Source organism: Mycobacterium sp. E2989 (assembly GCF_001667595.1).
Classification (GTDB): Bacteria; Actinomycetota; Actinomycetes; order Mycobacteriales; family Mycobacteriaceae; genus Mycobacterium.
The window spans coordinates 1-45,286 of sequence record NZ_LZJX01000040.1 but is presented as its reverse complement, the minus strand read 5'-3'; the positions used below and the strand labels follow the sequence as shown (position 1 = coordinate 45,286).

Annotated in this window: 34 protein-coding genes and 2 pseudogenes; 18 read left to right on the top strand and 18 right to left on the bottom strand. The window is 68.7% G+C overall.

The genetic code is table 11. From position 1 onward, the window contains the following. From A5680_RS08410 to A5680_RS08390, 5 genes are all read right to left on the bottom strand, one after another. The coding region (locus A5680_RS08410) for an amino acid adenylation domain-containing protein (protein WP_156675036.1) at window positions 1–2,629 on the bottom strand (2,629 nt) is incomplete at its 3' end. Continuing rightward, a complete protein-coding gene (gene mbtD / locus A5680_RS08405; RefSeq protein ID WP_067818195.1) occupies window positions 2,626–5,622 on the bottom strand; it encodes a mycobactin polyketide synthase MbtD in 2,997 nt (998 codons plus the stop codon). The genes A5680_RS08410 and mbtD, both read right to left, overlap by 4 nt. After that, on the bottom strand, window positions 5,622–6,932 hold the full coding sequence (locus tag A5680_RS08400; protein WP_067818192.1) for a polyketide synthase: 1,311 nt from the start codon (window positions 6,930–6,932) through the stop codon (window positions 5,622–5,624). The genes mbtD and A5680_RS08400 overlap by 1 nt, the downstream gene beginning before the upstream one ends. Next, window positions 6,925–7,689, bottom strand: coding sequence for a thioesterase II family protein (locus A5680_RS08395; RefSeq protein ID WP_067818189.1), 765 nt, complete (start codon window positions 7,687–7,689; stop codon window positions 6,925–6,927). Before A5680_RS08395 ends, A5680_RS08400 begins: the two co-directional genes overlap by 8 nt. Further along, a complete protein-coding gene (locus A5680_RS08390; protein WP_067818186.1) occupies window positions 7,686–11,186 on the bottom strand; it encodes a non-ribosomal peptide synthetase in 3,501 nt (1,166 codons plus the stop codon). The genes A5680_RS08395 and A5680_RS08390 overlap by 4 nt, the downstream gene beginning before the upstream one ends. Before the next feature lie 96 nt (window positions 11,187–11,282). On the opposite strand from A5680_RS08390, the gene A5680_RS08385 reads away from it, so the two are divergent. The 9 genes from A5680_RS08385 to A5680_RS08345 all read left to right on the top strand — a co-directional run bounded on the left by A5680_RS08385 (window position 11,283) and on the right by A5680_RS08345 (window position 22,664). Further along, a complete protein-coding gene (locus A5680_RS08385; RefSeq protein ID WP_067818183.1) occupies window positions 11,283–12,941 on the top strand; it encodes a (2,3-dihydroxybenzoyl)adenylate synthase in 1,659 nt (552 codons plus the stop codon). Between the two features lie 397 nt (window positions 12,942–13,338). Next, entirely contained in the window at window positions 13,339–14,709 is a 1,371-nt protein-coding gene (locus A5680_RS08380) for a condensation domain-containing protein (RefSeq protein WP_067818180.1), read from the top strand. Window positions 14,710–14,785: 76 nt separating this feature from the next. Next, complete coding sequence (locus A5680_RS08375) at window positions 14,786–16,123, top strand: hypothetical protein (RefSeq protein ID WP_067818177.1); 1,338 nt, start codon at window positions 14,786–14,788, stop codon at window positions 16,121–16,123. Beyond that, window positions 16,123–17,373 (top strand): hypothetical protein, encoded by a 1,251-nt coding sequence (locus A5680_RS08370; protein ID WP_067818201.1) that lies wholly within the window; start codon window positions 16,123–16,125, stop codon window positions 17,371–17,373. The genes A5680_RS08375 and A5680_RS08370 overlap by 1 nt, the downstream gene beginning before the upstream one ends. A gap of 80 nt (window positions 17,374–17,453) precedes the next feature. Then, entirely contained in the window at window positions 17,454–18,461 is a 1,008-nt protein-coding gene (locus A5680_RS08365) for an alpha/beta hydrolase (RefSeq protein ID WP_082459819.1), read from the top strand. Window positions 18,462–18,464: 3 nt separating this feature from the next. After that, entirely contained in the window at window positions 18,465–19,307 is an 843-nt protein-coding gene (locus A5680_RS08360; protein WP_067818174.1) for an SDR family oxidoreductase, read from the top strand. Window positions 19,308–19,326: 19 nt separating this feature from the next. Further along, complete coding sequence (locus tag A5680_RS08355; RefSeq protein ID WP_055402540.1) at window positions 19,327–20,247, top strand: hypothetical protein; 921 nt, start codon at window positions 19,327–19,329, stop codon at window positions 20,245–20,247. A 2-nt stretch (window positions 20,248–20,249) separates the two neighbouring features. After that, the gene (locus A5680_RS08350) at window positions 20,250–21,746 is read left to right on the top strand and encodes a flavin-containing monooxygenase (protein ID WP_369808502.1); all 1,497 of its coding nucleotides are present in this window, start codon (window positions 20,250–20,252) and stop codon (window positions 21,744–21,746) included. A gap of 3 nt (window positions 21,747–21,749) precedes the next feature. Further along, on the top strand, window positions 21,750–22,664 hold the full coding sequence (locus A5680_RS08345) for a MerR family transcriptional regulator (protein WP_055402544.1): 915 nt from the start codon (window positions 21,750–21,752) through the stop codon (window positions 22,662–22,664). A gap of 21 nt (window positions 22,665–22,685) precedes the next feature. Here A5680_RS08345 and A5680_RS08340 read toward each other — a convergent pair whose 3' ends face one another. Both A5680_RS08340 and A5680_RS08335 read right to left on the bottom strand, forming a co-directional pair. Then, complete coding sequence (locus tag A5680_RS08340) at window positions 22,686–23,702, bottom strand: acyl-ACP desaturase (RefSeq protein ID WP_055402546.1); 1,017 nt, start codon at window positions 23,700–23,702, stop codon at window positions 22,686–22,688. A gap of 165 nt (window positions 23,703–23,867) precedes the next feature. Beyond that, window positions 23,868–25,220: a salicylate synthase gene (locus tag A5680_RS08335; RefSeq protein WP_055402548.1), complete on the bottom strand. Its 1,353-nt coding sequence runs from the start codon at window positions 25,218–25,220 to the stop codon at window positions 23,868–23,870. A 155-nt stretch (window positions 25,221–25,375) separates the two neighbouring features. On the opposite strand from A5680_RS08335, the gene A5680_RS25100 reads away from it, so the two are divergent. From A5680_RS25100 to A5680_RS08320, 3 genes are all read left to right on the top strand, one after another. Beyond that, window positions 25,376–25,588: a hypothetical protein gene (locus A5680_RS25100; RefSeq protein ID WP_055402550.1), complete on the top strand. Its 213-nt coding sequence runs from the start codon at window positions 25,376–25,378 to the stop codon at window positions 25,586–25,588. 275 nt (window positions 25,589–25,863) lie between these two features. Then, window positions 25,864–27,099 carry a sodium-dependent bicarbonate transport family permease gene (locus tag A5680_RS08325; protein ID WP_067818168.1) on the top strand — a complete coding sequence of 412 codons (1,236 nt, stop codon included), beginning with the start codon at window positions 25,864–25,866 and terminating at the stop codon, window positions 27,097–27,099. A gap of 226 nt (window positions 27,100–27,325) precedes the next feature. Then, the gene (locus A5680_RS08320; RefSeq protein ID WP_067818165.1) at window positions 27,326–28,552 is read left to right on the top strand and encodes a sodium-dependent bicarbonate transport family permease; all 1,227 of its coding nucleotides are present in this window, start codon (window positions 27,326–27,328) and stop codon (window positions 28,550–28,552) included. 3 nt (window positions 28,553–28,555) lie between these two features. On the opposite strand, the gene hemW is transcribed toward A5680_RS08320, so the two are convergent. Beyond that, complete coding sequence (gene hemW, locus A5680_RS08315) at window positions 28,556–29,728, bottom strand: radical SAM family heme chaperone HemW (protein ID WP_067818162.1); 1,173 nt, start codon at window positions 29,726–29,728, stop codon at window positions 28,556–28,558. A gap of 179 nt (window positions 29,729–29,907) precedes the next feature. Between hemW and A5680_RS26530 the strand changes: the two genes are divergently transcribed. The 3 genes from A5680_RS26530 (at window position 29,908) to A5680_RS08305 (ending at window position 32,518) form a co-directional block, all read left to right on the top strand. Further along, window positions 29,908–30,000, top strand: a complete 93-nt coding sequence (locus tag A5680_RS26530; RefSeq protein WP_369827629.1) for an Ms4527A family Cys-rich leader peptide — start codon at window positions 29,908–29,910, stop codon at window positions 29,998–30,000. Window positions 30,001–30,110: 110 nt separating this feature from the next. Beyond that, a complete protein-coding gene (locus A5680_RS08310) occupies window positions 30,111–31,778 on the top strand; it encodes a nitrite/sulfite reductase (RefSeq protein WP_067818160.1) in 1,668 nt (555 codons plus the stop codon). Beyond that, a complete protein-coding gene (locus tag A5680_RS08305; protein ID WP_055402560.1) occupies window positions 31,775–32,518 on the top strand; it encodes a phosphoadenylyl-sulfate reductase in 744 nt (247 codons plus the stop codon). Before A5680_RS08310 ends, A5680_RS08305 begins: the two co-directional genes overlap by 4 nt. Window positions 32,519–32,531: 13 nt before the next feature. On the opposite strand, the gene A5680_RS08300 is transcribed toward A5680_RS08305, so the two are convergent. From A5680_RS08300 to A5680_RS08280, 5 genes are all read right to left on the bottom strand, one after another. Further along, entirely contained in the window at window positions 32,532–33,611 is a 1,080-nt protein-coding gene (locus tag A5680_RS08300) for a sulfate/molybdate ABC transporter ATP-binding protein (protein ID WP_067818157.1), read from the bottom strand. A gap of 21 nt (window positions 33,612–33,632) precedes the next feature. Further along, on the bottom strand, window positions 33,633–34,445 hold the full coding sequence (cysW, locus tag A5680_RS08295) for a sulfate ABC transporter permease subunit CysW (RefSeq protein ID WP_067818153.1): 813 nt from the start codon (window positions 34,443–34,445) through the stop codon (window positions 33,633–33,635). Then, entirely contained in the window at window positions 34,442–35,326 is an 885-nt protein-coding gene (gene cysT / locus A5680_RS08290) for a sulfate ABC transporter permease subunit CysT (RefSeq protein ID WP_055402567.1), read from the bottom strand. The genes cysW and cysT overlap by 4 nt, the downstream gene beginning before the upstream one ends. Continuing rightward, window positions 35,323–36,360, bottom strand: coding sequence for a sulfate ABC transporter substrate-binding protein (locus A5680_RS08285; RefSeq protein ID WP_067818151.1), 1,038 nt, complete (start codon window positions 36,358–36,360; stop codon window positions 35,323–35,325). Before A5680_RS08285 ends, cysT begins: the two co-directional genes overlap by 4 nt. A 318-nt stretch (window positions 36,361–36,678) precedes the next feature. Beyond that, on the bottom strand, window positions 36,679–36,873 hold the full coding sequence (locus tag A5680_RS08280) for a hypothetical protein (RefSeq protein WP_067818148.1): 195 nt from the start codon (window positions 36,871–36,873) through the stop codon (window positions 36,679–36,681). Window positions 36,874–36,927: 54 nt separating this feature from the next. On the opposite strand from A5680_RS08280, the gene A5680_RS08275 reads away from it, so the two are divergent. Together A5680_RS08275 and A5680_RS08270 are read left to right on the top strand one after the other, a co-directional pair. Next, on the top strand, window positions 36,928–38,163 hold the full coding sequence (locus A5680_RS08275; RefSeq protein ID WP_067818146.1) for an FAD-dependent oxidoreductase: 1,236 nt from the start codon (window positions 36,928–36,930) through the stop codon (window positions 38,161–38,163). A 65-nt stretch (window positions 38,164–38,228) separates the two neighbouring features. Then, window positions 38,229–40,265, top strand: a complete 2,037-nt coding sequence (locus A5680_RS08270; protein WP_067818143.1) for a glycoside hydrolase family 15 protein — start codon at window positions 38,229–38,231, stop codon at window positions 40,263–40,265. 33 nt (window positions 40,266–40,298) lie between these two features. Here A5680_RS08270 and A5680_RS08265 read toward each other — a convergent pair whose 3' ends face one another. The 4 genes and pseudogenes from A5680_RS08265 to lepA form a co-directional block, all read right to left on the bottom strand. Beyond that, complete coding sequence (locus A5680_RS08265; RefSeq protein WP_067818139.1) at window positions 40,299–41,042, bottom strand: sensor domain-containing protein; 744 nt, start codon at window positions 41,040–41,042, stop codon at window positions 40,299–40,301. Between the two features lie 22 nt (window positions 41,043–41,064). Continuing rightward, entirely contained in the window at window positions 41,065–41,844 is a 780-nt protein-coding gene (locus tag A5680_RS08260; protein WP_067818136.1) for a sensor domain-containing protein, read from the bottom strand. Next, window positions 41,844–42,563 (bottom strand): sensor domain-containing protein, encoded by a 720-nt coding sequence (locus A5680_RS08255; protein WP_067818198.1) that lies wholly within the window; start codon window positions 42,561–42,563, stop codon window positions 41,844–41,846. Before A5680_RS08255 ends, A5680_RS08260 begins: the two co-directional genes overlap by 1 nt. A gap of 11 nt (window positions 42,564–42,574) precedes the next feature. Then, window positions 42,575–44,570: pseudogene (gene lepA / locus A5680_RS08250) on the bottom strand (translation elongation factor 4). On the opposite strand from lepA, the gene A5680_RS08245 reads away from it, so the two are divergent. After that, window positions 44,552–45,127 carry a type II toxin-antitoxin system PemK/MazF family toxin gene (locus A5680_RS08245; RefSeq protein WP_067818130.1) on the top strand — a complete coding sequence of 192 codons (576 nt, stop codon included), beginning with the start codon at window positions 44,552–44,554 and terminating at the stop codon, window positions 45,125–45,127. The pseudogene lepA and the gene A5680_RS08245 sit on opposite strands and share 19 nt — an antisense overlap. Before the next feature lie 90 nt (window positions 45,128–45,217). Here the strand turns inward: A5680_RS08245 and A5680_RS25630 are convergent. Further along, a pseudogene (locus A5680_RS25630) lies at window positions 45,218–45,286 on the bottom strand (histidine kinase); the annotation flags it as partial.

The following is a 45,286-nucleotide window of genomic DNA, read 5'->3' as shown; positions in this document are numbered from 1 at the left end:
GGACATCGAATTCGTCGGGCGCGCCGACGAACAGGTCAAGATCCGCGGCTTCCGCATCGAGCTGGGCGAGGTCGCCGGAGCGATACAACCGGGCGCCCGGCGTGAACGGGTCGGCGACGAACCGCTCGGCCGTCAATGCGGGCCGGCGGTGGTATCCGTGCGCGACATGCGTTCCACCGATGTAGATTTCGCCGATCACGCCGGCGGGGACGGGCCGCAGCGCGTTGTCGAGCAGATACACCTGCGTGTTGATCTTCGGGCGTCCTATGGGCACCACCCGGGTGCCCTGGGCCCCCTCCACCGGGAAGCTGGTGCAGTTGACGACGGTCTCGGTCGGTCCGTAGAAGTTGTACAGCAGCGCGTCGAAGGTGGCGTGGAACTTGTCGGCGATCTCGCCCGGCAGGGCCTCGCCGCCGATGGGCACGCGCCGCAGGGTGCGCCACTGGCTGACGCCGGGCAGCGACAGGAACAGGCCCAGCAGCGACGGCACGAAATGCATCGAGGTGATGCCTTCGCGGCTCAGCAGGTCGGTCAGGTAGCCGATGTCGCGCAGCCCGTCGGGGCGCGGGATCACCAGCCTGGCGCCCATGATCAATGTGCCGAAGATCTCGCCCATGGACACGTCGAAGCTCGGCGAGGCGACCTGCAGCAGCCGGTCGGTTTCGTCCACGTGGTAATCCTCGCCGAACCAGACGAAGTACTCGGCGATCGGCTTGTGCGGCACCGGAACACCCTTGGGCAGGCCGGTCGAACCGGAGGTGTAGATCAGGTAGGCCGTGTTGTCGGGGCTCAGCGGGCGGAGCAGCTCGGCCGGCGCCGTGGCCGGGTACCGCGACAGCCCGGTGACCGGCTCGCGCAGCACCAGTTTGGCGTCGGCGTCGCCCAGGATGAAGGTCAGGCGATCCTCGGGGTAGGTGGGGTCGACCGGCAGGTAGACCGCTCCGGCCTTGAGCACGCCCAGCGCGGTGATGACCAATTCGGGTGACTTGTCCAGCAGCACCGCCACGCGGTCCTCGGTGCCGATCCCCCGCTCGATCAGCCAGTGCGCCAGGCGGTTCGACTCTTCGTCGATCTCGCGGTAGGTGTACTCGCGGCCCTCGTAGACTACGGCGATGGCGTCGGGCGAACGCGCCGCCCGGCGGGTGACCAGCGCGGGCAGGGTGGCCGCCGGGGTTTCGAACGCCGCCCCGGTCGAGGCCCAGCGCAACCACTCGGCGTCGTCGGCGTCCATCAGCGCGCAGGCCGACAGCGCTGCATCGGGGTCGGTCAGCGCGCTATCCAGCAATACGCCGTAGTGCCGGAGCAGCTGCTCCACCAGCCGCTGATCAAGCACCTCGACCAGGTATTCGGCCTCGACGGACCCGCCGCCGGCCGAGCGGTCCAGCTCGATCATGAAACTCAATGGCAGCTGGTTGAATTGACCGCGCAACTCACCGCGCTCGCACCGCACGCCGGGCGGGCAGAAGCCGGCGCCGTCGGGCTCTCGCTGCCCGAAGCTCACCCTCGTCATCCGGTCGGCGCCGTGGCGACGATCGGGATTGGACTCGCGCACCAGCCAGTCCAGGTCGGCGCGCGAGTGGGCGAAGGCGCCCACCGCGCTGTCGCGGGTTTGGGCCAGCAGCTCCCGGAATGTTTGGTGGGGCTGCGGCCGCAGCCGGATCACCACGGTGTTTCCGTAGTAGCCGATGGCGGATTCGCTCCCGACGCCGCGGTTGAGCACGGGGGCGGCGACCAGGAAGTCCGTTGACTGGGTGTAACGGTGCACCAGCGCGGCGAAGGCGGCCATCAGCACCATGTACGGGGTGGCGCCGGTCTCGCGCGCCAGCGCCGCGGCCTTGTCGACGGTGGCCGCCGCCAACCGCGTGGTGGCACGCTGGGCACGCCAGGTGCTTGGCACCACCGACCCGTTGGGTCCCGGAAGCTCAAGCGGCTCGGGCAGATTCGCCATCAGGGGCCGCCAATATTCGAAGTCCGCGCCGGGATCGGCCGCTTCGTCCGGCGCGGGTGCGGTTATGGCGGGGAGAGCACCGAGGTCGTCGGTGTAGGCGCGGGTGAGGTCGGTGAAAAACGGTGTCCACGAGGCGTCGTCCCAGGCGATGTGGTGAGCCGTCATCAACAGCATCAGCTCGTCGCCCGACAAGCGCGCCGCCGTGACCCGCAGCGGGGAATCCTTGGCGAGGTCGAAGGGCCGGCGGAAGTCCCGTTGCGCCAGCACGTCCAGCCGCAACCGCCGGGCTTGCTCCGTCAACTCCGACAGATCGTGTTCGGCCCACTCGGGCCGCAACTCCTCGCGGACAACCGGATACGGGTCGCCGTCCGGGCCGGTGGCATAGGTGGTGTGCAGCACCTGGTGCCGCGCGGCCACGGCGTCGACCGCGCGCCGCAATCGCTGGAGGTCGACCACCCCGGTGACCCGGTAGGACACACAGACGTTGAGCAGCGCGCTGTCCGGGTCCACCGACTGCACGAACCACATCCGGTGCTGGCCGACGGACATGCGCGGTTCGTCTTTGGTGGACGCGGGCGCCTCGGCGGCCGGTCTGGCCAGTCCGCGCTCGGCGATCTTGCGGCGCAACAGTTCCAGGCGCTCGTCGTCGAGACGGGCGCCGGTTCGGGTGGTGTCCGTCACGCGGGGAGTCCAACCTTTCTCGGTTCGGGGGTGTCGAGTGGCGCGTCCGGTCGCGGTCCGTCACCGGGGTCGACGCGCAACGCGTCGATCAGTTCGTCGAGGGTGATGCCGCCGAGCATGCGCGCGACCGGGACCGATCTTCCGACCGTCCGACGCAGCCGCTTGCGCAGGTCGAGCGCGAGCAACGAGTCCACGCCGAGGTCGATGAGCGGTGCGCTCGGGTCGATCGTGACCGCCTCCCCCAGGTGCAGTGTCGCGGCCAGTTCGGCGCGCACCACCTCACCGAGCGGCTTGGCCGCGCCGTCCTCGTCCGCGGCGGCGGCCCCGGCGGTGGTGAACGGCATTGGCATGCCCTGGCTTTCGAAGAAGACCGCAAGCCGGTCGAAGTCCGCGCGGAAGATCAGCGGATCGCCGTCGTAGCGGCGCAGGCCGGCCTCGATCGCCGGCTCGGGCGCCATCGCGATCAGGCCGGAGCGTTCGGTGCGGGTGATCTCGTCGCCCGTCACCACGCCGGCGGCCTGCCACAGGCCCCACCGGATCGCCGCGCAGTCGCGGCCCGCGCCGCGCAGCCGGGCGACCAAGACGTCGAGCATGCGGTTGGATGCGGCGTACGCCGCGTGCGCGTGGCCACCCCATACCCCGAACACCGACGAGCAGGCCAGGATTCGGCAATCCGGCCGCAGCGGCCACATCTCCGCCAGCGCCGCCAAGCCGCGCACCTTCGCGGCGCAGACCGCGGCGACGTCGGCGCCGGTGAGTTCGGCGCGCGTGCGGGCCTCGGCGATGCCGGCGGTATGGATCACCAGAGACGCGCCGGGGTGCCCGGCGGCTGCGTCGGCCAGCGCGGCCGGGTCGGTGATATCGCACCGCGGGGCGCGCACGTCGACGTCGTGGCCGTCGGTAAGCCGGCGCAGTGTGGGCTCGTCGATGCCGTTGCGGCTCAACAACGTCACGGTCCGCGCCCCGCGTTCGATGCAGTATCGGGCGTACTGCAAGCCGATCGCCCCGCTGCCGCCGGTGATCACCACGTCGTCCAGCGCGGCCGCGTCGAGGGGGGGCGCGGTCCCCGAGTCGCGGCACTCCCGCAAGATTCGCACGTAGCGTCGCGGCGAACCATTGCCCCGCAACGCCACCTCGGCCACCTCGCCGAGCAACGCCTCGACCGCGGCGCGCGCCGTCGGGTCGTCGACGTCCCGCCCCGCCAGGTCGAGATGTCCGAAGGCCTGGTCGGTGAACTCGAAGCCGACGCTGCGATGCATGGCGGCCAGCGCCGCCTGCCCGGGAAGCGCCGTGGGGTCATGCCGGTCGACGGTTTCGGCGCCGGCGGTGAGCAGCCACACGGCCCGGCACCGAGGGCCGATCAGCGCGCGGTAGTCGGGTAGTCCCGCGTCCGGCCGGCGCGCGATCTGCTCGATCGCCGCGGCGGGCTCCGGCTCGTCGAGTGTCGGGGCGGCCACGACCAGGATCTCGGCGTCGTTCGGTGACACCACCCGGCAGTTGTCGTGCGCCTCAACGGCGTCGATCAGCCGTTGGGCCAACGTGCCGGTCGCGCCGTGGAAGCCGATGTCGGCGCCCCCCGCCGGCGCCGATGCCGCCCGCCGCCAATGCTCGACGGCGACCGTGAGCGCCGCGGCGGGCGCGGTCTCGATCGCCGGTTCGGGCGCCGCCCAGAGGTGCACCGCCCGCATGGGCGCGTTGGGGAACCCGCGCAGGGGACGGCGGACGCCGCCCGGAATCGTGTTGGCCCATTGGCAGCCGGGATCGGCGGTTGCGACGGCGGCGATGTTGGCCGCGAGCGTGTCGGTGATGGTCGAGTCGCGGTGTCCCGAGCCGACGGCCAGGGTCGTCCGCTCGTCGATGAGGTCGGCGAGCGGATACAGCAGCGCGGGATGCGCGGACAGCTCGACGAAGATGGTGGCGCCCAGCCCTTGCGCCGCCGCCACCGCGCGATCGAACCGCACTGTGTTGCAGAGGTTTTCATACCAATACTCACCGAAATCGCGGTCGCTGCCGACCTCCGCGCCGAAGGTCGACCCGACGAATCGCACCGGGCTGTCTCCGAACGCCGAGCGGGGCACCAGCTCGGCCAGCTGGTGACGCAATGGCCGTAGGACGCTGGTGTGCCCGGGATAGTCCACGGCCAGTTGGTGGGTGAACACGCCGCGTTGCCTGGCCCGCCGCACCGCGGCGGCCACCGCGTCGTGGTCGCCGGACACCACCGTCGACGAGGGCCCGTTGACCGCCGAGACTTCCAGCCAGCCAACCGTTTCGCCGATCAACGACTCCGCGTCGTCGACCCCGGTGCCCAGCACCGCCATGGCGTAGTGACCGGTCAAGCGGTCGACGATGGTGGCGCGGGCCCCAACCAGGGCGACCGCGTCGGACAGCGATATCGTTCCGGCGACGTAGGCCGCCGCGACCTCGCCGAGGCTGTGCCCCAAGGTGATTGCCGGGAGCACGCCGTGGAATCGCCATTCTTGGGCCAGGCTGACCGCGTGGGCGAACTGCGCCCCCTGGATCTCGGTGCGCGACCAGTCCCGGTCGGCTTGCCCGGTCAGGTAGGGCAACGGCGACGGCAGCCCGGCGGCCAAAAACGCCCGGGCGCATCGGTCCGCCTCGGCCCGGTACGCCGGAAGCCGTTGATAGGCTTCGGCGCCCATCGATTGCCATTGGTTGCCCTGGCCGGGAAACACGAAGGCGATCCCCGGTGCGACGCCGATCGACGACCGGGTGACCAGCGGGTGCTCCGCGCCGCGGGCCAGCGCGGCCAGCCCGGCGACGAGCTCGGCGCGGTCGGCCGCCCGAACCACCGCGCGGTGCCGTCGCACCCGCCGCAGCCGCAGCAGGCTGGACGCCACCGCCGCGACATCCGCATCGGCGCCCGCGGAGTCCAGATGGTCCAGGATCGCCCGGGCGTCCTGACCGATCAGCTCCTCGGCGTGCGCGGACAGCAGCACGGGCACGCGAGCGTCGGGCAGGGGGGACGTCAGCATCACGCGACCTCGGGCAGGGAGACGATCACGTGGGCGTTGGTACCGGCGATGCCGAATGCCGACGTCGCCGCGATCCGCTGCCCACCGAACGCGGGCCATGGGGTCAGGTCCTTCGCCAGGCGCAGACCCTGGCTCTCCCAGTCGATTTCGGGACTCGGGTCCGCGGCGTGCAGGGTCGGCGGGATCGCCCCGTGCTCCGCGGAGACCAGCACCTTGGCCAGCCCGAGCGCCCCGCTGGCGGCCAAGGCGTGCCCCACGTTGGATTTCACCGAGCCCAGCAGCGCGCCGCCGCCGGGCGCCGTGTCGCCGTACGTTTGCGCCAGCGATCGCAGTTCCGTGCGGTCGCCGAGGCGGGTACCGGTGCCGTGGCCCTCGAGCATGCCGACGTCTTCGGGCCGAATCGCGGCCTGCGCCATCGCACGCCGGAACAGGCGGACCTGCGCGTCACCGCTGGGGGCGCTGAGCCCGGCGCTGCGGCCGTCCTGGTTGACGGCGGTGGCGCGGACTTCGGCGACCACCTGCCGGCCGGCGCGCAGCGCGGCCGATTTGCGTTGCAGCACAAACATCGCCGCCCCCTCGGCCCACACCGTGCCGCTGGCCTGGGCGCTGTAGGGGCGGCAGTGGCCGTCGTCGGAGAGGGCGTGTTGCTTGGAGAACTCGACGAAGAATCCCGGCGAGCCGAGCACGTTGACGCCGCCGGCCAGCGCGAGGTCGCAGTCGCCGTTCTGCACCGACCGCACGGCGACGTGGAATGCCGCCAACGCGGACGCGCACGACGAATCCACCGTCAGCGCCGGTCCGGCCAGCCCCAGCGTGTAGGCGACCCGGCCGGAGATCACGCTCAGCGCGGTCCCGGCGAGCAGGTGGCCGCTGTGCTCGGAGAAGCCGGCCATCTGCGGCCCGTATCCGGTGGCCGAGGCGCCGACGAAGCAGCCCGCGTCGTGCCCGGCCAGGTCGTCGGGGTTGATGCCGCTGTTTTCCAGCGCGCGCCAGGACACCCGAAGCACAACGCGCTGCTGGGGGTCCATGGCGACGGCCTCGCGCGGCGAGATGCCGAAGAACTCGGGGTCGAATGTCGTTGCACCCGAGAGAAATCCACCGCGGTCATGGATTTCCTTGAAGCCGCTGCGCCGCGACCCGGCGAGCAGCTCGCGGACCTGCCAACCACGGTCGGTGGGGAACGGGCCGAGGGCCTCTCCGCCCTGCGACAACAGCTCCCAGTACCCCTCGGCGGTGTCGATGCCGCCGGGCGCTTCGACGGCCATGCCGACGATCACCACCGGGTCGGCGTCGTAAGGCCGCTCAGACATCGGCGTTCACCCGTTCCGCGACGGCATCCAGATGCTCGTCGAGATAGAAGTGTCCGCCGTCGTACAGGAACAGCTCGAAGGCGCCAGCCGTGTGGTTCTCCCACAGCCGCAACGCTTCCGGATCGACGCGGTGGTCGTCGCGCGCCCCCAGCACGCGGATGTCGGCGCTGATGCGCACGCCGGGGGCGCACTCGTAGCGGTTGACCGCCTGGTAGTCGGCACGCACCGCGGTGGTCAGCAGCTCGGCGAACTCTTCGTCGGCGAGCAGGTCGGGATCGGTGCCGCCGAGATCGGCGATGTCGGCGAGCAATCCGTCGTCGGTGGTGGGCAACGGCGGCATCGCGGCGACGGCCGACGGCGCCGGGCCGGCCGACACCCACAGGCGCTGCACGGGGATGTCGTGGGATTCGGCGATCCTGGCGAACTCGAACGCCACGACGGCCCCCATGCTGTGCCCGAACAGCCTGAGCGGCGCGACGCGCGCCCACGGGCCCGCGTCGAACAGACCCTGCGCCAGGTCGTGCACGGTGTCGGGGGCGGGGTGGCTCAGCCGGTCCGCGCGCTGCGGGTACTGCACGATGTAGGTGTCACCGCCCGCGGCCAGGGCGGTCGCCAGCGCGCGGTACCCCGCCGCGGCGGCTCCCGCGTGCGGAAACACGACGGTGGCGCCGGCGCGCCGGCTCGCGGTCGGGGCGGGGGCACGCTTGATCCACGGTGCGAATTCGGTCGGCCTGCTCAGCAGCGGTTCGGAAGTCATTGCGCCGTCCCGGGTTTCCCGGTCTGATGCGCCGCCGACAGCACCGCGTCGGCATCCAGGTGGATGACTTCCAGGTACAGCTCAGCCACCTGATCCAGCCGTGCCGCGTCCCGCTCACGCCCGCTGAGCAATTCGGCAAGGGCCGCAACGGTTCTGCTGGCGAAGATGTCGGCGACCATGATGTGCGGGGTGTCCAGCCAGGTCCGGATCCGGCCCACGGCCTGGGTGGCCAGCACCGAATCCCCGCCCAGCGCGAAGAAGTCGTCGTCGCGCCCGACTTGATCCGCGCCGAGCAGATCGCCGAGGAGCGCGGCGAGGGCCGATTCCAGCGGCGTCGACGGGGCCCGGAAGCCGGTCCGCTCGGACAGCGAGACCGCGGCGCCCAGCTCGCGGGCGACTGCGCGACGGTCGATCTTTCCGGCGCTGGTGAACGGGATGCGCTCCAGGAGCGCGAAGTGTCGCGGAATCATGTGCGCCGGAACGAGTTCGGCCATCGACGCGCGGAGAAGCTCGGCGGTCGGCGCCGCAGCGCGTGAGCTCTCCGGGCAGACCGCGGCCGCCAGGACCTCCGACCCGCCGGATCCGGGGACCAGGGCGGCCACCGCAATCGCAACCCCCGGCAGCCGCCGCATCGCGGCCTCGATCTCGCCGAGCTCGACGCGATATCCGCTGATCTTGACCCGGTGGTCCGCGCGCCCGACGAACTCGAGGGTGCCGTCGGGCCAATACCTGGCCAAATCGCCGGTGCGGTACCACGTTCGTCCCGCGTGCTCGACGAAGCGCTCCGCGGTGAGGTCCGGGCGTCCGCGGTAGCCCCGCGCGATGCCGCGACCGGACACCCACAGCTCGCCGGCGACCCAGTCGGGGCAGTCGTCGCCCCCGTCGTTGACCACGCGGCAGGCGTTGTTGTCCAGCGGCACGCCGTAGGGCAGGGCGGTCCAGTCGGGCGGCAACGCGTTCGGGTCGCCGACCTCGAAAATCGTGTTGTGAACCGGGGTTTCGGTTGCACCGCCCAGGCCGGCGAAGCGAACGTCGGGCGCCTCGGCCCGCAGCCGGCGCGCCAACTCGGGGCGGACCCAGTCCCCGCCGGTCGGGATCACCCGCACCGACGACAGCCGTCCGCGGCCGACCTCGATCAGCATTTCCAGCCAGCCCGGCATGAAGTGCAGCACGGTGACCCGGTGGGCGTCGATCAGCCGGGCCCACGCGTCGGGGTCGCGGCGCTGCGCCTCGTCGACCACCACGATCGACCCGCCCGTCCGCAGGGTCACGAAGATGTCCATCACCGAGATGTCGCCTTCGAGGGTGGACAGGGCCAGGCACCGGTCCGCGGGGCCGATCTCGAAGTGCCGGGCGATGAACTCCACGGTGTTCATCGCGGCGTCGTGCGTCACCTCCACGCCCTTGGGCTCGCCGGTCGAGCCGGAGGTGAACAATACGTAGGCCAGCTGACCGGGATCGATTCTGCCCGAGTCGATGTCGGCCGGCTCGCCGCGCAGCACGTCGGCCAGCGTCAGCTCCGGCACGGGCGGCGACAGGCGCCGCCCGCCGCACACCAGGGCCACCCGCACCGCGCCGGTTTCGATGATGCGCTCCGCGCGGTCGCGCGGCTGGTCGGCGCCGATGGGCAGGTACACCGCGCCGATGCTGAGGATGCCCAACAGCGCGGGCACCTGCTCGGCCGTCTTGGGCCCCATCACCGCGACCGTGTCGCCGGCGCCGACGCCGGCCGCGCGCAACGCGCCGGCCACCGCCCGCACCTGGTCGCGCAGCTGGGCGTAGCTGAGGTCACCGGAACCGGCGAATATTGCCGGCGCGTCGGGCCGCTGCTCGGCTTGCCGGAAGAACCCGTCGTGCAACGCTTCTCCGCTGGGCTCGGCGGTGCGGCCGTTGACCGCGTCGCGCACCGCGCGCTGCGCGTCCGGCAACGGCGACGGCCCGGGGGCGTCCCAGCTGTCGTCGGCGGAGGCCAGCCGAACCAGTTCGTCGATGTGGTAGCCGAACATCGCGTCGATGACGCCCGGGGCGAAGATGCCCTCGCGCACATCCCAATTCACCAGCACGCCGCCGTCGAACTCGGTGACCTGAGCGTCGAGCAACACCTGCGGGCCCTGGGAGATGATCCACGCGGGCGCGCCGAATTGGGTGGTGACATCGCGGCTGAACAGGTCGCCGAGCCCCAGCGCACTGGTGAAGACCACCGGCGCCAGCACCTGCGCACCCCGATGACGGCCGAGGTCCCGCAGCACGGACAACCCGGGATAGGCGGAGTGGGCGGCGGCGGTCCGCATCGCGTCCTGCACGGCCCGCGCCCGCTCTGCCGCGGTCCGCGTGCCGGTGAGGTCGACGTCGAGCAGCAGCGAGGAGGTGAAGTCGCCGACCAACGAGTCGACGTCGGGGTGCAGCGGCTGACGCCCGAACAGCGGCACGTTCAACAAGAAGCGCGAGGTGGTCGACCAGCGCGCCAGGGCATTGGCGAACGACGCGGCCAATGTCATCGCCGGGGTCAGCCCGCGGGCCTGGGCGCGCGAAAACAAGGCGTCCCGGGTCCGCGGGTCGAGCCAGTGCCAGAGCCGGGTGCTGCGCCGCGAGCGCCGGTCGCCGGTGACGGGCAGGGCCGGCGGGTCCGGCAGCTGCGGGATTCGCTGCGCCCACCACTGTCGGGCGGCGTCGCGGGCCGGTTGCGACCGGGCCTCCTCCGCCTCCACGGCGCGGCGATACTGCGGATAGGTGTAGCTCAGTGCGGGCAGTTCGTGGCCCACATACAGGGCGGCCAGGTCGGCCATCAGGGTGCGGTAACTCATGGCGTCGGCGGCCTGCATGTCCAAATCGACGTGCAGGCGCGAACGTTCGCCCGGGAGCAGTGTCAGGGCCAGCTCGAACACCGCTTCGTCGAGCTGCTGATGCGACTTGGTGTCGCGGATGGCGGCCAGCCGCTCGTCGACCCCGTCGCCGTCCAGGCCGCGCAGGTCCTCGACCGCCACCGGGAATCGGCTGGCGGGCGCCGCGATGGATTGGGTGCCGTCGGGCAGGAACTGCACGCGCAGCATCGGGTGGCGCCGGGCAAGCGCCGTGGCCGCCGCGCGCAGCCGTTCGGGGTCGATCGGGCCGCCGTCGAACTCGACGTAAAGGTGCCCGGCCACCCCGCCGAGCGGCTGGTTGTCCTGGCGGCCGACCCACATGGCGTGCTGCATCGGCGCCAGCTGGAAGGGCTCTCCCGGGGTGTCCGCCGCCGGGGCTTGGTGCTCGGCGAAGTCGGCCGGCGCATCCGTGCAAACCAGCTCTGACCAGGCCTCGATCGTCGGGGTGGCGGCCAGCGTGGCGAAATCGACGGCGATTCCCCGGCGGCGCCAGCGGCCCGCGAGGGTCATCATCCGGATGGAATCCAGGCCCTGGGCGATGAGATCGGTACCGGGGTGGACGTCGTCGACGCCGAGGCCGAGCAGGTCGGCCACCTCTGCCCGGATGCCTTCCGAGCGCGCCGAGGCACGCACCACGAACCCTCCCTGGATTAGCAAAGGCTGCCCTAAGTTTTTGGTTACCCTATCCTTACTCCCGGATCGCCGCCACTACGCCCCCCGCCTGAGGACCCGATGACCGCCAACACCCGGCAGCCGCCCCTCAACGGGGCCCTCCAGGGGTTCGTGCCGTTCCCCGCCGATCGGGCCGCCGCCTACCGCGCGGCGGGGTATTGGGCGGGACGCACCCTGGACACAATCCTGAGCGACGCGACCCGGCGCTGGCCCGATCGGACGGCCGTGCTCGACGCCGTGGGCGGCGCGCGCTTGAGTTATGCCGAGCTGGACGAGCGCGCCGACCGGGCCGCCGCGGGACTGCGCGGGCTGGGCATCGCGCCGGGTGACCGCGTGCTGTTGCAATTGCCGAACGGTTGCCAGTTCGCGGTGGCGCTCTTCGGGTTGCTGCGGGCGGGCGCCATCCCGGTGATGTGCCTGCCCGGCCACCGCGCGGCCGAATTGGGACACTTTGCCGCCGTCAGCGAGGCCACGGGCTTGGTGATCGCCCATGCGGCAACCGGTTTCGACTACCGCGCCATGGCGGCCGAACTCGTCAAGCTCCACGCGGCGCTCGAGCACGTGATCGTCGACGGTGACCCGGGCCCGTTCACCTCGTGGGCCGAACTTTGCGACCGGGCCGCCGCCGCGCCCGCGACGCCGCCGCGGGACCCGCAATCTCCTGCCTTACTTCTGGTTTCGGGCGGCACCACGGGGACTCCCAAACTGATCCCCCGCACCCACGACGACTACGTGTTCAACGCGACCGCCAGCGCGCGGGTGTGCGGGCTCACCGAGGACGACGTCTACCTGGTGATGCTGTCGGCCGGACACAACTTCCCACTGGCCTGCCCCGGCCTGCTCGGCGCGATGACGGTGGGCGCCGCCACCGTATTCGCCACCGACCCCAGCCCCGAGGCCGCGTTCGCCGCGATCGAGCGTCACGGCGTCACGGTCACCGCCCTGGTGCCGGCCCTGGCCAAACTGTGGGCGCAAGCCTGCGAGTGGGAGCCGGTGACTCCGAAGTCCCTGCGGCTCTTGCAGGTTGGCGGGGCGAAGCTCGATCCCGACGATGCCCGCCTGGTCCGCACCGCGCTGACCCCGGGGCTGCAGCAGGTGTTCGGGATGGCGGAGGGCCTGCTGAACTACACCCGGCCAGGTGATCCGCCCGAGCTCGTCGATCACACCCAGGGCCGGCCGTTGTGCGAGGCCGACGAGTTGCGCGTCGTCGACGCCGACGGCGCACCAGTGCCTGTCGGCGAGGAGGGCGAACTGCTGGTGCGCGGCCCGTACACGCTCAACGGCTACTACCGCGCCGAGCGCGACAACGAACGCTGCTTCGACCCCGACGGCTTCTTCCGCAGCGGTGACCTGATCCGGCTCCGGCCGGACGGGTATCTGACGGTCACCGGACGTGTCAAGGACGTGATCTGCCGCGGCGGTGAGACCGTCTCCGCGGCCGACCTCGAGGAACAGATCCTGCGCCACCCGTCGATCTCCTCCGCTGCCGCGGTGCCACTGCCGGACCCCTACCTCGACGAAAAAATCTGTGCGGCGGTGGTTTTCAGCGGGCCGGCGGTGACCCTGGCCGAGCTGAACGCCCACCTCGACCGGTGTGGGGTGGCCGCGCACGCCCGGCCCGACGTGCTGGTGGCGATGACGACGCTGCCGACCACGCCGATCGGCAAGGTCGACAAGAAGGCGATCGCCAGGCACGTCGGCGCGGCGTCGGCAAAATAATCCGGCGGCGGCAGGCCGAAGTCCCCTCCGGGAGACTCACACCAAGAATCGCAACGGTGTGAGTCATGGCCTGCCAGCGGAGGATCAAACGCTCCGGCAAAGGCCGTTCGGGCTTCGGCGCTGGGACGATTACTTCCGAGTTAACCGTGCGTACCAATTCGGCCATTTTGCATTGTGGGCTACCTCACATCCCCTACGATGGCATTCTGCATCGGTCTTGGGAAGACTGTGATGCTCGAGGGGGGATCCCATGCGCGCCTTTGACGCAGCTTATGCCGACACGCTCGCTCAGCCTGCGAGCATAACCCCTTCGGCGCTAATGTCATTCAGCAATTCATGCGCGGTCGCGGTAAAGGTCACGAAATGGCATCACCGGTTGGCAGACGAAAGGTAGCGCATGTTCCTGGGGACGGTTGATGATTGGACAGCCGAGGGCACCGTCGTTTCCTGGTACCCGACCGCCACCACCCACGCGCGTGCAGCGGAAGCGCAATATCATCCGGCCCCAGTGAGTTACCAGCAGTCGCAGCATCTTCGCTATTACCGGCGCCAGGTCAGCCTCGGCCGCGACATTCCCCGGTTATGCATCGGGGCGTGGGAAATCCGCGGTGTCTGCGATATCGACGCGATGACGCACGCCGTGAATAGTCATGTGCGGCGCCATGATACGTACCACGACCGGTTCGACTTCGACGACAACGACGAAATTCGCCGTTACGTTATCGCCGATCCGGCGGAGATCACCCTGGCGCCAGCGGATCTCGGACGGATGGCCCCGGTCCAGATCCGCAAACTGATTCTCGATACCCCGGATCCGCTGCAGTGGGACTGCTTCAGCTTCGGAATCGTTCAGGGCGAAGACCGATTCACCATGGTTATCGCGGTCGATCACCTGCGTGCCGACGGCATGTCGGCCGGGGTGATTTTTCTCGACATTCAGACGGCGTACTTCACCGCGGTGCAGAAGGCGCAGGTCGCGCTGCCACCCGCTGCCAGCCACCGGGAGTACAGCGCGAAGCAGCGTGCATACACCGCGGGGCTGGACGAGGCCTCGCCGGAGATCCAGACCTGGCGAAGCTTCCTCGCGGCGAACCGCGGTGCGCTGCCGCGGTTTCCCCTCGAGCTGGGGCATGCCGCCGCCGATACGCCGGGCGCCATCGAGGTCTTCGACCTGATCGATGACGACCAGGGCCGGCGTTTCGAGGCGGCGTGCCGGGCCGCGGGGGCGCGCTTCAGCGGCGGTGTGTTCGCCTGCGCCGCGCTGGCCGAGCATCGGTTGACCGGCGCGCCGGTGTATTTCGGGCTCACCCCGTTCGAGAATCGCCGAGACCACGCCCACGCGACCGCCGTCGGGTGGCTGGCCAGCTTCGTCCCGCTGACGATCCCCACTGCGGGCGCGTCATTCGACGAGGTGGTCGGCGCCGCCCAGGCGTCCTTCGACGCGAACACGGCCCTCGGCGCGGTGCCGTACTACCACCTGCTCGAGGTGCCCGACAAAGAACCGATCGAGATTCCGGACCGTCCCGTTCCGATGCTGTCCTACATCGACATTCGCAAGCTGCCGTTCGCCGACAACTTCGACGGCCTGCGGGCCGGCATCTGGGGCGACAACCGCCTGTCGGAGACGGTGTGCATGTGGGTCAATCGCATGCACGACAAGACGCAGCTGGTGGTCGCCTACCCGGGCACCGACATCGCCCGCGAGTCCGTCCGGCGCTACGTCGAGACGATGCGCGCCGAGTTCACCCGGGTTGCCGACGGTCCGTGATGCCCGAGGCATTCCCGTTCGCCCGCAGGACGTCTCGGTACACATCCCATCGGCAGCCCCGCGAGGCACGGCACCGGTGACGAGGCTGGCCCTGCTGGACCAGGCCGCCTTCTTGCGGCTGCGCGCCACCGGCCAGGGCAGCGCGGCCCAATGCACCTGGATCTACGACCGCGCCGTGAACCTCGACCAATTGCGGGACTTCAACGGCAATCTCGGCGCCGGCTTGCTCGGACGCCGGATCGAACGCTCCCCCTTGCCGTTCGGCCGTCACCGCTGGGTGCGCGACGGCGGCTCACCCGACATCGCGCTCGAGCCGCGACGGCCACGCTCGGGTATCGGCGCGTGGGTCGAGAGGCGTGCGCGCGTGCCCGTCGATCCGGAGTACGGCCCGTCCTTCCACCTGGGCGTCCTGCCGTTGGATGACGGGGGTGCGGCGGTCACGCTGGTGGCGTCGCACTGCGTCGTTGATGGGCTCGGGCTGATCACCGCGATTACCGAGGCAGTCGACCGGCGTACCCGTAATCCCGGCTATTCCCAGGCGAATTCACGCAACCGTTGGCGGGCGATCCTGGCCGACCTGGCCGACGCCGCCATCGCCCTGCCGGCGGTGATCCGCGCGCTGTTCGCCACCCTGGCGATGTTGATCGGGTCCGCTTCCAATCCCAAGCCGGCGGCCCGCCCGCCCGATGCGCCGGTCGATGATGCCCCGATCGCGCTGCCGTCGGCGACGATTCAGACCGACGCCGCGGCGTGGGAAGCGCGTGCGCGCAGCCTCAACGGAAGCAGCAACACGCTTTTCGTCGCGTTCGCGGCCCGTCTCGCGCACCGCATCGGCCGGGTGCTCCCCGGCGGCGACTCGGTGACGGTCGTGCTTCCCGTCAGCGACCGCGCCGCCACCGACGACGACCGGGCCAACGCGCTGACCTCGATCACGTTGACCGTCGACGGCGGCGCGGTGCAGGGCGACCTGAGCGGCGTGCGCGCGGATGTCAAGCGCGAGCTGACATCCCTGGCGACACGACCCAATCCGATGCTGGCCGGCCTGCCGCTCATCCCGTTCACCCCGCGCTGGCTGGTCCGGCGCCTCGAAGGCGTCGCGATGTCGAGCGACCAACTCCCGGTCGGCTGCTCCAACCTCGGCGATCTCGATGCCGCCCTGGGACGTATCGATGGCGCGGATGCGAGTGAGGTCTGCATCCGGCTGGTCGATCAGGGCGTCACCCGGGGCCGCGTCGAGCAAGGCCACGGCCAATTGTTCTGCAGCACGGGCACGATCAACGGCAGCCGGTTCCTCAATGTCATCGCCTACCAGAGCGGCGCCGACAACACCGCCGCGGCCACGCGCGAACTGGCGTGTCACGCGCTCGCCGACCTGCAGCTGTCCGCCACATCGGTGTACGAGGGCCGGATCTGATCGTGGACCTCGGCGTCGGGGCGAACGAACGGCCACACCGCGCGTTGTACGTCTGGGGCACCGCCGCCATCGCGGCCTGGACGGCCGTCGTCCTGTGGTGCGCCGTCAAAATCGTTCCCCTGGACGTGTACTGGATGTCTTATTACGCCGCCGACTACGCGCACGGCTTCGTGCGCCGCGGGCTCGCCGGTGAACTGGTGCGGTTGGTCCCGGGAGACTACTTCTCGGTCGCCCTGGGTCTGCGGTGGCTGTCCACCGCCGCCTTCTTGGGTGGCCTGGCGACGGTGGCGGGCGTGCTGCTTTTCGGCCGCGTTCGGTCAGAGCGCAGGCTGATGGTCGCGCTGCTGATTCCGTTGCTGCCCTTCGGTGTGCCGTTCGCGGCGTATTCGGCCCGGCCGGACCTGTTCGGCGGGGCGGCGCTGGCGCTGTTCTCCTCGGCGCTGGTGGGCACCCGTTCCCGCGCGGGCGCGATGGCGTGGTGCGCGGCCTACGGCGGCGCGATCGCGGCGTTGACGCTCGTGCACGAGGCGATAGGGCTGGAGTTCGCGTTGGGGGCCGTGCTGGCGATCATCGTCCTGGGCGGTGCGCTGAACGGGTCGACGGGCGTCGGGGCGCTCCTGGCGGTGCTGCCGGGCGTCCTCACCGCGGCCGCGGTGGCGGCTTTCGGACGCCACGACGTCGCCGCTCAACTGTGTGCGTCGGTACCGCATCAGTCGATGCCCAACCCGTTCGCCACGGTCACATCGCCAGAAACCTTGCTGCGCTATGTGATCGACGGGCAATCTCGGCAAACCGATTATCACGACTGGGTGTGCCGCAACGTGATGCCCAACTTCGACAACGGGATCGCCGATGCCATCCGAAGCGTCGGGCACGTCGGAGCGGTGGGGCTGGCCATGTCCCTGGCTTTCGGTGCCGGCGCACTCGCGTTGACGATGTGGGGGCTCGGCACTGTTTCGGGAGCGCCGCTGCGGGCGTTCGTCGGGGCGCTGAGGGGCCGATGGCCGTGGGTCATCGGCGGCCTGGTGTTGGTCGCCCCGGTCTTCCTGACCGGCTATGACTGGACCCGCTGGCTGATCATTCTGGCGTTCGACGTCGGGGTGGTCTTCATCCTCTTCGCGGCGCGCAGGCCGGAGACCGACCAGCGTCCGACGCCAAAAGCGTTGCGGTCCTTCGCCCTTCTCGCCATCGCCCTCGCGCTGATTCCGGTGGGCGCGGTCCCCGGCTTCGGCGGTCCGCGGATGGTCTAGCCGGCTCACACAGCGGACCGACTGGACACCCAACAAAGCTGCCATTGACTAATGTCACCATTTGGTATTGACTGCGTTCCATGGCGGACGGTGTTCCGGCCCGCGGGTCATTGCGGTCCCGCGGCGCGGCTGCGGTAAGTGCTTACACCCTGCGGCCCGTCACCGGCCTGCTACCGCCCGAGCGGGCGTGGGGTCTGTGGCTGTCGCGCCAAATCGTCGCCCGGATCATGGGCACCTTCGGGCCATCACTGGCGGGCACCCGAGTCGAACACGTCGACACCAGGCTGCCCGACGGTCGCCGCGTCAAGGGCGAATGGGTGTACGGACCGCGTACGCCGACAAGCGAAACCGGGCGTTCGTCCACCTCCGCGGGGGCCATCTATTACGTGCACGGCAGCGGCTACGCCGTCTGCTCCCCCAAGACGCACCGCCGCCTGACGTCCTGGCTGTCGTCGCTGACCGGTCTGCCGGTGTTCAGCATCGATTACAGGCTCGCACCGCGGCATCGCTTCCCCACCGCGGCCGGCGACGTGCGGTCGGGCTGGGAGTGGCTGGTGGAATCGTGCGACGTGCCGCCGAAACAGATTGTCATTGCCGCGGATTCGGCGGGCGGCCACCTGGCCGTCGACATGCTGCTGCAACCCGAGGTAGCGGTGAACCACCCCGCCGCGCTGACGCTATTCTCCCCGTTGTACGACATCACCTTCGGGCTCTGCCTCGCCCGTGAACGGAAGCGCCGGGATCCCGCCATCCGGGCGACCGACGCGGCCCGCCTGGTCGGCATGTATCACGCCGGCGTCAATCCCGCGCATCACCGCCTGACCCTGAACGTCGCCGGCGGACCGCCGCTTCCGCCGACGTTGATCCAGGCCGGCGGCGCGGAGATGCTCCAGGACGACGCGCGCCACCTCGCCGCCGACATCCAAACCGCCGGCGGCCGATGCGAACTGCAGATCTGGCCGCACCAGGTGCACGTCTTTCAGGCGCTGCCCCGGATGACGCCCGAAGCCGCCGCGGCCATGGGCTACGTCGCGCGCTTCGTCACCCACGCCCTGCAGGATGCGCGCGCGATAACGGAGGTGCGCTGAGAAATGCTGGACAGACTGCTGGGCAGGCGCAAGGCGAGCCGCGGCGCGTCGGCGGTGGTGACCGGCGCGGGCAGCGGCATCGGGGCGGCCTTCGCCATCGAGCTCGGCCGCCGCGGTGGCACGGTCGTCTGCAGCGACATCGACGAGGCCGCCGCCCACCGGACGGTCGACGCGATCACCGAAGCGGGCGCCAAGGCCACCGCCAAGCGTTGTGACGTCTCGCAATTCGGCGACGTCCAGGCGCTGGCCAAGCAGTCCATCGCCTGGTTTTCCGGGCCGCCCACGCTGGTGATCAACAACGCCGGCGTCGGCGCCGGTGGCGCGGCCATCGGCGATACGCCCTTGGACGATTGGGCGTGGACCCTGGGAATCAACCTCTGGGGGCCCATTCACGGCTGCCACGTCTTCGCGCCGATCCTGCGGGAGCCGTCACCCGCCCCCCGCGGCATCATCAACGTGGCGTCGGCGGCGGCGTTCGGCGCGGCGCCGGGAATGGCCGCCTACAACGTCAGCAAGGCCGGCGTGCTGTCACTCTCGGAGACCCTGGCCGCCGAGCTGGCCGGCACCGGCGTCAAAGTCACAGTGCTGTGCCCGACCTTCGTCAAGACCAACATCGTCGAGTCCGGCCGCATCAGCGAAGAATCCGGCGAGCTGGCCAACAAGCTGATGCGCTGGACCGGTTTCTCGGCGGACAAGGTCGCGCGGATCTGCCTGGACGCACACGACCGTGGCGAGCTGTACTGCATGCCACAACTCGACGCCAAGATCGGCTGGAACATCAAACGCCTGGCGCCACAAGCCTATACGCGAGCGGTCGGCCTGGCGTCGCGCATCAACCTGCCCTGATCAAGCAAAGGATCTCCCGATGGCCATCGACATGGAAGCCATGCTCGCCAAGATCAAGGATCGCCAATGGGCGCTCGCCGACATCGATTGGGACGCGCCCGGCGCCGATACCATCCGGCCCGAATTCCGGCCCAAGCTCAAGGCGTTCATGGCCGACCTGTGCTGGATCGAGAACGTGGGCGCCCGGGGATTCGCGGCGCTGGCCAAGAAGGCGCCCAATCCCACGCTGGCGGAGATCTACCGGTACTTCCACGCCGAGGAGCAGCGTCACGCCAATGCCGAGATGGCGCTGATGAAGCGTTGGGGCATGCTCGACGACGGCGAGGTTCCCAAGCCGAACGTCAACATCCGGCTGGCCATCCAGTGGCTCGACGCCTACTCCGACGACATGCCGTTGTCGGTGCTGGGCACCGTCATCCCCATGCTCGAGGTCGCCCTCGACGGCGCGTTGCTGAAGTTTCTGCTCGACACCGTCGAAGACCCGGTCTGCCACCAGGTGTTCGAAAAGATCAACAACGACGAATCCCGGCACATCGCGGTCGATTTCGCCGTCCTCGACATGATCGGCCACGCCAGGGCCCGCAAGCTGGCCATCGAGTTCGTCGGCACGGTCGCCTCGCCCGGCGTGATCGTCGGCACCCTGATGTACATCCCCCTGCTCAACCGGGTGCGCAACGAGATGGCGGGCATGGGCATGGAACCCGAGCGCCTCTACAACGCGGTCAAACGCTTCAAGCAGCTCGGGGAGCGGGGCGAGCGGACGGCGCGGGTACCCGCCTACCAACTGCTCAAGCGGCACGCGGCGATGGTCGTCAACCCGGGCCACCCCTACCATCTGCTGGCGAACTCCATGGTCTGGCTGTCCGACCGATATCCCAAACCCTTGCTCAAGCCGGTGCCCAGCTGGTTCAAAGAACTCACCTACCGGCCGGCGGCGTGACCGTGGCCGACGACCGCACCCATGCGGTGCTCATCATCGGCGCCGGCTTCACCGGTCTGGGCGCGGCCATCCGATTGGCCGACGCCGGGGTCGATGACATCGTGATCCTGGAACGCGGCGACCGGGTCGGCGGAACATGGCGCGACACAACGTATCCCGGCGCCAGCTGTGACGTCCCCTCGCTGCTCTACTCGTACTCCTTCGTCAGGAACCCCAGCTGGTCGCGGACGTACTCCCCAGCCTCGGAGATCTGCCGCCACCTCGAAGACATGGCCACCAGGTTCGACATCCGCCGACACATCCGATTCGGCCACCAGGTCAACGGATTGGCCTTCGACGAGGAGAACGGCGTCTGGACCGCAACCACCAACCGACGCAAGCGATTCCACGCGCGCGCCGTCGTGTTGGCCTCCGGACCGCTGTCGGACGTCAGCTTCCCCGACATCCGCGGCCTGGACAGCTACCGGGGTCACAAGATCCACAGCGCCCGCTGGGACCACGACTACGACTTCGCGGGCAAGCGGGTCGCCGTCGTCGGCACCGGTGCCAGCGCGATCCAGATCATCCCCGAGTTGGTGAAGCAGGCCGGATTCGTCAAGGTGTTTCAACGCACCCCGTGCTGGGTGCTGCCGCGGCTCGACGTGGCCACCCCGCCGGCGGTGCAAAGCCTGTTCGCCAAAGTCCCCGCCGCCCAAGAACTTGCGCGGCAGGCCCTGTTCTGGGGCCACGAGGCCAGCGCCACGGCGCTGGTGTGGGACACGCCGCTGACGTCGCTGGCCGCCCGGCTGGGACGGGCGCACCTGCGCGCCCAGGTGAAGGACCCGTGGCTGCGCCGCCAGCTGACCCCGGATTTCCGGCCCGGGTGCAAACGCATGCTGGTCTCCAGCGACTACTACCCCGCCCTGCAGCGCGAGAACTGCAAGCTCATCGACTGGCCGATCGCCGCCGTCAGCCCGGTCGGGATCCGCACCAGCGACGGCATCGAGCACCACCTCGACTGCATCGTGTTCGCCACCGGCTACGACGTCCATCTGACCGGACCGCCTTTTGCGGTCACCGGGCTCGGCGGCCGGTCGCTGGCCGACGAATGGGCCGGCGGCGCACAGGCATACAAGAGCATCAATGTGCACGGCTATCCCAATCTGTTCGTGATGACCGGACCCAATTCGGGGCCGGGACACAACTCGCTGCTGGTCTACATCGAGGGCCAGCTGGACTACGCCGTGCGCGGCATCACCGCCATCCTCGACCGGGACCTGCGCTACCTCGATGTGCGCGAAGAGGTCCAGCGTCGTCACAACGACGCCCTCCAACGCAGACTCACCAAGACCACGTGGATGTCCGGGTGCCGCAGTTGGTACCTCACCAAGGACGGTTACAACGGGTCGATGTACCCGGGTTTTGCGACGCAGTATCTTCGCCAGATGAGGGAATTCCGCTACCAGGATTATCAAGCGGTGCCGCGCGGCGCCCGGGCGCTCGCCGTCTCGTCGGGCTGACGCATGGCACCGGATCGCCCCGCACGACCCGAACCGGGCACGATCGCCAGCGTGCTGCACAACGTGCGGCGCGCGCCCAAGCGCGTTCGGCGCCAGTCGCGGGAATACCGGCAGGTGATCGAGACGGCGGTCTCGCAGCTTTTCGACGCGGCGGTGCGCCAGCCGCACGGCGATCCCACCTCCGGTGAATACCGGATCGACGACCTCGCCCGGCTGGCCGGCACCACCACCCGCAACATCCGGGTCTACCGCGACCGCGGACTACTGCCGCCACCACTGCGCGTCGGCCGCATCGCCTTGTTCAACGACACCCACCTCACCCGCCTGCGGCTCATCACCTCGATGCTCGACCGCGGATACAACATCGCGCACGTGCGCGAAATGCTCAGCGCGTGGGAAGAGGGCAAGAACCTGGGCGACGTGCTGGGCCTGGAAACGGCCATTGTGGGCACGTGGACCACCGAGAAGCCGGAGACCATGCCGCTCGTCGACGCGCAGCGGCTCGTCGACGACCCGGACGCGTTCGAGCGCCTGGTGACGCTGCAGGTCATCCGCGTCGACGGGGCGCGGGCCACGATCACCCGCCCCAAACTGATCGAAGCGTTCAACGAAATCCGTGGCTACGGAGTCGAATTGAAGAAGCTCGTCGACCTACACGAGCAGATCGTGCCCGAGATCGACAAGATCAGCGACTTGCTGGTGCGCGCCGGGGCCGAGCACGTGCTGGACCGCATCAAACCGGGCGAGCCTCTGCCGGCGGACGCCGAGATCGCCGAGCTGATCACGATGCTGGTGCGCTTCCGGACGCAAGCCGTGGCGACGGTCACCGCCACGCTCGCCTCGTCGATCGAGTCCAACATCGAATCACTCGTCAGCCGCATCCTCGGCGATTATCTGGAGTCGAGCTCCACGGCGTGAGTGAGCGCGGCCGGCCTCGCGTCAGTGCCCGCTCAGTGTCAACGTGCCCTTCGTCTCGAGCACCTTGCTGGCGGTGATCCGTTCGGTCTTGCGGGCCTCGCGTTCGAGGTAGCGCTGCTTCGATTCGTCGAACTTGTCCGACGCCTGCTCGAGTTCCTTGATCAACACGGCGAGGTCGTCGCGCATCCGGGCGGCCTCGCCGCTGAAGTCTTCGCGCTCGAAGATGCGCCACTTCCGCAGCACCGGCATCACCACCTCGTCGAGATGGATCCGCGGGTCGTAGACGCCGCCGACGGCGATGATGACCGCCTTGCGCCGGAATTCGGGCACCGTGAAGCCGGGCATCTTGAAATTGCGCAGGATCCGGTGCACCGACGCCATCGCCTGGTTCGGGGCGATGTCCAGGCCAGCCGCGCTGACGTCCCGGTAGAAGATCATGTGCAGGTTCTCGTCGTGCGACACCCTGGCCATCAGCGCTTCGGCGATGGGGTCCGACGAAGCCTTGCCCGTGTTGCGGTGCGAGACCCGGGTCGCCAACTCCTGGAACGAGACGTACATGACCGAGTCGAACAGGCTCTCGGCAAACATGTCACCCTGCTGGTTCTGTCCCGGGCTGAAGCCCCGGGTCATTTGCTCGAGGCGGAGCTTCTCCAGCGCCACCGGGTCGACGGCGCGGGTGACCACCAGGTAGTCGCGCAAAGCCGTGCTGTGCCGGGCTTCCTCGGCCGTCCATCGGTTGACCCACTGCCCCCAGGGGCCGTCCATGCTGAAGTTCATCGCGATCTCGCGGTGATACGACGGCAAGTTGTCCTCTGTCAGCAGGTTTTGCACCATCGCCACCTGCGCGACGTCCGGCAGCCGGCTCTGCCCGGGCTCCCAATCCTGACCGTCCAGCGCGTAGAAGTTCTTGCCGTCCGACCACGGGACGTAGTCGTGCGGATTCCATTCCTTGAACATCGACAGGTGGCGGTTGAGCAGGCCCTCGACCACGGGTTCGAGCTCGTGTAGTAGCTGCAGGTTAGTCAGGTCCTTGGACACGGAGCCCTCCAGTTAAGTGTGTCTTCTCGTAACGCGCAATGTATCTGTGTCATTCGGTTACATAAAGATGACACGCCGGAAAGGCGGTGAAATAGGGCCAAAGGTCCCTACGCGTGCGGGGGTGCCGACCGAGCCTCGGTCACCCACCGAGCGGTCGAGCGAGCGCTACTGGCGCGCAACCAGATACGGCGCGAGCGTGGAGAGCTTTTCGCAGGTCTCCTCGAATTCCCGCTCGGGCGTGGACCCTTCGATGATCCCCGCCCCTGCCCGCAACCAGGTGCGGCCGTCGCGTTCGTACGCCGCCCGCAGGGTCAGCGCGGCGTCCAGGCCGCCATCGGCCGAAAACATCACGACCGCTCCGGAATACAGCCCGCGCGGACCCTCGTCGAGACGCAGGATCGCTTCCACGCCGCCGGCTTTCGGAATGCCCGACGCGGTGACCGCCGGGAAAAGCGCTTCCAGCGCGTCCATCCGGTCGTTCGACGGGCCCAGCCGCCCGCTGACCGTGGAGCCGAGGTGCTGCACGCTCCCCCGCTCCCGAACCGTCATGAAGTCGGTGACCACCGCGCTGCCGGGTTCGGCGATCTCGGCCATCTCCTGCAGCGAGCTTCGCACCGAAATCGCATGCTCGACAATCTCTTTGGAGTTCGACTCCAGGTCGTCGCGGGCCTGGCGGTCGCGCGCCGTACCGCGGCCCAGGGCCCGGGTACCCGCCAGTGGCTCGGTCACCACGATGCCGTCGTCATGGACGGCCGCGACGAGTTCCGGGCTGTAGCCCACGGCGCGAATCCCGCCCAGCCGCAACAGGAACGATCGCACCGGGGTGTTGTGCCGACGCCCCAGCCGGTAGGTGGACGGAAAGTCCAGTCCGAAGGGCACTTCCAGGGACCGGGACAGGATCACCTTGTGGTAGCGGCCCGCCGCGATCTCCCCGACAGCCGACGCCACCCGATCGCGATAGCCGGAAGGGTCGGCGATGACGTCGACGCCGCGGGCCTGGCGCAGCTCGGGCAGACCGTCGCCCAGCAGGCTCAGTATCGCGTCCCGGTGGGCGCCGGTGGTGCCCCACAGCTCGACCGCGTCCCCGGTCACAACGATGCGGGTGCGCGGCCAAAACACGCGGGCCAGCGGGGTGCGCGCCGCCAGTCGCTGCTGCAGCCCGTAGCGGTAGACGCCGAATTCGAAGGCGATCCACCCGAAGAGTTGGTCGGTTTCCAGCAGCAATATGTCGATGGCTTCGCCCAGCACGGGCCCCGGCCGCCCAGACCACCGTTGCCGCTGCACCACGCCGTCGCGGATGACGCGCAGTTCGTCGCTGTCCAGCTCGACCATCGCGCGCACGCCGCTGGCCAGCACCCATTGCCCGTTGCGCTCGTAGAGCAGGTACTCCTCGCCGACCCGGTCGGGCAGCAGCGCGGCCAGCTCTGCGGCCAGGTCGGCCGGGTGGATGTGTGCGGGAAGGGGGATGGGTGACGATGCGGAGCCGGCGGAACTCGTCTGAACGCTGACCTCGGTCACGGTTAGTAAATGTAGCCTAACCTATCTAAAAACGTGCAACCGATCTCCGGATCACGTGAAGCCAGGCCCCCGGCGGCCCTCGGGACGAGCACGGCCACCGGACTTCTCCTAAGATCATTGCCAGCCCGATCGCCCAACCCTGGAGAGTCACCGCCATGTTCGTCATCCGGCTTGCGAACGGTGAAGAGGTCCAGGGCGGTGAAAATGACGAGCTGGAAATAAATCAAGAAACGGGCGTGCTCACCGTTTCGCGTGTCGACGGTTTCGAGGAAATCACCACGCATTACTCGCCAATGGCATGGCTATCGGTTACGCACCGCAAGAAGGGCGTCGGGGTCAGGCCCTCGGTAATCACGTCGGCGCGTTGATTGCGGCGTTGACAGCAAACACACAGCACTTTCACACCAAATCCACGCCTGGCGTGAGGTAGGCGCGCGATCCTGCGGCGGCCAACCGCAGGCCGTTGACCAGTGATTTTGCCGCGCGCAGGCCGATTTCTGGCGCTACGACACACCTTTGCATTCGAGTGGCGGTTTGACCCCGCCGGGGATACGTTTTCCACGGTCGTCGGGATGTTCTGTGGTGGCTCCGCTTGCGGACGGTGCTTTTCCCTGATCACCGCACTCATCGAGGGAGGCATTGGATGCTGCAAGAGTTTTGGCACAACTTCACCCATAACCTGTTCAAGCCGCTGCTCCTGTTCTTCTACTTCGGATTCCTCATTCCGATCCTGAAGGTGCGCTTCGAATTTCCCTATGTCATTTATCAGGGCCTGACGATGTATCTGCTGCTGGCCATCGGCTGGCACGGCGGTGAGGAACTCGCCAAGATCAGCGCCGGCAGCATCGGGATGATCGTGGGCTTCATGGTGTTGGGCTTCGTGCTCAACTTCCTGATCGGCGGCCTCGCCTACCTGCTGCTGAGCTGGCTGACCTCCCTGCGAAGAGTCGACCGGGCGACGGTCGCCGGGTATTACGGGTCGGACTCGGCGGGAACGTTCGCGACATGCGTGGCCGTCCTGACCGCCGTCGGCATGGCGTTCAACGCCTACATGCCGGTGATGTTGGCCGTCATGGAGATCCCGGGGTGCCTGGTGGCGCTGTACCTGGTGGCGAGGCTTCGCCACCGCGGGATGGACGCGGCCGGAAACATGGTCGACGAGCCTGGTTACACGGCGCCGGTCCGGGTCGGCGTCGGGCCCGGCACCGCGGCGAAGCCCCCGCACGGCGGCAGCCTCGAGGCTGAGCACGAACGCGGAATCGAGCAGGAGCTCGAGTTCGCACTGGAAAAGTTGGACCACCCGGACTGGGAGCCGGACCAGAGCCCGCCCCGGCCGTCGGGCAAGAGGGCGCCGATCTTCTCCCGGGAGCTGTTTCAAGAGGTGTTCCTCAACCCCGGGCTTGTCCTCCTGATGGGCGGCATCATCATCGGCCTGGTCAGTGGGCTGCAGGGGCAGAAGGTGGTCGCCGACGACGACAAGTTCTTCGTGTTGGCGTTCCAGGGCGTGCTGTGTTTGTTCCTGCTCGAGATGGGCATGACGGCGTCCCGCAAATTGAAGGACCTGCGGACGGCCGGCCCCGGTTTCATCTTGTTCGGCCTGCTCGCGCCCAACATCTTTGCGCCCCTTGGCATCCTGGTCGCCCACACCTACGCCTCACTCACCCACGCCGATTTCAAGCCGGGAACCTACGTACTGTTCGCGGTGCTCTGCGGCGCGGCGTCCTACATCGCCGTCCCGGCGGTTCAACGGCTGGCGATCCCCGAGGCGAGCCCCACCCTGCCGTTGGCGGCGTCGCTCGGTTTGACGTTCTCCTACAACGTCACCATCGGGATCCCGCTGTACATCGAGGTCAATCGGCTGATCGCCCACTGGTTCTAGTTTCGCGGCACTCAACGATCGTCCGGCCGACGAATCACGATGGGCGACAGCCGCTTTGACTGGCCCTTCCCCGCGCTGACGCGACGGCCGACGCGGCGAGTTGTTAATTGTTCGTAAAGACGGGTTGAGTCGGCTCGCTCCAGCCCGCGAGGTTCACTAAGTTCGTGAACGCCGCGAGTCGCTTGCCGCTGCCCGCTGCGCCGGACTGCGTCGCCAGGAGGCGCCCATGCTGTACGAGTTGTGGCAAAACTTCATCCACAATCTCTTCAAGCCGCTGCTGCTGTTCTTCTATTTCGGCTTCCTCATCCCGATCCTGAGGGTGCGGTTCGAGTTCCCGTACGTGATCTATCAGGGCCTGACCATGTACCTGCTGGTGGCCATCGGCTGGCAGGGCGGGGAGGAGCTGGCCAAAGTCAAACCGGCCGACATCGACAACATCGCGGGATTCGTGGCGCTGGGCATCGCGCTGAACTTCCTGATCGGGGCGCTCACCTACGTCTTGCTGAGGTACCTGACCCGGCTCCGGCGGGTCGACCGGGCGGCCGTCGCCGGCTACTACGGGTCGGACTCGGCGGGCGCCTTCGCGACCTGCGTGGCCGTCCTGACCAGCGTCAAGATCGCCTTCGACGCCTACATGCCGGTCCTGTTGGCGTTCATGGAGATTCCCGGCTGCCTGGTGGCGCTGTATCTGGTGGCGCGGCTGCGGCACCGCGGCATGGACGAGGCCGGATTCATGCCCGACGAGGACGGCTACACGGCCCCGGCCAGGGTGGGGCCCGGCGCGGCCGCCCAGCGGGAACGCGCGGAGGGCGTCGACGACCGAGTGGAGCGTGCGGTCGCCGACGAGCTGGAGTTCTCGCTCGAGAAGCAGGAGCACCCCGAGTGGAATCCGGACGCGGCTGTGCGCACGAACGCGCCCCTGATGTCGCGCGAGATCTTGCGGGAGGTGTTCCTCAATCCCGGACTGATCCTCCTCGTCGGCGGCATCGCCATCGGCTTCATCAGCGCGCTGCAGGGCCAGAAGGTGGTGCACGACCAAAACGAGCTCTTCGTCGCGGCGTTCCAGGGTGTCCTGTGCCTGTTCCTGCTCGAGATGGGCATGACGGCGTCCCGCAAGTTGCGCGACCTCAGGTTGGCCGGCACGGGGTTCATCGTCTTCGCCCTGGTGGCGCCCAACTTCTTTGCGACGCTGGGGATCGTGGCCGCGTACGCGTACGCCTACCTCACCGACACCCACTTCCAGCCGGGCACCTATGTCATCTTCGCGGTGTTATGCGGAGCGGCGTCCTACATCACGCTCCCGGCGGTGCAACGGCTGGGCATCCCCGAGGCGAGTCCGACGCTGCCGCTGGCGGCGGCGCTTGGCCTGACGTTCTCCTACACCGTCACCATCGGGATTCCGCTCTACATCGAGATCAACCGCGCAGTGGCACACTGGTTCCCGCCGGTCTGAGCGCTATCCCAGGATGGTGCGCACCACCGCGTCGGCGAGCAGCCGCCCGCGCGGGGTGAGGACGAACCGCTCGGCGTCGAGCACCAACAATCCGTCGGCGATCGCGACGCCCGCGCGTTCGCGTTCGGCAGGACTCAGCACGTCGCCCGGAAGACCTTGGCGCAGCCGGGTTTTCAACAGCACCTCTTCGGTGTGCAGCGCGTCGGCGTCCAGCCGCTCGAATCCCCCCACCGGCAAAGCGGTTTCGGACAACGCCTGCGCATAGGCGTTGGGATGCTTGACGTTCCACCATCGAATGGCCCCGATGTGGCCATGGGCTCCCGGGCCCGCGCCCCACCACTGGCCGCCGTCCCAGTAGCCGAGGTTGTGCCGGCACTCACCGCCGGGCCGGGCCCAGTTGGACACCTCGTACCACGTCATCCCGGCCTCCGACAGCCGGGCGTCGACCAGCTCGTAGCGGTGCGCCAACACGTCGTCGCCGGGCGCCGCCAGTTCCCCGCGGCGGACCCGGCGGGCCAGGGCGGTGCCTTCCTCGACGACCAGCGCGTACGCGGATACGTGATCGACGCCGGTGGCTATCGCCGTGTCCACCGAGCGCAGCAGGTCGGAGTCCGATTCCCCCGGAGTTCCATAGATCAGATCGAGGCTGACGTGCTCGAAGCCCGCCGCCAACGCTTCGCGGGCGGCCGCCGCCGACCGGTTCGGGGTGTGAATGCGGTCGAGGACCCCGAGCACCGTCGGGGACACCGACTGCATGCCCAGCGACACCCGCGTGTAGCCGGCCGCGCGGATGGCGTCGAAGAAGTCCGGCCAGGCCGACTCCGGGTTGGCCTCGGTGGTGATCTCGGCGTGCGGGTCCAGCGCGAAGTGTTCCCGCACCATGTCCAGCACCGACGCCACCCGCGCGCCGCCCAGCAGCGACGGCGTCCCGCCCCCGACGAACACGGTGTTCACCGTCGGCCCGGAAAGCCGCTCCGCCGCCAACTTCAATTCCGTTCGCAGCGCCGCCAGCCACGCGTCGGGGTTCACACCGCCCAACTCCGCCGGGGTATAGGTGTTGAAATCGCAATAGCCGCAACGCGTTATGCAGAACGGGACATGGATGTAGATCCCGAACGGCCGTCCGGGTACTCCCCGCAGGTCGGGCAACTCGACCGCTTGCTCGCGAAGTGCCATGCCAAATGATCCCACGGTGGGCGGGCCCGCGGCCCGGCCGGCGAGCCCGTCCCAAAACCGCGCGGCGTTTCCTGGGTTTTCTCACCGGAGCGACCAGCTTAATCCGGGAATTACGCTCACCGTGAGCGGATATTTGACCTGGTGGCATCGCCGCCCGCAGGGCATGGCACAATGGTGGCGTGACCGTCGCTCAGCCCAGCCCTCGCATTGCGCTCGTGGCGCGGCGGCACATTGATCTCAAGCGTGTTTGCAGCTGTTGCTGTCTCCCTTGATGTCGTAGACCCGCCCCACCTGTACGTCCAGCTGGCATCGGATCTGCGCCGCCGATACCACCGGTGAGCTGCGTTTCTATGCCTGCGATGTCGAGAAGGAGACCTGCGCAATGACCACAGTCCGCCCCGCCAAGCCTCGCAACGAGGGCCAGTGGGCGCTGGGGGATCGGGAGCCACTCAACCCCAACGAAGAGATGAAGCACGCCGGCGCCCCGCTCGAGGTGCGCGAACGCATCGAGAACGTCTACGCCAACCAGGGCTTCGACAGCATCGACAAGAGCGACCTGCGCGGGCGATTCCGCTGGTGGGGGCTCTACACCCAGCGCGAACAGGGCTACGACGGCACCTTCACCGGTGACGAGAACGCCGACCTGCTGGAAGCCAAGTACTTCATGATGCGGGTGCGTTGCGACGGCGGCGCGCTGTCGGCCGCCGCGCTGCGCACCGTCGGCCAGATCTCGACCGAGTTCGGCCGCGACACCGCCGACATCTCCGACCGCCAGAACGTGCAGATGCACTGGATCGAGGTCGAAAACGTCCCCGAGATCTGGCGTCGACTCGCCGAGGTCGGCCTGCAGACCGCCGAGGCCTGCGGCGACTGCCCCCGCGTCATCCTGGGTTCCCCGCTGGCCGGCGAATCGCTGGACGAGGTGCTCGACCCCACCTGGGCCATCGACGAGATCGTGCGCCGCTACATCGGCAAACCGGACTTCGCCGACCTCCCACGCAAGTACAAGACCGCCATTTCGGGTCTGCAGGACGTCGCGCACGAGATCAACGACATCGCCTTCATCGGCGTCAACCATCCCGAGCACGGGCCCGGCCTGGACCTGTGGGTCGGCGGCGGCCTGTCCACCAACCCGATGCTGGCCCAGCGGGTCGGCGCCTGGGTGCCGCTGGACGAGGTGCCCGAGGTCTGGGAGGCCGTGACGTCGATCTTCCGCGACTACGGCTACCGGCGACTGCGGTCCAAGGCCCGGCTGAAGTTCCTGATCAAGGACTGGGGCATCGAGAAGTTCCGTCAGGTTCTCGAAACCGAGTACCTCAAGCGGCCGCTGATCGATGGACCGGCCCCCGAGCCGCTCAAGCATCCGATCGACCACATCGGGGTGCAGCGGCTCAAGAACGGGCTCAACGCGGTCGGGGCGGCTCCGATCGCCGGCCGGGTCTCGGGCACGATCCTGTCGGCGGTGGCTGACCTGATGGACGGGGCCGGTTCGGACCGCGTCCGGTTCACCCCGTACCAGAAGCTGGTCATCCTCGACATCCCCGACGACAAACTCGACGATGTGCTCGCCGGGCTGGAGGCGCTCGGGCTGCAGACCAGGCCCTCGGCTTGGCGGCGAAACCTGATGGCCTGCACGGGGATCGAATACTGCAAGTTGTCCTTCGCCGAAACGCGGGGCAAGGCGCAGGTCCTGGTGCCCGAACTCGAGCGCCGGCTCGAGGACATCAACGCCGAGCTCGACGTGCCGATCACGGTCAACATCAACGGTTGTCCGAACTCTTGCGCGCGGATACAAGTGGCGGACATCGGCTTCAAGGGTCAAATGGTCGACGACGGCCATGGGGGCTCGGTCGAGGGCTTCCAGGTGCACCTGGGTGGCAGCCTCGGGCTGGACAGCGGCTTCGGCCGGAAGCTGCGCCAGCACAAAGTCACCAGCGACGAGCTGGGCGACTACATCGAGCGGGTGGTACGGAGCTTCATCAAACACCGCAGTGCGGGAGAACGGTTCGCGCAGTGGGCGATTCGGGCGGATGAGGACGATTTGAGATGAGTGAACAAGCAACGAAACTGACCGAAGCCGAACTGCGCGACCTGGCGGCGCGCGGCGCCGCCGAGCTGCAGGGCGCCAGCGCCATCGAGGTCTTGCGCTGGACCGATGCGACCTTCGGTGGAGTCAACGGGCCCCGCGGCTGGGCCACCTGCAACTACGTGCTGACCTCCAGCATGCAGGAGGCCGTGCTGATCGACCTGGCTTCCAAGGTGCGGCCGGGCGTGCCGGTGGTCTTCCTGGACACCGGCTACCACTTCGCCGAAACCATCGGGACCCGCGACGCGGTCGAGTCGGTGTACGACATCCACGTGCTCAACATCACGCCCGAGCAGACGGTCGCCGAGCAGGACCAGTTGCTCGGCAAGAACCTGTTCTCCCGCGACCCGGGCGAGTGCTGCCGGCTGCGCAAGGTCGTGCCCCTGCGGCGAGCGCTGAGCGGATACTCCGCCTGGGTGACCGGGCTGCGCCGCAGCGAAGCGGCGACGCGCGCCAACACCCCGGTGATCGGCTTCGACGAGGGTTTCAAGCTGGTGAAGATCAACCCGCTGGCGACGTGGACCGACGAAGACATGCAGAACTACATCGACGAGCACGAGGTACTCGTCAATCCCCTTGTCTACGATGGGTATCCGTCGATCGGCTGCGCTCCCTGCACGGCCAAGCCGATCGCGGGCGCCGACCCGCGCAGTGGCCGCTGGCAGGGGCTGGCGAAGACCGAGTGCGGGTTGCACGCTTCCTAGCGGAAGCGGTGCGTCAGGCCGAGGTCAGCGTGGTTTCGTCTTCGCCGGCGGGGCGGGCGGCGGTCGTCTCTTCGGCGAGCGACGGCTTGCGGGTGGCGCGCACATAGACCGTGTCGCCGTCGCGTAGGGCCAGCGCCTCGGCGTCACCACGGGTGATCTGCGCGGTGAAGCGGCCCCCGGTGGCGGCGCTGGTCAGTTCCACCCGGACCTCGAAGCCCAGCACGACCACGCGATCGACGGTGGCGCGCACGACCCCGATCGACTCCGCGGTGCCATCCCCACCCGCGATCGCCATTTCGGGGTTGCGGCCCACCCGGATGTCATGCGGGCGAACGAGATTGCCGTTCAGGCTGGACACCTTCCCGAGAAACGACATTACGAAGGCGGTCGCCGGCGCGTCGTAGACCTCGGTGGGCGAGCCCACCTGCTCGATCCGACCCCGATTCAGCACCGCTATCCGGTCGGCGACGTCCAGCGCCTCGGCCTGGTCGTGGGTGACCAGCACGGTGGTGACATGCACCTCGTCGTGCAGGCGTCGCAGCCACGCCCGCAGGTCTTCACGCACCTTGGCGTCCAGCGCGCCGAACGGCTCGTCCAGCAGCAGCACCTCCGGGTCGACGGCCAGCGCCCGCGCGAGCGCCATCCGCTGGCGTTGCCCACCGGAGAGCTGATTCGGGTAGCGGGTCTGAAATCCGCTCAGCCCCACCACTTCCAGCAAGTTGTCGACCTTGGCCTTGACCTCCGCCTTAGGCCGCTTGCGGATCTTCAGCCCGTAGGCGACGTTGTCCCGAACGGTCATGTGTTTGAACGCGGCGTAGTGCTGGAACACGAACCCGATGCCCCGGCGCTGCGGCGGGATCCGCGTGACGTCGCGACCGTTGATGGTGACCGTTCCGCTGTCGGGCTGGTCGAGCCCCGCGATGGTGCGCAACAGGGTGGACTTGCCCGAGCCGCTGGGGCCCAACAGCGCGGTCAACGTCCCGGAGGGGACGACGAAGTCGACGTTGTCCAGTGCCACGAAGTCGCCGTAGCGCTTGTTGGCCTTGCGCACGACGATCGCGTGATCGACGGGCCGGCTGTCGTTTTCGGTCATCTATGCGTCTCCATGTCGGGACTATCTGGCCGCCCGTGCGCGGCGGAGATCGAGGATCACTTGGAAGATCAAGACCAATACGGCAACGCCCATCAACAACGTCGACAGCGCGTAGGCGCCGTATTCCACGCCGCGGTTGTACCGGTCGGAGACCAGCAACGTCAGCGTCTGTGACTTACCCGGAAGGTTCGACGACACGATGATGACGGCGCCGTATTCGCCGAGGGTGCGGGCGATGGTCAACACGATGCCGTAGGTCAGACCCCACCGAATGGATGGCAGGGTGATCCGCCAGAAGGTCTGCCACCAACCCGATCCCAGGGTTGCGGCCGCCTCTTCCTGGTCGGTGCCCAATTCGTGCAGTACCGGTTCCACCTCGCGCACCACGAACGGTAGCGTCACGAAGACGCTGGCGAGCACGATGCCGGGGAACCCGAAGATGATCTTGAACCCGAGGTCGCGTTCGACGAAGCCGAACGCACCGGCCGCCCCCCACAACAGGATGAGGGCGACGCCCACGACGACGGGCGACACCGCGAAGGGCAGGTCGATGACGGCCTGCAGCACGCCCTTGCCGCGGAACCGGTTGCGGGCCAACACCAACGCGGTGGGTATGCCGAACACCACGTTCAGCGGCACCACGATGGCGACGACCAACAGGGTCACGTTCAGCGCGGAGATGGCCGCGGGCGTGCTCACCCAGTCTAAGAACTGGCCGAAGCCGGGCCGGAATGTCCGCCACAGGATCAAGCTGACGGGGACGACCAGCAGCACGAAAATGTATGCGAGCGCGACGAATCGGATCAGATACCGAACTCTAGGGGACGAAGTCACGGAGCCAGCTCCTCACGCTTGGCCGCCCGCCCGCCGACGATGCGCAGGATGAACAGCACGACGAAGGATATCGACAGGAGCACGATGGAGATGGCGGCGGCGCCGGTGCGGTCGTCGTTCTCGATCAGCGTCCGTATCCACTGCGACGAGACTTCCGTCTTGCCGGGGACCGCGCCGCCGATCAGCACCACCGACCCGAACTCCCCGATCGCCCGCGAGAAGGCCAGGCCCGCACCGGACAACAGCGCCGGGGTCAGCGACGGCAACACGACGGAGGTGAAGATCTTCGGCCCGCTGGCCCCCAGCGACGCCGCCGCCTCTTCGGTTTCCCGATCGATCTCCAGCAGCACCGGCTGCACCGCCCGCACGACGAAGGGCAGCGTGACGAACGCCAGCGCCACCGCCACGCCCCAGGCCGTGTGCTGCAGATGCAAACCCACCGGGCTGTTGTTGCCGTAGAGGGCCAGCATCACCAGGCTGGCGACGATGGTGGGCAACGCGAAGGGCAGATCGATGATGGCGTCAACGAGGCGCTTGCCGACGAAGTCGTCGCGCACCAGCACCCAGGCGATCACCAGGCCGAAGACCAGGTTGAGCAGGGTGACCCCGGCCGAAATGGTCAACGTCACCCGGAACGACTCCAACGCCGCGTTGGACGTGACCGCGAGCCAGAAGGCGTGCCACCCGCCCCCGGCGGCCTGCCAGGCGATGGCGGCCAGCGGCAGCAACACGATCACCGAAAGCCACAGTGTCGCCATGCCCACCCGCAGCGACGTGGTGCCCGAGCGCCGCGCCCTCGCCGGGCGCCGCGGGACGTCACCGGACGGGGGCCCCAGCTCCGGCCGAATCGCCTGCGGGTCGGGGGTGATCGCGGCCGTCATCCGGTGGCCTGCGTATAGATCTTGGTGATGCTGCCCGTGCTCTTATCGAACAGCTGCGGGTCCACCGGCGTCCAACCGCCGAGATCGGCGATCGTCCACAGTTTCGCCGGCGCCGGGAACTGGTCGCGGAATTCGGCGGCAATGGCCGGATCGACGGGCCGAAAGCCGGCCTGCGCCCACACCTTCTGCGCCGCTGCCGTGTACTGGAAGTTCTTGAAGGCGACCGCGGCGTCCAGGTGCGGGCTGGTGGTCACCACCGCCACCGGGTTCTCGATCTTGAACGTCTGCGGTGGGTTGACGTGCTCGACCGGCTTGCCGGCGCGCTCGGTGGCGATCGCCTCGTTCTCGTAACTGATCAACACATCCCCGCTGCCCTGGACGAAAACATCGGTCGCTTCCCTTCCCGATCCGGGCCGCAGCTTGACGTGCTCGTGGACCAGCTTGCTGATGAAGTTGACGCCGGCCGCAGCGTTGGCGCCGCCCTCGCTCTTGACGGCGTACGGCGCCAACAGATTCCACTTGGCCGACCCCGAGCTCAGCGGGCTGGGGGTGATGACCTCCACGCCCGGGCGCAGCAGGTCGTCCCAGTCCCTGATGTTCTTCGGGTTGCCCTTACGCACCACCAGGGTCACCACCGAGCCGAACGGAATTCCCTTGGTGGCGTCCGTATTCCAGTCCTTGGAGACCTTGCCGGCCTTCACCAACCGGGTGATGTCCGGTTCGACCGAGAAGTTCACGACGTCGGCCGGCTTGCCGTCGACGACGCCGCGCGACTGGTCGCCGGAGGCGCCGTACGACGTGATCACCTGCACGCTCTTGCCCTCCTCGGCGGCATTGAACGCCGGGATCACCTTGCTCCAGCCGGGTTCGGGGACCGAATAGGCGACCAGGGTGATGCTGGTGTGCGCGTTGGTCGGGCCGCTCCCGCCTACGACGTCACTGGCCCCGCCGCTACATCCCGCGAGGAGGGCGACGACGAGTGCAAGCGCGGCGACCGGCCGCCAGCGCGGCGAGCCGGCGATGTCGTTGAGCATTCGGGCCTTCCGGTACGGGGACTTAGGAGATATCGATCCCGATGCTGCGGAAAGGCGCCATAACCGACGGGAGAGCTCACGAACCCCATACCAGACCGCACACGGGTTGCAGTCAGCGACAACAGTGCACGAAGACATGGCGCTTCACCGCACCCGATGTCACATGCATGGCGGGAAGCCTAACAGGAATCGTCCGGCCCGCCACCGCGCGAGGGGCCGAGCGGGCAACCCACGCTCAGTGCGTCAACCACCATGCGACGATCACCAGGACCACCAGCGCGACCAGAATCAACGTCACGTGTGACCGAGGCATGCGAATTACCCGGGCGTCGCGTCGGCGTGGCGGGCGCGGCGCATCAGGGCGATGCCCTTGCCGAGCAGGCCATCGAGCAGTCCCGCCGTGACGGCGGCCACCACCAGCACGACCGGCATCACCACCATGGCCTGCAGGACGAAAGCGAGCCCGGAAAGCCACAGCTCGTTGCCGTCCCACCAATTGAGGAATGCGGTCACGGGGCTCACCCTATTCGGCCCTGCAGCGGAAAACCAATGTGCCAAGATCGGCGCATGTCTGCCCCCTCGTCTACGCCCGAGGCAACGGCCTGCCTGATCGCCGGCGGTGGCCCGGCCGGCATGGTGCTGGGCCTGCTGCTGGCCCGCGCCGGCGTCGACGTCACGGTGATGGAAAAACACGCCGACTTCCTGCGCGACTTTCGCGGCGACACCGTGCACGCGAGCACGCTGCGCCTACTCGACGAGCTGGGGTTGGGCGCGCGGTTCGCGCAGATTCCCCATCGCCTGATCGACACGGTCCGCATGGAGATACAGAACCAACCGGTGGCGCTCGACCTGACCCGCCTTCCGGGCGCGCACAAGCACATCGCCCTGGTGCCGCAATGGGACTTTTTGGAGCTGGTGGCCAGCGCGGCCGAGGCCGAGCCGAGCTTTACGCTCCTGCGCAGCACCGAGGTGATCGGCGTGCTGCGGGACGGGGATCGCGTCGTCGGCGTCACCTATCGCGACCAGGCCGGCGAGGTCAAAAGCATGCGCGCCGAGCTGACGGTGGCCTGCGACGGCCGCTCGTCCACGATCCGTTCGGCGATGGGCCTGCGACCGCACAGTTTCGGAGCGCCGATGGACGTGTGGTGGTTCCGGTTGCCCCGCCACCCCGACGATCCACCGGGGCTGGGCGGCGTGCTGCGGGCCGGACACGCGGTCATCGTGATCGATCGCGGCGATTACTTCCAGGTCGCCTACATCATCCCGAAGGGAACCGACGCGAGTCTGCGGGCCGAGGGCATCGAGGCGCTGCACCGGGTGCTGGTCGGCATGGTGCCCTGGCTGGGTGACCGCGTGCAGGCGCTGACGTCCTTTGATGACGTGAAACTGCTTGACGTGCAATTGAATCGGCTTCCCCGCTGGTATGCCGACGGCGTGCTGCTGATCGGTGACGCCGCACACGCGATGTCGCCGGTCGGCGGGATCGGAATCAACCTCGCGGTGGCCGACGCGGTGGCCGCCGCCCGCATCCTGGCCGGCGCGCTGCGCACGGGACGGGTGCCCACCTGGCGGCTGGCCCGGGTGCAGGCGCGCCGCTGGATGCCCACCGTGCTGCTGCAGGCCGCGCAACGGGGCATCCATGCCAACGTGATCGCCGCGGCGGTGGCCCGAAACGAGGACCGCGCGCCGGGGGCCGTGCGGCTGGTGAGCCGGTCCACACCGCTGCGGCGGCTGCTCGGCTACCTCGTCGCGATCGGGCCACTGCCGGAACACGCCCCGCGGTTCGCCCGACGCCGCGGGTGAGGATCAGTGACGCCACGTCGTCGAAAGAATGGACGCCGGGCCGCCCGACAGATGATGATGGCGGGATGGTCCTGCACGCCCAGCCCGACGACCAGCCCGCCGACGCCATGCCCGAGGAAGCGTTCGAGGCGGCGCCGGCGGCCATCGCGTCGCCCATCGACTTCAGCGCGCCGGCACCCCTGGCTTCCAGCGCGGCACTGCGGAACCCTTTTCCGCCGATCGCCGACTACGCCTTCCTGTCGGACTGGGAGACGACGTGCCTCATCTCCCCCGCCGGGTCCGTCGAATGGCTGTGCGTGCCGCGGCCGGACTCCCCCAGCGTCTTCGGCGCCATCCTGGACCGCAGCGCGGGCCATTTCCGGCTAGGCCCCTACGGCGTCTCGGTGCCCTCTGCGCGCCGCTACCTGCCCGGAAGCCTGATCATGGAGACCACGTGGCAGACCCACACCGGGTGGTTGATCGTGCGCGACGCGCTGGTCATGGGGCCGTGGCACGACATCGAGCGCCGATCGAGGACGCACCGCCGCACCCCGATGGACTGGGACGCCGAGCACATCCTGCTGCGCACCGTGCGCTGCGTGAGCGGCACCGTCGAGCTGATGATGAGCTGCGAACCCGCGTTCGACTACCACCGCATGGGCGCCACCTGGGAATACTCGGCCAACGCGTACGGCGAGGCCGTCGCGCGGGCCACCAAACAGCCCGACGCCCACCCGACCATGCGGCTCACCAGCAACCTGCGGATCGGGTTGGAGGGCCGCGAGGCGCGGGCGCGCACCCGGATGAAGGAGGGCGACGACGTGTTCGTCGCCCTCAGCTGGACCAAGCACCCGGCGCCGCAGACCTACGAAGAGGCCGCCGACAAGATGTGGCAGACCACCGAGTGCTGGCGCCAATGGATCAACATCGGCAACTTCCCCGACCACCCGTGGCGCGCCTACCTGCAGCGCAGCGCGCTCACCCTGAAGGGGTTGACGTACTCGCCCACCGGCGCGCTGCTGGCGGCCAGCACCACATCGCTTCCGGAAACCCCTCAGGGCGAACGAAATTGGGACTACCGCTACGCGTGGGTGCGCGACTCCACCTTCGCGTTGTGGGGGCTCTACACGCTCGGGCTGGACCGTGAGGCCGACGACTTCTTCGCGTTCATCGCCGACGTGTCGGGGGCCAACAGCAACGAGCGTCACCCGCTGCAGGTGATGTACGGCGTGGGCGGCGAACGCAGCCTGGTCGAAGAGGAGCTGCATCACCTGTCCGGCTATGACCATGCCCGCCCGGTGCGCATCGGCAACGGCGCGTACGACCAGGTGCAGCACGACATCTGGGGCTCCATCCTCGACTCGTTCTACCTGCACGCCAAGTCGCGCGAGCAGGTCCCCGAGACCCTGTGGCCGGTGCTGAAGAAGCAGGTGGAAGAGGCGATCAAGCACTGGCGCGAGCCGGACCGGGGCATCTGGGAGGTCCGCGGCGAGCCGCAGCACTTCACCTCGTCGAAGGTGATGTGCTGGGTGGCGCTCGATCGCGGGGCCAAGCTGGCCGAGCGGCAGGGCGAGAAGAGCTACGCCCAGCAGTGGCGGGCCATCGCCGAGGAGATCAAGGAGGACATCCTGCAACACGGGGTGGACTCCCGCGGGGTGTTCACCCAGCGCTACGGCAGCGACGCGCTGGACGCCTCGCTGCTGCTGGTGGTGCTGACCCGCTTCCTGCCGCCGGACGACCCGCGGGTGCGCAACACCGTGCTGGCCATCGCCAACGAACTCACCTCCGAGGGCCTGGTGCTGCGCTACCGCGTGGAGGAGACCGACGACGGGCTGTCCGGCGAGGAGGGCACGTTCACGATCTGCTCGTTCTGGCTGGTGTCCGCCCTGGTGGAGATCGGCGAGGTGGCGCGCGCCAAGCGGTTGTGCGAGCGGCTGCTGTCGTACGCCAGCCCGTTGCACCTCTACGCCGAGGAGATCGAGCCGCGCACGGGCAGGCACCTGGGCAACTTCCCGCAGGCGTTCACCCACCTGGCCCTGATCAACGCGGTGGTGCACGTGATCCGCGCCGAGGAGGAGGCCGACGGCTCGGGGATGTTCCAGCCCGCCAACGCGCCGATGTAGCGGGTCGCGGCGCTAAGTGCAGCCGGCGCCGCGTCAGCTGCGGGCGCTGAGTTTGTCCATCAGCGCGTGGGTGAGGTCGATGGCGGTGGTGTTGATGTCGCCGTTGCCCTGATCCGCTGGACCATAAATGGGAATGAAGTCGACCGTCATCTCCACCACGTACGGCCCCTTGACGCCAAGCGCCCGGGCCGTGGGGATGGCATTCAAAACCGAGTGTTGGCCGGACCCCCTCGAAACCGTCGCCGCCACAACCGAATCCGCGACGCGCACGTCGGAGATGGCATCCAAACCGTAGACATCGACAGGCTTGACGGTCAGCGTGGTTCCGTCGCACTTCTGCCACTGCGCGGCGAACCTGGCGAATAGCGCGGCGGCGTCCGCGTCAGACCGCAACGCGACGACACCTTCCTCGACGCTGTCGATCTTCACCGAATCGCCTTTGTGTACCCACATTTCGGCGGCGGTTTGTTGTATCGGCGCCGGGGCATACGGGCCCCGCTGCATCCAATGGACGACGCCGATGCAGTCGGCGGGTTGCGCGTCATCCCATGCGTTTCCCAGTTTGTCGGCGCCCCCGAACTCCGAGTAATGCGGGTAGGGCTGGAACGGCTGGCTGAGCAGTTTCGCCAGCGCGGCGCCGTCGAACAAGGCCCGTTTGATGGCTGGCACGTGCCCCGCGTTCGGCGCCAGAACTGCTGTGCCGGAGGTGGTTTCGGTGCAGCCGCCGGCCAGCAGCACCGCGATCACAACGGCCGGAACGCGCCAGCGGTTCTTCACTTCGTCCCTGACCTTCCCGGCGTCACCCCAGCGCGCTGACCTTGTCCATCATCGCGTGCGCGAGGTCGATGGCGCTGCGGTGCACGTCTCCGGACCCCTCGTCCGACGAGCGGGTGGAATTGAAGAACGCCACTTCGACCTCGACGAGGCAGTTCCCCCGCAGGCCGATGGCGCGCGCTTCGGGCCTGGGCCCGCTCGACGGTAGGCCGGGCAGCTGGGTGTCGATCGAAAGGGTCGCGGCCAGAACGGATTCGGAGACCCGGACCTCGGAAATGGTGTCCGACAAGACGATCGAGGGCCGGTCGATGATGATACTGGGGCGACCGATCGTCACGGTGGTGCCGTCGCAGTCGCGCCACTGCTGCGCGAACTGTTGGAACAATGCGGCGGCCCCCGCGGCGCTGGAGAGCGCCACCACGCCCTCGGCGACGCTGATCACCTTCGCCGGCCCGCGCTGGTTCCACCACGTCTCCCGCGCCGCATTCTTGACGTCGCCGGATCGGTAGGCGTCCTGCACCATCATCGAGGTGACGCCGACGCAGTTGGCGGGCGAGACCGCGCCGAAGGCCGGCGGCAGCACCTCGGGGCCGCCGAACCGCGCCGGCAGTTCGTTCTTGCTGCCGAAGGACTGGCCGAGCAGCTTCGACAACTCGGCGTCGTCGAGCAGCACCTTCTTGACCGGTTGCCCGATGACCGGGTGGGGCTTCAGGTTCGGCGCCGGCCGCGCGGTGCCGGCGACCGTGCAGCCGGTGGCCAGCGCCACGACCGACAGGCAGCTGAGGACCATGCGGCCGACCCTCATCAGTTCGTGCTCGAGACTTTGCGCAACATCGCCTGCACGATATCGACGGCCCTGGTTCCGGCCTGGGCGCGCGGGCCGACGGCGACCTTGACGTCGGCGATCACGTCGCCCTGGACGCCGATCGCCCGCTCGTCCGGGCTCGGCGGGGTGTGATGGTTGTCCCATGCCATGACGGTCGCGGAAACTATCGGCCCGTCGACTCGGACGTCGGTCACCTTCGAGTACAACTCGGTGTCGCTCCTGTCGTGCGTGTACGCGGTGACCGTGGTGCCCGCGCAATGCTGCCATTGCTGCGCGAACGACGCGAAGAGCCGTTGCGCGTCGGCGGTCGAAGCCATCTCGATCGCCGCGGCCGTTGCGCTGGACACCTGCACCCCGGAGTCGTAATTCCAGTAGTCCTGCGTCGCGGCCCGGCGCACCGGGCCGTTCTCGTAGACGATGCGCATCGCAGGCGCGACGACCCCCAGGCATTCGATGGGCGCGGCGCCACCGGTGTCGCGAATTCCGTTGGGCAGCACGTCGATACCGCCCACCTCCGGCGGGCGGTGGGGCGGCAGCTCATTGCCGACGGCGGCGGCGACCTCGGCGCTGTCCGGCAGGACCTGTTCCAGCGGCGGCACGGCGCCGCCGAGGCGGCCGGTGCGCGCGGCGGTCCCGGCGACGGTCGTGACGCATCCGGTAGCGAGCACGCCGATACCGACGAACGTCACGGCTCGCATCAGGATCACGGCTATTTCTTGCCTGAGGAACTGGATTTGTCGCCGCCGGCGTCGGTGGACAGCGCCGCCACGAAGGCCTCCTGCGGCACGTCGACCCGCCCGATGGTCTTCATCCGCTTCTTGCCTTCCTTCTGCTTTTCCAGCAGTTTGCGCTTGCGGGTGATGTCCCCGCCGTAGCACTTGGATAGCACGTCCTTGCGAATCGCCCGAATGTTCTCGCGCGCAATGATTTTCGATCCGATGGCCGCCTGCACCGGCACCTCGAACTGCTGGCGCGGAATCAGTTCCTTGAGCTTGGTGGTCATCTTGTTGCCGTAAGCCGACGCCCCGTCCTTATGCACGATCGCGGAGAACGCGTCGACGGCCTCGCCCTGCAACAGGATGTCGACCTTGACCAGCTGGGCCTCCTGCTCGCCGGCCTCCTCGTAGTCCAGGCTGGCGTAGCCGCGGGTGCGCGACTTCAGCGAGTCGAAGAAGTCGAAGATGATCTCGCCCAGCGGCATCGTGTAGCGCAGTTCGACCCGCTCGGGTGACAGGTAGTCCATGCCGCCCAGCTCGCCGCGGCGCGACTGGCACAGCTCCATGATGGTGCCGATGAACTCGCTGGGCGCGATGATGGTGGTCTTGACGACGGGCTCGTACACCTCGCGGATCTTGCCCTCGGGCCAGTCCGACGGGTTGGTCACCACGATCTCGCTGCCGTCCTCCTTGATCACCCGGTAGACGACGTTGGGCGACGTCGAGATCAGGTCCAGGTCGAACTCGCGCTCCAGGCGCTCGCGGGTGATCTCCATGTGCAGCAGGCCCAAAAAGCCGCACCGGAACCCGAAGCCCAGCGCCACCGACGTCTCCGGCTCGTAGGTCAGGGCCGCGTCGTTGAGCTGCAGCTTGTCCAAGGCGTCGCGCAGGTTCGGGTAGTCGGAGCCGTCGACGGGATACAGCCCCGAGTAGACCATCGGTTTGGGCTCGCGGTAGCCCGTCAGCGCCTCGGTTGCGCCGTGGCGGGCCGTCGTGACGGTGTCACCGACCTTGGATTGCCGGACGTCCTTCACCCCGGTGATCAGGTAGCCCACCTCACCGACCCCCAGGCCCTCGCTGGCCTTGGGCTCGGGCGAGACGATGCCCACCTCCAGCAGCTCGTGGGTGGCGCCGGTGGACATCATCTGGATGCGCTCCCGTGGGACGATCTTGCCGTCCATCACCCGCACGTAGGTCACCACGCCGCGGTAGATGTCGTAGACGGAGTCGAAGATCATCGCGCGGGTGGGCGCGTCGGCGTCGCCTTGGGGATGCGGCACCTCGCGCACGACGTGGTCGAGCAGGTCGGCGACGCCCTCGCCGGTCTTGCCGGAGACCCGCAGCACATCGCCGGGCTCGCAGCCGATGATGTGGGCGATCTCCCCCGCGTAGCGGTCGGGGTCGGCGGCCGGCAGGTCGATCTTGTTGAGCACCGGGATGATGTGCAGGTCGCGGTCCAGCGCCAGGTACAGGTTGGCCAGCGTCTGCGCCTCGATGCCCTGGGCGGCGTCGACCAGCAGCACCGCGCCCTCGCAAGCCTCCAGCGCGCGCGACACCTCGTAGGTGAAGTCGACGTGGCCCGGGGTGTCGATCAGGTGCAGGACGTATTCCTCGTCACCGACCTTCCAGGGCAACCGCACGTTCTGCGCCTTGATGGTGATCCCGCGCTCACGCTCGATGTCCATCCGGTCCAGGTACTGCGCGCGCATCGAGCGCTCGTCAACCACCCCGGTCAGCTGCAGCATCCGGTCGGCCAGCGTCGACTTGCCGTGATCGATGTGAGCGATGATGCAGAAATTCCTGATCTGCGCCGGCGCGGTGAAGGTCTTGTCGGCGAAACTGCTGATGGGAATCTCCTGGTCTGGGCCCGCTCGAGGCCGCTTGAGCGATACGTCCAGCGTATCTGTGCGCGGTGGCCGAGACCTACTTGGACACAATCGCACCCACGCGCGCGCGTCTATGCTGCGAATATGGCGTCTCCCCGCAAATCCCAGTGGAAGACGATCCAGCGGTTCGCCCGCAACGCGATCATCTATGCACAGACCGCCCAGCTCGTCGCGCGGGAACTTCAGCACGCCGTGAAGGTCACCGCGGACGTCATTGCCGCGGCCGCGCCCCAACAATCCGCCGTTACCGCGGGCCGGCCGGTGACCAGCGCGAGCTTCCCCACCGCGCAGCGCGCGCGCAAGCTGGTCTATGCCCCCGACCTCGACGGCCGGGCCGATCCCGGCGAGATCGTCTGGACCTGGGTGGTCTACGAGGACGATCCCACCCGCGGCAAGGACCGGCCCGTGCTCGTCGTCGGGCGCGACCGCCGGGTCCTGCTCGGACTGATGGTGTCCAGCCAGAAGCGCCACGCCTCGGACCGGGACTGGATCGGAATCGGTTCCGGCGCCTGGGATTACGAGGGCAGGCCGAGCTGGGTCCGGTTGGACCGGGTGCTCGACGTGCCGGAGGAGAGCATTCGCCGCGAGGGCGCCATCCTGGACCGGGAGATCTTCGACGTCATCGCCGCCCGGCTACGGGAGGACTACGCCTGGAGCTAGCGGGTTAGGCCTACCGCCGAACGTGAAATCAGGGCGGAAGATCGGTCGAATCTTCGCCCAGAGTGCACGTTCGGCGAAGTGCCCGGGCAATCAGCCCTGCGTGATGTAGGAGTGCAGCTGCTGCTGCTCGGCCTCGAGCTCTTCCATGCGGGTCTTCAC

Excerpts from the sequence above, each read along its gene's own strand:
- mbtD (WP_067818195.1), bottom strand. The coding sequence starts at position 5,622 with ATGCTGACGTCCCCCCTGCCCGACGCTCGCGTGCCCGTGCTGCTGTCC.
- A5680_RS08400 (WP_067818192.1), bottom strand. The coding sequence starts at position 6,932 with ATGTCTGAGCGGCCTTACGACGCCGACCCGGTGGTGATCGTCGGCATG.
- A5680_RS08395 (WP_067818189.1), bottom strand. The coding sequence starts at position 7,689 with ATGACTTCCGAACCGCTGCTGAGCAGGCCGACCGAATTCGCACCGTGG.
- A5680_RS08385 (WP_067818183.1), top strand. The coding sequence starts at position 11,283 with ATGACCGCCAACACCCGGCAGCCGCCCCTCAACGGGGCCCTCCAGGGG.
- A5680_RS08380 (WP_067818180.1), top strand. The coding sequence starts at position 13,339 with ATGTTCCTGGGGACGGTTGATGATTGGACAGCCGAGGGCACCGTCGTT.
- A5680_RS08365 (WP_082459819.1), top strand. The coding sequence starts at position 17,454 with ATGGCGGACGGTGTTCCGGCCCGCGGGTCATTGCGGTCCCGCGGCGCG.
- A5680_RS08360 (WP_067818174.1), top strand. The coding sequence starts at position 18,465 with ATGCTGGACAGACTGCTGGGCAGGCGCAAGGCGAGCCGCGGCGCGTCG.
- A5680_RS08355 (WP_055402540.1), top strand. The coding sequence starts at position 19,327 with ATGGCCATCGACATGGAAGCCATGCTCGCCAAGATCAAGGATCGCCAA.
- A5680_RS08345 (WP_055402544.1), top strand. The coding sequence starts at position 21,750 with ATGGCACCGGATCGCCCCGCACGACCCGAACCGGGCACGATCGCCAGC.
- A5680_RS25100 (WP_055402550.1), top strand. The coding sequence starts at position 25,376 with ATGTTCGTCATCCGGCTTGCGAACGGTGAAGAGGTCCAGGGCGGTGAA.
- A5680_RS08325 (WP_067818168.1), top strand. The coding sequence starts at position 25,864 with ATGCTGCAAGAGTTTTGGCACAACTTCACCCATAACCTGTTCAAGCCG.
- A5680_RS08320 (WP_067818165.1), top strand. The coding sequence starts at position 27,326 with ATGCTGTACGAGTTGTGGCAAAACTTCATCCACAATCTCTTCAAGCCG.
- hemW (WP_067818162.1), bottom strand. The coding sequence starts at position 29,728 with ATGGCACTTCGCGAGCAAGCGGTCGAGTTGCCCGACCTGCGGGGAGTA.
- A5680_RS08310 (WP_067818160.1), top strand. The coding sequence starts at position 30,111 with ATGACCACAGTCCGCCCCGCCAAGCCTCGCAACGAGGGCCAGTGGGCG.
- A5680_RS08305 (WP_055402560.1), top strand. The coding sequence starts at position 31,775 with ATGAGTGAACAAGCAACGAAACTGACCGAAGCCGAACTGCGCGACCTG.
- A5680_RS08300 (WP_067818157.1), bottom strand. The coding sequence starts at position 33,611 with ATGACCGAAAACGACAGCCGGCCCGTCGATCACGCGATCGTCGTGCGC.
- cysT (WP_055402567.1), bottom strand. The coding sequence starts at position 35,326 with ATGACGGCCGCGATCACCCCCGACCCGCAGGCGATTCGGCCGGAGCTG.
- A5680_RS08285 (WP_067818151.1), bottom strand. The coding sequence starts at position 36,360 with ATGCTCAACGACATCGCCGGCTCGCCGCGCTGGCGGCCGGTCGCCGCG.
- A5680_RS08275 (WP_067818146.1), top strand. The coding sequence starts at position 36,928 with ATGTCTGCCCCCTCGTCTACGCCCGAGGCAACGGCCTGCCTGATCGCC.
- A5680_RS08270 (WP_067818143.1), top strand. The coding sequence starts at position 38,229 with ATGGTCCTGCACGCCCAGCCCGACGACCAGCCCGCCGACGCCATGCCC.
- A5680_RS08260 (WP_067818136.1), bottom strand. The coding sequence starts at position 41,844 with ATGAGGGTCGGCCGCATGGTCCTCAGCTGCCTGTCGGTCGTGGCGCTG.
- A5680_RS08255 (WP_067818198.1), bottom strand. The coding sequence starts at position 42,563 with ATGCGAGCCGTGACGTTCGTCGGTATCGGCGTGCTCGCTACCGGATGC.
- A5680_RS08245 (WP_067818130.1), top strand. The coding sequence starts at position 44,552 with ATGGCGTCTCCCCGCAAATCCCAGTGGAAGACGATCCAGCGGTTCGCC.